Annotated in this window: 37 protein-coding genes and 1 pseudogene; 24 read left to right on the top strand and 14 right to left on the bottom strand. The window is 59.3% G+C overall.

Annotated elements, in window-relative coordinates; genetic code table 11:
* Both AC1DWG_RS17135 and AC1DWG_RS17130 read left to right on the top strand, forming a co-directional pair.
* Positions 1-500 (top strand): electron transfer flavoprotein subunit beta/FixA family protein (locus AC1DWG_RS17135; protein ID WP_477788064.1); only part of this gene is annotated, 500 nt, incomplete at its 5' end.
* Complete coding sequence (locus AC1DWG_RS17130) at positions 501-1,430, top strand: electron transfer flavoprotein subunit alpha/FixB family protein (RefSeq protein ID WP_477788063.1); 930 nt, start codon at positions 501-503, stop codon at positions 1,428-1,430.
* A gap of 10 nt (positions 1,431-1,440) precedes the next feature.
* Here the strand turns inward: AC1DWG_RS17130 and AC1DWG_RS17125 are convergent, their stop codons facing one another.
* The gene (locus AC1DWG_RS17125; RefSeq protein WP_477788062.1) at positions 1,441-1,566 is read right to left on the bottom strand and encodes a hypothetical protein; all 126 of its coding nucleotides are present in this window, start codon (positions 1,564-1,566) and stop codon (positions 1,441-1,443) included.
* 57 nt (positions 1,567-1,623) lie between these two features.
* Here AC1DWG_RS17125 and AC1DWG_RS17120 point away from each other — a divergent pair, with 57 nt between their 5' ends.
* The 8 genes and pseudogenes from AC1DWG_RS17120 to AC1DWG_RS17085 all read left to right on the top strand — a co-directional run bounded on the left by AC1DWG_RS17120 (position 1,624) and on the right by AC1DWG_RS17085 (position 9,363).
* Entirely contained in the window at positions 1,624-2,460 is an 837-nt protein-coding gene (locus AC1DWG_RS17120; protein ID WP_477788061.1) for a substrate-binding periplasmic protein, read from the top strand.
* 9 nt (positions 2,461-2,469) lie between these two features.
* Complete coding sequence (locus tag AC1DWG_RS17115) at positions 2,470-2,826, top strand: DUF4398 domain-containing protein (protein ID WP_108215383.1); 357 nt, start codon at positions 2,470-2,472, stop codon at positions 2,824-2,826.
* A pseudogene (locus AC1DWG_RS17110) lies at positions 2,823-3,560 on the top strand (OmpA family protein); the annotation flags it as partial. The gene AC1DWG_RS17115 and the pseudogene AC1DWG_RS17110, both read left to right, overlap by 4 nt.
* A 243-nt stretch (positions 3,561-3,803) precedes the next feature.
* Complete coding sequence (locus AC1DWG_RS17105) at positions 3,804-5,243, top strand: aminotransferase-like domain-containing protein (protein WP_008050371.1); 1,440 nt, start codon at positions 3,804-3,806, stop codon at positions 5,241-5,243.
* Positions 5,244-5,323: 80 nt separating this feature from the next.
* Positions 5,324-5,806 (top strand): translation initiation factor 2, encoded by a 483-nt coding sequence (locus AC1DWG_RS17100; RefSeq protein WP_477753719.1) that lies wholly within the window; start codon positions 5,324-5,326, stop codon positions 5,804-5,806.
* A 166-nt stretch (positions 5,807-5,972) separates the two neighbouring features.
* Entirely contained in the window at positions 5,973-6,227 is a 255-nt protein-coding gene (locus AC1DWG_RS17095) for a YkgJ family cysteine cluster protein (protein ID WP_477764768.1), read from the top strand.
* A 96-nt stretch (positions 6,228-6,323) separates the two neighbouring features.
* Complete coding sequence (locus AC1DWG_RS17090) at positions 6,324-6,929, top strand: START domain-containing protein (RefSeq protein ID WP_477788060.1); 606 nt, start codon at positions 6,324-6,326, stop codon at positions 6,927-6,929.
* Positions 6,930-7,266: 337 nt separating this feature from the next.
* Positions 7,267-9,363, top strand: a complete 2,097-nt coding sequence (locus AC1DWG_RS17085; RefSeq protein WP_477764767.1) for an LTA synthase family protein — start codon at positions 7,267-7,269, stop codon at positions 9,361-9,363.
* A gap of 59 nt (positions 9,364-9,422) precedes the next feature.
* Here the strand turns inward: AC1DWG_RS17085 and AC1DWG_RS17080 are convergent, their stop codons facing one another.
* Positions 9,423-9,581, bottom strand: coding sequence for a DUF3309 family protein (locus AC1DWG_RS17080; RefSeq protein ID WP_477754914.1), 159 nt, complete (start codon positions 9,579-9,581; stop codon positions 9,423-9,425).
* Between the two features lie 277 nt (positions 9,582-9,858).
* On the opposite strand from AC1DWG_RS17080, the gene AC1DWG_RS17075 reads away from it, so the two are divergent.
* The 3 genes from AC1DWG_RS17075 to csrA all read left to right on the top strand — a co-directional run bounded on the left by AC1DWG_RS17075 (position 9,859) and on the right by csrA (position 11,411).
* Positions 9,859-10,674: an SDR family oxidoreductase gene (locus AC1DWG_RS17075; RefSeq protein ID WP_477788059.1), complete on the top strand. Its 816-nt coding sequence runs from the start codon at positions 9,859-9,861 to the stop codon at positions 10,672-10,674.
* Between the two features lie 64 nt (positions 10,675-10,738).
* A complete protein-coding gene (locus AC1DWG_RS17070) occupies positions 10,739-11,071 on the top strand; it encodes a YnfA family protein (RefSeq protein ID WP_008004345.1) in 333 nt (110 codons plus the stop codon).
* A 154-nt stretch (positions 11,072-11,225) separates the two neighbouring features.
* Entirely contained in the window at positions 11,226-11,411 is a 186-nt protein-coding gene (gene csrA / locus AC1DWG_RS17065; RefSeq protein WP_477764765.1) for a carbon storage regulator CsrA, read from the top strand.
* A gap of 5 nt (positions 11,412-11,416) precedes the next feature.
* On the opposite strand, the gene AC1DWG_RS17060 is transcribed toward csrA, so the two are convergent.
* The 5 genes from AC1DWG_RS17060 to mnmC form a co-directional block, all read right to left on the bottom strand.
* Positions 11,417-11,644, bottom strand: a complete 228-nt coding sequence (locus tag AC1DWG_RS17060; protein ID WP_003199186.1) for a YheU family protein — start codon at positions 11,642-11,644, stop codon at positions 11,417-11,419.
* A gap of 198 nt (positions 11,645-11,842) precedes the next feature.
* The gene (locus AC1DWG_RS17055) at positions 11,843-13,033 is read right to left on the bottom strand and encodes an osmoprotectant NAGGN system M42 family peptidase (protein ID WP_477788058.1); all 1,191 of its coding nucleotides are present in this window, start codon (positions 13,031-13,033) and stop codon (positions 11,843-11,845) included.
* Positions 13,034-13,190: 157 nt separating this feature from the next.
* Positions 13,191-14,939, bottom strand: coding sequence for an N-acetylglutaminylglutamine synthetase (gene ngg / locus AC1DWG_RS17050; protein ID WP_477788057.1), 1,749 nt, complete (start codon positions 14,937-14,939; stop codon positions 13,191-13,193).
* Between the two features lie 3 nt (positions 14,940-14,942).
* Positions 14,943-16,715: an N-acetylglutaminylglutamine amidotransferase gene (locus AC1DWG_RS17045; protein ID WP_477788056.1), complete on the bottom strand. Its 1,773-nt coding sequence runs from the start codon at positions 16,713-16,715 to the stop codon at positions 14,943-14,945.
* A 170-nt stretch (positions 16,716-16,885) separates the two neighbouring features.
* A complete protein-coding gene (gene mnmC, locus AC1DWG_RS17040; RefSeq protein ID WP_477764761.1) occupies positions 16,886-18,865 on the bottom strand; it encodes a bifunctional tRNA (5-methylaminomethyl-2-thiouridine)(34)-methyltransferase MnmC2/FAD-dependent 5-carboxymethylaminomethyl-2-thiouridine(34) oxidoreductase MnmC1 in 1,980 nt (659 codons plus the stop codon).
* A 153-nt stretch (positions 18,866-19,018) separates the two neighbouring features.
* Here mnmC and pap point away from each other — a divergent pair, with 153 nt between their 5' ends.
* The 3 genes from pap to AC1DWG_RS17025 all read left to right on the top strand — a co-directional run bounded on the left by pap (position 19,019) and on the right by AC1DWG_RS17025 (position 23,044).
* Positions 19,019-20,542: a polyphosphate:AMP phosphotransferase gene (pap, locus tag AC1DWG_RS17035; protein WP_477788055.1), complete on the top strand. Its 1,524-nt coding sequence runs from the start codon at positions 19,019-19,021 to the stop codon at positions 20,540-20,542.
* 102 nt (positions 20,543-20,644) lie between these two features.
* Entirely contained in the window at positions 20,645-21,829 is a 1,185-nt protein-coding gene (locus AC1DWG_RS17030) for a thiolase family protein (protein ID WP_477764760.1), read from the top strand.
* 261 nt (positions 21,830-22,090) lie between these two features.
* Entirely contained in the window at positions 22,091-23,044 is a 954-nt protein-coding gene (locus tag AC1DWG_RS17025) for a DMT family transporter (RefSeq protein ID WP_477788054.1), read from the top strand.
* Positions 23,045-23,141: 97 nt separating this feature from the next.
* On the opposite strand, the gene AC1DWG_RS17020 is transcribed toward AC1DWG_RS17025, so the two are convergent.
* Positions 23,142-24,536: a class II fumarate hydratase gene (locus AC1DWG_RS17020; RefSeq protein ID WP_477754613.1), complete on the bottom strand. Its 1,395-nt coding sequence runs from the start codon at positions 24,534-24,536 to the stop codon at positions 23,142-23,144.
* Positions 24,537-24,727: 191 nt separating this feature from the next.
* On the opposite strand from AC1DWG_RS17020, the gene AC1DWG_RS17015 reads away from it, so the two are divergent.
* From AC1DWG_RS17015 to AC1DWG_RS16995, 5 genes are all read left to right on the top strand, one after another.
* Positions 24,728-25,252 (top strand): DUF2059 domain-containing protein, encoded by a 525-nt coding sequence (locus AC1DWG_RS17015; RefSeq protein ID WP_007997268.1) that lies wholly within the window; start codon positions 24,728-24,730, stop codon positions 25,250-25,252.
* 12 nt (positions 25,253-25,264) lie between these two features.
* Positions 25,265-25,564: a BolA family protein gene (locus AC1DWG_RS17010; RefSeq protein ID WP_477754612.1), complete on the top strand. Its 300-nt coding sequence runs from the start codon at positions 25,265-25,267 to the stop codon at positions 25,562-25,564.
* Positions 25,565-25,735: 171 nt separating this feature from the next.
* The gene (gene trhO, locus AC1DWG_RS17005) at positions 25,736-26,677 is read left to right on the top strand and encodes an oxygen-dependent tRNA uridine(34) hydroxylase TrhO (RefSeq protein WP_477764758.1); all 942 of its coding nucleotides are present in this window, start codon (positions 25,736-25,738) and stop codon (positions 26,675-26,677) included.
* A gap of 36 nt (positions 26,678-26,713) precedes the next feature.
* Positions 26,714-27,316, top strand: a complete 603-nt coding sequence (locus AC1DWG_RS17000; protein WP_477754615.1) for a DsbA family protein — start codon at positions 26,714-26,716, stop codon at positions 27,314-27,316.
* Positions 27,309-29,126: an ABC transporter ATP-binding protein gene (locus tag AC1DWG_RS16995; protein WP_477754614.1), complete on the top strand. Its 1,818-nt coding sequence runs from the start codon at positions 27,309-27,311 to the stop codon at positions 29,124-29,126. The genes AC1DWG_RS17000 and AC1DWG_RS16995 overlap by 8 nt, the downstream gene beginning before the upstream one ends.
* 12 nt (positions 29,127-29,138) lie before the next feature.
* Here AC1DWG_RS16995 and AC1DWG_RS16990 read toward each other — a convergent pair whose 3' ends face one another.
* Positions 29,139-33,782 carry a hypothetical protein gene (locus AC1DWG_RS16990; RefSeq protein WP_477788053.1) on the bottom strand — a complete coding sequence of 1,548 codons (4,644 nt, stop codon included), beginning with the start codon at positions 33,780-33,782 and terminating at the stop codon, positions 29,139-29,141.
* Between the two features lie 191 nt (positions 33,783-33,973).
* On the opposite strand from AC1DWG_RS16990, the gene AC1DWG_RS16985 reads away from it, so the two are divergent.
* Both AC1DWG_RS16985 and AC1DWG_RS16980 read left to right on the top strand, forming a co-directional pair.
* Positions 33,974-36,433 (top strand): EAL domain-containing protein, encoded by a 2,460-nt coding sequence (locus tag AC1DWG_RS16985; protein ID WP_477764756.1) that lies wholly within the window; start codon positions 33,974-33,976, stop codon positions 36,431-36,433.
* Positions 36,434-36,509: 76 nt separating this feature from the next.
* On the top strand, positions 36,510-37,271 hold the full coding sequence (locus AC1DWG_RS16980) for a TenA family transcriptional regulator (protein WP_477764755.1): 762 nt from the start codon (positions 36,510-36,512) through the stop codon (positions 37,269-37,271).
* 68 nt (positions 37,272-37,339) lie between these two features.
* Here AC1DWG_RS16980 and AC1DWG_RS16975 read toward each other — a convergent pair whose 3' ends face one another.
* The 5 genes from AC1DWG_RS16975 to AC1DWG_RS16955 all read right to left on the bottom strand — a co-directional run bounded on the left by AC1DWG_RS16975 (position 37,340) and on the right by AC1DWG_RS16955 (position 42,250).
* Positions 37,340-38,266: a GGDEF domain-containing protein gene (locus AC1DWG_RS16975; protein ID WP_477764754.1), complete on the bottom strand. Its 927-nt coding sequence runs from the start codon at positions 38,264-38,266 to the stop codon at positions 37,340-37,342.
* A 365-nt stretch (positions 38,267-38,631) separates the two neighbouring features.
* Positions 38,632-39,372, bottom strand: coding sequence for a YciK family oxidoreductase (locus AC1DWG_RS16970; protein WP_477788052.1), 741 nt, complete (start codon positions 39,370-39,372; stop codon positions 38,632-38,634).
* Positions 39,373-39,483: 111 nt separating this feature from the next.
* A complete protein-coding gene (mupP, locus tag AC1DWG_RS16965; RefSeq protein WP_150758252.1) occupies positions 39,484-40,155 on the bottom strand; it encodes an N-acetylmuramic acid 6-phosphate phosphatase MupP in 672 nt (223 codons plus the stop codon).
* 4 nt (positions 40,156-40,159) lie between these two features.
* Positions 40,160-40,858 (bottom strand): bifunctional 2-polyprenyl-6-hydroxyphenol methylase/3-demethylubiquinol 3-O-methyltransferase UbiG, encoded by a 699-nt coding sequence (gene ubiG, locus AC1DWG_RS16960; protein WP_046042598.1) that lies wholly within the window; start codon positions 40,856-40,858, stop codon positions 40,160-40,162.
* 57 nt (positions 40,859-40,915) lie between these two features.
* Positions 40,916-42,250, bottom strand: coding sequence for a TRZ/ATZ family hydrolase (locus tag AC1DWG_RS16955; RefSeq protein WP_477788051.1), 1,335 nt, complete (start codon positions 42,248-42,250; stop codon positions 40,916-40,918).
* Positions 42,251-42,358: 108 nt separating this feature from the next.
* Between AC1DWG_RS16955 and mtnA the strand changes: the two genes are divergently transcribed.
* Positions 42,359-43,435 (top strand): S-methyl-5-thioribose-1-phosphate isomerase, encoded by a 1,077-nt coding sequence (gene mtnA / locus AC1DWG_RS16950; RefSeq protein ID WP_477764752.1) that lies wholly within the window; start codon positions 42,359-42,361, stop codon positions 43,433-43,435.
* The last annotated feature ends 134 nt before the right edge of the window (positions 43,436-43,569 follow it).

The following is a 43,569-nucleotide window of genomic DNA, read 5'->3' as shown; positions in this document are numbered from 1 at the left end:
TCCTCGTCGAGTCCGCCGAAGACCTGACTTCCCTGGCTGTTGCCAAACTGTTGAAAGCTGTTGTCGACAAGGAACAGCCTCAGCTGGTGATCCTTGGCAAACAGGCCATCGACAGCGACAACAACCAGACTGGCCAGATGCTCGCTGCATTGAGCGGCTACGGTCAGGGCACGTTCGCTTCGAAAGTCGAAATCAGCGGCGACAGCGTCGCTGTTACCCGTGAAGTCGACGGCGGCGCGCAGACGGTTTCCCTGAAATTGCCGGCCATCGTCACCACCGACCTGCGTTTGAACGAGCCGCGCTACGCGTCTCTGCCAAACATCATGAAAGCCAAGAAGAAGCCTCTCGAAGTGCTGACTCCGGATGCTTTGGGCGTTTCCACCGCCTCCACTAACAAGACCCTGAAAGTCGAAGCGCCGGCTGCACGCAGCGCGGGTATCAAGGTCAAGTCGGTGGCTGAACTGGTCGAGAAACTGAAAAACGAAGCGAAGGTAATCTAAATGACTATCTTGGTTATTGCTGAACACGACAACAAAGTGCTGGCTCCGGCCACGCTGAACACCGTTGCTGCTGCCGCCAAAATCGGTGGTGACATCCACGTTCTGGTCGCTGGCCAGGGTGCTGGCGCCGTGGCTGAAGCCGCTGCGAAAGTCGCTGGCGTGGCTAAAGTGCTGGTAGCTGATAACGCTGCCTACGCTCACCAGCTGCCGGAAAACGTTGCTCCGCTGGTTGCAGAGTTGGGCAAGGGCTACAGCCACATCCTGGCTGCCGCTACTTCCAACGGCAAAAACATCCTGCCACGCGTTGCCGCCGCACTGGACGTTGACCAGATCTCCGAGATCATCTCGGTAGAAAGCGCCGACACCTTCACGCGTCCTATCTATGCCGGTAACGCCATCGCTACCGTTCAATCGAACGCTGCGGTCAAAGTGATCACCGTGCGTGCCACCGGTTTCGACCCGGTAGCTGCTGAAGGTGGCTCCGCTGCCGTTGAAGCCGTTGCTGCTGCCAACGACGCTGGCATCTCCAGCTTCGTTGGCGAAGAGCTGGCCAAGTCCGATCGTCCGGAACTGACCGCTGCCAAGATCGTCGTTTCCGGCGGGCGCGGCATGCAGAACGGCGACAACTTCAAACACCTGTACGCCCTGGCCGACAAGCTCGGCGCTGCTGTCGGTGCTTCACGCGCCGCGGTCGACGCAGGTTTTGTTCCGAACGACATGCAGGTCGGTCAGACCGGCAAGATCGTTGCTCCACAGCTGTACATCGCCGTCGGTATCTCCGGCGCGATCCAGCACCTGGCCGGCATGAAAGACTCCAAAGTGATCGTTGCGATCAACAAGGACGAAGAAGCGCCGATCTTCCAGGTGGCCGATTATGGCCTGGTGGCAGACCTGTTCGAAGCCATCCCTGAGTTCGAGAAGCTGGTCTAATCCGGCTGCTTCACTTATAAAGAGCCCGGCCTTTTGGCCGGGTTTTTTTTTGCTCTTCTGTAGGAGCGAGCTTGCTCGCGATGGACTCAAATGCGCCGCGTTTTTCCAGAATGAACGCGTCATCGTTAACGTTCATCGCGAGCAAGCTCGCTCCTACAAGGGGCATAACCGGGTATGAGTGGAGTGTGTAGCCATGGATCTGCGCCTTGTGTGGAGTTTGCTGGGATTGACGCTATTGCCCGCGCTGTCTTTCGCCGCAGGCAAATGCGAACGCCTGGTGGTGACTGGTAGCCCGGACGCGCCACCGTATCTGTGGCAAGACCCGCGGAATCCCGAACACCTGATCGGTGCCAGCGCCGATTTGCTGCAGCAAGTGGCGGGGGAGTTGGGGCTCAAGGTCGAACTGCTGTATGCCGGCAAACGCGCCCAGGCCCTGGACGAAGTGCGCAGCGGGCGCATGGACATGCTGGCGGACGCGACGTTGACCGTCAGTGAGCTGGATTCCCTGGATTACATCCATCCACCCGTGCTGGAAAACGACTATCTGGTCTGGACGCGCAAGGACTCGACGCTGATCTATAACGAAGCACAGGACCTGCACGGCCATTCCGGTGCCGTGTCGGAAAAGGCTCGATTGACTCCGCAATTCAGCACCTTTGCCGGACAGCAGTTAACCCTCACGCACACGTCCAACCTGACCCAGGCCTTTCAGAAACTGCTGTTGGGCGAGGTCGAGTTTGTGCTGGCAGGACGTTACTCGGGCATGGCGACCGCACAGACACTGGGCATGGCCGGTGATTTGGTCACTCGCTCGCAACCGGTCGACAAGCCTGGCCTGTACCTGGCGATTTCCCATGACTCGGCCTGCAACGATCCGTGGTTGCGCGGACAGTTGGCCAAAAAGATGACAGAATTGCCCGCGTCCGGACTGACGGAAGCCGTGCTGATGCGCAATATCGAGCGTTGGAAGGCACAACGCTCACAACCGCAGCAACCCTCGCAACAACCCGTCAGTGCCCCAAAACAGTAGGGATATCTAGTGAGTATTCGACCTCTTTTCGCTGCCGTGGCCTTTGTGGTCCTGGCGGGTTGTGCAACCGATCCTGCGCCGAATGAACAGATGCGCCTGACCGAACAGGCACTCGAACAGGCCAAGGCCGTGGGCGCCACCGCCGACGATGTGCCGGAAATGAAACTGGCCGAGGACAAGTACAATCGTGCCAAGGGCAATATGACCGATCAATCCTTCAAGAATGCGCGGATGCGGGCCGAACAGGCCGAACTCGATGCGCGCCTGGCTGAAGCCAAGGTGTTGAAGGCCAAGAGCGAGGAGCAGTTGAACGTGCTGAACACCCGCATCGCCCGCCTGCAAAAGCAACTGGGAGATGCCGAATGAGCCTCAAGAGCAAAGCCCTCGGCGGTTTGATCCTGGCAGGCTGCGCGAGCCTGTCTGGTTGCGCCAGCCAGCACAGCGAGACCGCATTGCAGCAGGCTGGAGCCGATTTTCAGAAGGTCAAGGAAGACTCCAATGTGCTGCGAATCGCCCCCAAGGACGTGATTCGCGCCGGGGAGTCCCTGGCCCGTGCCGATCGCCTGTCCAGCTATTGGGGTAGCGGTTCGGACGTGGTGCATTACGCCTACCTGAGCCAGCGCTATAGCGCCATTGCCCGGGAACACACCGATCAGGCGCTCAACGAAGAGCAAGCGGCGAAGCTTGAACTGGAGCGGCAGCGCCTGCAACTGGCACTGCGTGAATCCAAACTGTTCAGCGTGCAGCAGCAAGGCAAATGGCTCGAAGAGCAGATCCTGGCATTGACGACCACCCAGACCGACCGTGGCCTGGTGATGACATTGGGTGACATGCTGTTCGACACCGGCGAAGCGGAATTGAAACCTTCGGCCAACCGTGTGGTGTTGAAGATCGTGCAGTTCCTGCAACTCAATCCCAAGCGTGTGGTACGGATCGAAGGTTATACGGACAGTACCGGGGGCAAGCAGGAAAACCTCAAGCTGTCCCGCGACCGCGCACAATCGGTGGCTGATGTGTTGATGGACCTGGGCATCGACGACAAGCGTATTCAGGTCGAGGGTTATGGCGACGAGTATCCCGTGGACGCGAATGCGTCGGAAATCACAAACTCACCGACGCCTTGTTACACTCGACAGCTCCTACAGCCCTACAGCCCTACAGCCCGGCCTGCCATGCAGCGCCGGGTTTTTTTATACCTGCCGATTACCGCGCAAAACAGTACAGATTTTGCTGACACTGCACTGTATGGTCGACTATTGTGGCAACTGTCCCCGTACACTTCTAAACTGTTCCGGTATTGTTTCACACAAGAATAAAATGCCCGTGAAATCGAGTGCTGCGTCATGACCAATCTTTTGCTCTATCAACGTATTGCTCAACAACTGGCCGAAGACATCCGCCGTGGGGTCTATCAGCCGGGGGAGCGCGTACCTTCGGTGCGCAAGATGAGCTCGCAGCTCAATGTCAGCCATGCGACGGTGTTGCAGGCGTATGCCAATCTCGAGGATCAGGGGTTGATCCGCGCCCGGCCGCAGTCGGGTTACTACGTGCACCAGACGCCGGCCCTCACCGCACCGACGCCGGACATCGCCCGGGTCGAGCGCCCCGGCCTGGTCACCCGCAGTAGCATCATTCAACAAGTCCTGGTCGAATCCCGTCGTGAAGGTGTCTTCCCGCTGGGCGCTGCAGTGCCGAGTGTCGATTATTTGCCGGTGCGGGCACTGCATCAGCAATTGGCCAAAGTCACCCGTTTCCATAGTCCGCGGGCCTTCAGCTACATGTTCAGCCCCGGTTTCGAACCGTTGCGCCGACAGGTGGCGATCCGCATGCGCGATGCCGGCGTGGTGGTCGATCCGTCGGAAGTGGTGATCACCCACGGTTGCGTCGATGCGCTGCAGATGTCCTTGCGTGTGCTGACCCGTCCGGGCGATCTGATCGCGGCCGAATCGCCGACTTATTACGGGTTGCTGCAACTGGCCGACCTGTTGGGCCTCAAGGTCATCGAGATCCCCAGCGATCCGGCCACGGGCATGAGCCTGGAAGCCCTGCAACTGGCGGCCAACCAATGGTCGATCAAGGCGTTGGTGTTGACCACCCGTCTGAGCAATCCATTGGGTGGCACCATGCCGGAGGAGCGGCAGAAACAATTGCTGCGCCTGGCGTCGGACTTCGATATCCAGATTGTCGAAGACGATATCTACGGTGAGCTGATGTTCGAACAGGGGCGCACCAAGTCCCTCAAGGCCTACGATCGGCTGGATCGGGTGATCTATTGCTCGAGCTTCTCTAAAACCCTGTCGCCTGGCGTGCGGATCGGCTGGATGATTGCCGGCAAGTATCAGCAGGAAATCCAGCGCTTGCAGACCTTCAGCACGCATTCTGCGTGCAGCGTGACCCAGATGGGCATTGCCGCTTACCTGGAAAATGGTGGGTACGACCGGCATTTGCGCTTCATCCGTCAGGAATACCGGAAAAACCTCAGCGCCTTCCAACTGGCCGTGCAGCAGTATTTCCCGGAAGGCACGCAGATGACCCGGCCTACCGGTGGCTTCATTCTGTGGGTCAGTCTGCCGGGACGGGTCAACACTCAGGAGTTGCACGTGCGGGCATTGCAGCAGGGCATCAGTATTGCGCCGGGGCTGATCTTCAGTAACACCGAGCAGTTTAATCACTGCATTCGCCTCAATTGCGGCATCCCGTGGAATCGTGAAGCCGAGCGCGCGTTGATGACCCTGGGCATGCTGGCCACCCAGCTCTGCCAGGAGATGGCGGGCGGTTTGTAACAGGCTGCTACGGTGCTTGTCTTGTGGGCTGCAACAGGGGAGCATATGCACCTCTGCCGTTTGCACCCACCGTGGGATACATGAAACCGACTTTTCCTGCCGCCTGGCTTTTGCTCTGCCTGATTGCGAGTATTCAGCCGGCATTCGTCGTAGCGGCTACCGAGCAGGATCAGGAGGCCACCGGCAGTTTCCACGTCGCACCGATAAAACCCGAACCTGTGAAAAAAGCCTCGCCGGCCGAGAAACCGGCGACGCCCGTGAAAAAGCGCCAGCCCATTGCCTCCAAATCGAAACCGGCCAGCGAAGTTGTCAAGACCGAGCTTCCATCCGCCAAGTTGGACCTGAGCCTGCCCAAGGATATGGTTCAGGAGCTGAAGCCGATCGGAACGGTGCCGTTGTCCAGGCGCGAACCATTGTTACCCCAGATGTTCGGTGACAAAAGCGGCAGCAGCCCGTTCCAGCTCAACGGCCGCCTGCTCACCAATGAAATGCAGCTGCAACTGCGAAAGGAAGAACGCCGCGAGGTCGAAGGTGCGGCGCTGGATTTCGAGTTCAAGCAGTAACCTCACCAGGATCCGCGAACTGCAGACCAGACGCTTTGTCGGTGACTGGTCGGTCATGTTCGTTTGCATTGAAAAACCCGCTCGCAGGTAATTTAAAACAACTGTTTAAGCGGGTACTCTGTGCCCCGTCCTTTTACACATTGCTCGTCGCGAGGAGCTTGTCGTCATGAAATGCCGTGAGGGCTGTGGCGCTTGTTGCATTGCCCCTTCCATCAGTTCACCGATTCCCGGTATGCCCAACGGCAAAGCCGCAGGGGAGCGTTGCCTGCAACTTTCCTCCGATAACCTGTGCAATATTTTCGGCCAGCCGGAACGGCCGGCGGTGTGTTCTGCCTTCGAGGCCGACCCCGAGATGTGCGGAGGCAGCAGTGAAGAAGCGATCCGGTTGATTGGCTGGTGGGAGCAAATGACGGCGGCGTGATGTGTGGGCTTGCACCTCCGATCACCTCCGAAAAACCWGAAGGTGATCGGAGGTGCAAGCCCAACGGACGGAACTTCAACAATAAGGAATAAGATTATGGGTTCGCTGCATCGTATTGCTGTGCTGTGTGGTTTGACGGTTGTGCTGGCCACTTCGACGGCCCAGGCCGAAGACTGGAAAGTCAAAAAAGACGAAGACGGCATCAAGATCTCCCTGAGTGAAGTGGCCGGCTCCGACTACAAGGCCTACCAGGGCGTCACGCTGATGAAAACCACCATAGCCAAGCTGCGCGCGTTGCAGGAAGACGTGTCCGGAGCCTGCGCCTGGATTCACGAATGCAAAACCCAGAAGCTGCTCAAGCACGAAGGTGACCAGAGCTGGACCTACACTCAGTTCAACACCCCGTGGCCGGTTACTCCGCGTGATTCGGTGCTGCACGTCATCACCATCGAAGGCGCCGATGGCAGCCTGACCCGCAAGCTCGAAGGCGTACCAAAATACATTCCTGAAGAAAAAGGCTTCGTCCGGGTCGCCAAGGTCGACGGTTTCTGGAAGTTCGTGCCCAAGGGCGACCAGGTCGAAGTGACCTATCAGGTGCACACCGAGCCGGGCGGCAGCGTGCCGTCGATGGTGGCCAACAAGTTTGTGGTGGATGCCCCGTTCAATACCTTGAAAGCCCTCAAGGAACGCGCCGAGAAGTAACTTTATCGCTCTTTTAAGGTGACTTCGTAACGCCCCGACTCGATCGGGGCGTTTGCGTTTTTGACCGGTGCGCAGGCTTTAAATTGTTTCCGGATATGCGTTGCACGAAATTTTCACCCACTCTCCAAGACAATTCGCCGGCTCTCCCGTAACGCGCTGCGTACTGCTGAATGCAGGATGAAACAGTCGGGATGAGGGTAGTAATCAATGGCAATGCAGCCGTTGATCGTGCAACATTTGCGCACCGCGCAAACCCCCAGGCCTTGTACGGGCCGAAAAGAGGGCAAGGCGCAGCTGTATTTTTGAAACTTTAACTTCCAATGGGTCCTAAAACGACATGGCAATCCCGGACGCCCTGAATCAGCAGCGAGCCTCTAGTAGTCGCCTGCTGCAACCGACCGTCAAATCGCATCTGGCCTACACGCTGTTGTGTGCCCTGGTCATGATGGTCATGTTCAGCCTGCTGCGCGTCGCGCTGCTGGTTTACAACCGCTCGATGATCCTCGACACACCGGCCTCGACCTTTCTCGAGGCATTCGCCAACGGTCTGCGTTTCGACCTGCGTCTGGTGGTCTATCTCAGCATTCCCTTGCTGCTGGCACTGTTCAGCGCCCGGGCCATGGCCGCACGCGGGCTGTTCCGTCTCTGGTTGACGATCGTCTCCAGCATTGCGCTGTTCCTGGGCCTGATGGAGATGGACTTCTACCGTGAGTTCCACCAGCGCCTCAACGGCCTGGTCTTCCAGTACGTCAAGGAAGATCCGAAAACCGTGATGAGCATGCTCTGGTACGGTTTCCCGGTGGTTCGTTACCTGCTGGCATGGGCCGTGGGCACCTGGATCCTGAGCCTGGCATTCAAGGGCGCCGACCGTGCAACCCGTCCCCGTGGCCCATTCAGTGGTGGCAGCATCGGCACGCGCCAGGTTGCCCCGTGGTATGCGCGCATCGCGGTGTTCGTGGTTTGCTTGCTGATCTGCGTGGTCGCCGCTCGTGGCACCCTGCGTCAGGGCCCGCCATTACGTTGGGGTGACGTGTACACCACCAACTCGATTTTCGCTAACCAGTTGGGCCTCAACGGTACCCTGCAATTGGTGGCTGCTGCCAAGAGCCGGATGTCCGAAGAGCGCGACAACATCTGGAAAGCCACCTTGCCGCAAGAGCAGGCCCAGCAGATCGTGCGTGACATGCTGGTGCTGCCGGACGAAAAACTGGTCGAGACCGACATTGCCGCCGTACGCCGTGATTACACGCCGCCGGCCGACAAGACGCTGCCGATCAAGAACGTTGTCGTGATCCTGATGGAAAGCATGGCCGGTCACTCGGTGGGTGCTTTGGGCGGGCCGGACAACATCACGCCGTACCTCGACAAACTGTCGAAGGAAGGCCTGCTGTTCGACCGCTTCTTCTCCAACGGTACTCATACCCACCAGGGCATGTTTGCCACCATGGGTTGCTTCCCGAACCTGCCGGGTTTCGAATACCTGATGCAGACCCCGGAAGGCAGCCACAAGCTGTCTGGCCTGCCGCAGTTGCTCAGTGCCCGTCACTATGACGACGTGTATGTCTACAACGGTGATTTCGCCTGGGACAACCAGTCGGGTTTCTTCAGCAACCAGGGCATGACCAACTTCATCGGCCGTAACGACTTCGTTAACCCGGTGTTCTCCGACCCTACATGGGGCGTGTCCGACCAGGATATGTTCGATCGCAGCCTGCAAGAGCTCAAGGCACGTGAAAACGGCAAACCGTTCTATGCCTTGCTGCAAACCCTGTCCAACCACACGCCTTACGCCTTGCCGACGCCATTGCCGGTCGAGCCCGTGACCAATCGCGGCAGCCTGAACGAGCACTTGACCGCCATGCGTTACGCGGACTGGGCGCTGGGCCAGTTCTTTGAAAAGGCCCGCAAGGAGCCGTACTTCAAGGAAACCCTGTTCGTCATTGTCGGTGACCACGGTTTCGGCAACGAACAGCAGATCACTGAAATGGACCTGGGCCGCTTCAACGTGCCGATGTTGATGATCGCGCCGGGCATCCAGGAGAAGTTCGGTCAGCGTGACCACACCGTGGGCACCCAGATCGACATCGTGCCGACCATCATGGGCCGCCTGGGCGGCGAAACTCGCCAGCAGTGCTGGGGCCGCGACCTGCTCAACCTGCCTGAAGGCGACAAGGGTTTTGGTGTGATCAAACCTTCGGGTAACGAGCAGACCACGGCCATCCTCAGCGACGACCGGATCCTTGTACTGCCGAAGGAAAAGGACATGGCGCCAAAGTTGTACCAGTACGAAATGGGCGCTACGCCGCATGCCGAGATCATTGCGGATGCACCGGGTACCGCTGAGTTGAAGCTCAAGCTCGAAGCGTTCCTGCAAACCGCGACCAAGAGTCTGCTGGACAACACCGCCGGTGTAGTTCACGGCACGCCGCAGTAAGTTGTGACGCAATGGAAAAGAGGCTCTTCAAGAGCCTCTTTTTTTTGCCTGGCGGATTTTTATATTCGGCCGAGCAAGAGCAGGATCAACAGTACCACCAACACGACGCCGATGATTCCGGATGGGCCATAACCCCAACTTCTGGAGTGTGGGAAGACCGGCAAACCACCGACCAGTAAAAGGATCAGAATGATGATTAGTATTGTGCCCATGTCTATTTCCTTGTCGAAAATGCAGTGAATTGACCATGCCAATCAAGGTCAGCGGGAATGAAGTAAATTCGCGCTGCTTAAATATTCCGACTCTTGCGCTTGCAGGAAAATTCCAGGTTTTTTTCAAGTATTTCGAACGGGTCTTTATCTTTTTTTGTTGCATCAGTTACTTCAGGCGCTCCCGCGGTTTGCTCGGGCCATTCAGCAATCTGATGGAGCGTGGGTCGGGCAATTTCCTTCGCTACACTCGGTGCATCTTCCGAGAACAACAAGGCTGTTTGCTATGCAAAATCGCATGATGATCACTGGTGCAGGCTCTGGTCTGGGTCGTGAAATCGCGCTGCGCTGGGCGCGTGAAGGCTGGCAACTGGCCTTGTCGGACGTCAGCGAGCCCGGTTTGCAGGAAACCCTCAAGCTGGTCCGCGAAGCGGGCGGCGATGGTTTTATCCAGCGTTGTGACGTACGCGATTACAGCCAGTTGACGGCGTTCGCCCAGGCCTGCGAAGTCAAATTCGGCGGCATCGATGTCATCGTCAATAACGCGGGTGTGGCGTCTGGCGGGTTCTTCAGTGAGTTGTCCCTGGAGGACTGGGACTGGCAGATCGCGATCAACCTGATGGGCGTGGTCAAGGGCTGCAAGGCTTTCCTGCCGCTGCTGGAAAAAAGCAAAGGCAAGATCATCAACATCGCGTCCATGGCCGCGTTGATGCAAGGCCCGGCGATGAGCAACTACAACGTGGCCAAGGCGGGCGTGGTGGCGTTGTCCGAAAGCCTGCTGATCGAACTGGCGCATCAGGAAGTCGGTGTGCATGTGGTGTGTCCATCGTTCTTCCAGACCAACCTGCTGGACTCCTTCCGCGGTCCGACCCCGGCCATGAAAGCCCAGGTCGGCAAGTTGCTGGAAAGTTCGCCGATCAGCGCCGTTGACATCGCCGACTACATCTACCGGCAGGTCGCCGCCGGCGAGTTCATGATCCTGCCCCACGAACAGGGCCGCATGGCCTGGGCGCTCAAGCAGAAGAACCCACAACTGCTCTACAACGAAATGACCGTCATGGCCGACAAAATGCGCGCCAAGGCCAGGCAATCGGCAAGCTGATCTTGCTCGCAGGCAACGCTGTGGTTAGGGTGGCCGCCATCGGCCATCCTCGCGAGACGCTTGCATGCTCAATTACCTTTGGTTTTTCCTCGCCGCGCTGTTCGAAATTGCCGGTTGCTTTGCCTTCTGGATGTGGCTGCGCCAGGGTAAAAGCATGTGGTGGGTGGTGCCAGCGCTCCTGAGCCTGACCCTGTTCGCCCTGCTGCTGACCCGGATCGAAGCCACTTACGCCGGCCGTGCCTACGCCGCTTACGGTGGTATCTACATCATTGCGTCAATCGGCTGGTTGGCCGTGGTCGAGCGGATTCGTCCGCTGGGTTCGGACTGGCTTGGCGTGGCGCTGTGTGTGATCGGTGCGAGCATCATCCTGTTCGGACCGCGATTCTCCGCGTCCTGACAGATCGGCCCTACAATCAACCGTCCTGTCAGACTTTTCCGTAAGCGGGGTGTGTCAAGGGCTGTCAGTTCGGTCTGGATTGCTGTCAGAGCATTGTAGGCGTACGGCGGGCCGGGCATCTTCAAGGGCCAGTAATCCCTGAAGGACACTCCTTATGCTCGTACTCAGCCGCGTTGTGGGCGAAACCATTTCCATCGGTGAAAATATTTCCGTGCGCGTTCTCGCGATTAACGGAAACAACATTCGCTTTGGCGTCGAAGCGCCACAGGACGTCAAAGTTCACCGCTCGGAAATCTACGAACGTATCCAGAACAAACTGGCGAAGATCAAGGGACGCTGAAGGCTTCAGTCAAACAGGTGCTTGGGCACGTCGTGCTTGAGCATCAGTTGGCACTGCTCGCTTTCCGGGTCGAAGACAATCAGTGCCTGGCCCTTGGTCAAGGCTTGGCGTACGCGCAGTACGCGGGTTTCCAGTGGTGTGTCGTCACCATTGTCCGTGCCGTCGCGGGTCACGAAATCCTCGATCAGGCGGGTGAGGGTGTCGACTTCAAGTTGGTCGTGGGGAATCAGCATAGGCACCTCGGTTGGATCAATGGCGCGATGCTACGGCGATTGGGCTGTTGCGGCTAGCCTTGGGCTAATGTGTTGTCTGGTCCGGCGTCTTCGCGGGCAAGCCCGCTCCCACAGGTGATCGCATTCCCCCTGTGGGAGCGGGCTTGCTCCGGGCGGCGTTCCGACGAAAGCGGTTTACCTGGCGATGAAGCGCCCGGATCAGTTCTCCGACCGCTGCCCCACCAGGCTGTCCACCGAAGGCACCCGCGTATCGCTTTCCATCTGTGTGTCATGTTCGAGCTGATGGCTGAAGCGGTCCAGTGAACCCTTGGCCGGTTGCGCATCGCTGGCAAACACGGGCGGGCTGAGGATGTACGCACCGAGCAGGCGGCTCAGGGCGGCGAGGCTGTCGATGTGGGTGCGTTCGTAACCGTGGGTGGCGTCGCAGCCGAAGGCGAGCAGGGCGGTGCGAATGTCGTGGCCGGCGGTGACCGCTGAATGTGCGTCGCTGAAGTAGTAGCGGAACAGGTCGCGGCGCGCCGGCAACTCGTTGTCGCTGGCCAGGCGCAGGAGGTGGCGCGACAGGTGATAGTCATACGGCCCGCCGGAATCCTGCATCGCGATGCATACCGCGTGCTCGCTGGAGTGTTGGCCTGGCGCGACCGGTGCGATGTCGATGCCGACGAACTCACTGACGTCCCAGGGCAACGCCGCCGCGGCGCCGCTGCCGGTTTCCTCGGTGATGGTGAACAGTGGATGGCAGTCGATCATCAGGTCTTCGCCACTGTCGACGATGGCTTTGAGCGCCGCCAGCAGCGCGGCCACCCCGGCCTTGTCGTCGAGGTGGCGGGCGCTGATGTGGCCGCTTTCGGTGAACTCCGGCAACGGGTCGAAGGCGACGAAATCGCCGACGCTGATGCCCAGCGACTCGCAGTCGGCACGGGTGGCGCAGTAGGCGTCCAGGCGCAATTCGATGTGATCCCAACTGATCGGCATCTCATCCACGGCGGTATTGAACGCGTGCCCGGACGCCATCAGCGGCAAGACGCTGCCGCGGATCACGCCATTGTCGGTAAACAGGCTGACCCGACTGCCTTCGGCAAAGCGGCTGGACCAGCAGCCGACCGGCGCGAGGGTCAGGCGGCCGTTGTCCTTCACCGCACGCACCGCCGCGCCGATGGTGTCCAGGTGAGCGGAAACGGCGCGGTCGGGGCTGCTTTTCTTGCCCTTGAGCGTGGCGCGGATGGTGCCACGACGAGTCAGCTCGAAGGGAATACCGAGTTCTTCAAGGCGCTCGGCGACGTAGCGCACGATGGTGTCGGTGAACCCGGTGGGGCTGGGAATGGCGAGCATTTCCAGCAGGACTTTTTGCAGGTAACCGAGGTCCGGTTCGGGGATTTTGCTGGTCATGGAAACTCCTGATGTATTGAGGCCATCGATGGTTTCGATGAGGGGATTTTTGTTGCCTGGGCTGGCCCCTTCGCTGGCAAGCCAGCTCCTACATTGGAACGCATTCCCCTGTAGGAGCGAGCTTGCTCGCGAAGGGGCCAGCCCAGGCAACACATCACTAAGAGACTGCCGGCTGGCTGTGCGGAAACAGCAAATCCACAAACCGCTCCGCCGTGGGCTGCGGTTCGTGGTTGGCCAGCCCGGCCCGTTCGTTGGCTTCGATAAACACGTAGTCCGGCTGGTCAGCGGCGGACACCATCAAGTCGAGGCCGACCATGGGAATGTCCAGCGCCCGCGCGGCCCGCACGGCGGCGTCCAGCAGCGTCGGGTGCAGGATCGCCGTGACGTCTTCAAGCACGCCGCCGGTATGAAGATTCGCCGTGCGTCGTACGAACAGATGCTCGCCGGCCGGCAGAATGCTGCTGTAGTCGTATCCGGCGGCCTGCAAGGTGCGCCGGGTTTCCGCGTCCTGCGGGATCTTGCTTTCGCCACCCGTGGCCGCCTGTCGCCGACGGCTCTGGGCTTCGATCAATGCGCCGATGGAGTGCTGGCCGTCGCCGACTACTTCGGCCGGCCGGCGAATGGCGGCGGCGACCACTTCAAAACCGATCACCACAATGCGCAGGTCGAGGCCTTCGTGGAAACCTTCCAGCAGCACGCGGCTGTCGAAGTGGCGAGCGGCTTCTATGGCTTGCTGCACCTCCTCAAGGGTACGCAAATCCACCGCCACCCCTTTACCCTGTTCACCATCCAGTGGCTTGACCACCACGCGCTGGTGTTCATCGAGGAACGCCAGGTTGTCATCGGCATTACCCGCCAGTTGCTGCGCCGGCAGGTTCAACCCGGCAGCCCTGAGCACTTTGTGGGTCAGGCTTTTGTCCTGGCACAGGGTCATGCTGACGGCGCTGGTCAGGTCGCTCAGGGATTCACGGCAGCGTACCCGGCGCCCGCCATGGCTGAGGGTGAACATCCCGGCGTCGGCGTCATCGACCTGCACATCAATGCCACGGCGGTGAGCCTCTTCGACAATGATCCGCGCGTACGGGTTGAAAGCGGCTTCGGGGCCTGGCCCGAGAAACAGCGGCTGATTGATGCCGTTCTTGCGCTTGATGGCGAAGGTCGTCAGGTTGCGAAAACCGAGCTTGGCGTAGAGGCTTTTCGCCTGGCGGTTGTCGTGTAGCACCGACAAGTCGAGGCAGGCGAGCCCGCGACTCATGAAGTGTTCGATCAAATGCCGCACCAGCACTTCACCGACACCCGGCCGCGCACAATGCGGGTCGACCGCCAGGCACCACAGACTGCTGCCGTTTTCCGGGTCGTTGAAGGCCTTGTGGTGGTTGAGGCCCATGACGCTGCCGATGACCGCGCCGCTGTCCTCGTCTTCGGCCAGCCAGTACACCGGGCCACCCAGGTGGCGCGCAGTGAGCCGGGTGGCATCGATCGGCAGCATGCCGCGGGCCTGGTACAGCTGATTGATCGCCTGCCAGTCGGCATCGCTTTGCGCGCGTCGAATGCGAAAACCGCGAAACACCCGGGTCGCTTGACGGTAATCACTGAACCACAGGCGCAAGGTATCGGACGGGTCGAGAAACAGCTGCGTCGGCTCCAGCCCCAGCACTTGCTGGGGCGCGGCGACGTACAGCGCAATGTCCCGTTCACCGGGCTGCTCGTTGAGCAACTCCCCGGCGAGGCTCGCGGCATCGGCAAAGGTATGGCCGATCAGCAAGCGGCCCCAGCCGCAATGCACGGCAATCGGCGCCCCGCCGAGTTCACAGCGATCCTCGGCCAGGCGTGCCTGCAAGCGTTCGTAGGAGGGTGACTGGCCGCGCAACAGACGTTGGCTGAAAGCCGTGGCGTGAGGTTTCATCGGTCAGATTCCTTGTTCGCTGAGCCACAGGTTGAGCGCCGCCAGTTGCCACAGTTTCGAGCCGCGCAACGGTGTCAATTGCCCCTGTGGATCGGTCAGCAGACGGTCGAGCATCGCGGGGTGGAACAGGCCGCGATCCTGGCTGGGATCGAGCAGCAACTCGCGCACCCACTCCAGCGTATCGCCCTGCAAATGCTTGAGGCCCGGCACCGGGAAGTAACCTTTCTTGCGGTCGATCACTTCACTGGGAATCACTTGTCGCGCGGCTTCTTTCAAGACGTGCTTGCCGCCGTCCGGCAGTTTGAAGCGCCCCGGAATCCGTGCCGACAGCTCCACCAGGCGATAGTCGAGAAACGGCGTGCGCGCTTCCAGGCCCCAGGCCATGGTCATGTTGTCAACGCGTTTGACCGGGTCGTCCACCAGCATCACCGTGCTGTCCAGACGCAAGGCCTTGTCCACCGCCGCATCGGCACCGGGCTTGGCGAAATGGGCTTTGACGAAGTCACCGGCGGCGTCATTCGCGGTCAGCCATTTCGGTTGCACGGTGGCGGCGTAGTCGTCGTAACTGCGGTCGAAAAACGCTTCGCGGTACGCGGCATACGGATCACTCGCGCCGTCCACTTGCGGATACCAGTGGTAACCGGCGAACAGTTCATCGGCGCCCTGGCCGCTCTGGACGACTTTGCAGTGTTTGGCCACCTCCCGTGACAACAGGTAGAAGGCAATGCAGTCATGGCTGACCATCGGTTCGCTCATGGCGCGGAATGCGGCGGGCAGTTGTTCGATGATCTCTTTTTCTTCGATGCGCAATTGGTGATGCTGCGTGCCGTAGTGCCGGGCGATCAGGTCGGAATACTGGAACTCGTCACCGCGCTCGCCGCCCGCATCCTGAAACCCGATGGAAAAGGTCGACAGATTGTCCACGCCGACTTCCCGCAACAGGCCCACCAGCAGGCTTGAATCGACGCCGCCGGACAAGAGCACGCCGACATCCACCGCTGCACGTTGGCGGATGGCAACAGCTTCGCGAGTGCTGACGAGCACACGGTCGCGCCAGTCTTCGAGGGTCAGATCCGTCTCATCGGCGTGAGGGCCGTAGGGCAGGGTCCACCAGGTTTTCTGTTCGGTGCGACCATCGGCTTCGATGCGCATCCAGGTGGCCGGCGGCAGTTTTTCAATGCCCGCCAGCAAGGTGCGCGGTGCCGGGACCACGGAGTGGAAATTCAGATAGTGATTGAGCGCTACAGGATCGAGGATCGGGTTGATGTCGCCGCCCTTGAGCAATGCCGGCAGCGCCGAAGCGAAGCGCAGGCGCTGGTCGGTGCGCGACAGGTACAGCGGTTTCACGCCGAGTCGGTCGCGGGCGATGAACAGGCGTTGGGCATCGCGCTCCCAAACGGCGAAGGCAAACATGCCGTTGAGTTTTGGCAGCAGCGCTTCGCCCCAGGCGTGATAGCCCTTGAGCAACACTTCGGTGTCGCCACCGGAATAGAAGGTGTATCCCAGGCTTTCAAGCTCGGCGCGCAATTGCGGAAAGTTGTAGATCGCCCCGTTGAAGGCCAGGGACAAGCCCAATTGCGGGTCGATCATCGGCTGCGCCGAGCCGTCCGACAGGTCCATGATTTTCAGGCGCCGATGGCCCAGGGCAACAGGCCCCTGGCTATGAAAGCCCCAGGCGTCGGGGCCGCGGGGGGCCAGGTGATGGGTGATTCGTTCAATGGCTGCAAGGTCTGCAGGTTGATGATCAAAACGTAACTCGCCAGCTAATCCGCACATAAATTCCTTACCGGTTTTTCCGTTGGGGAGGGTCGATCGATACCGCGCCAGAACGGCGGGTACTCAGAAAGTGACCCTCCTCGGTAAGGGGAGTTTTAGATCGATGAGTTATATGCGCGCCAGACCACGGCCGAATCGCCCCGTGAGGGCGACTTCGGCTGCTGTATCGATTACTTGCCCCGGATCAGGCGCCGCAGGGCAAACCGATTGGGATGGCAGGCTTCGGCCACGCTTCTGGGCAACGGCAGGGGTTCGTTGTCCAGCCAGGCTGCCAGCAGTTCTCCGGACAGCGGCGCGGTGATCAGGCCGCGCGAGCCGTGACCGCTGTTGATGTACAAACCGTCAAGCCATGGGCATTCGGCGTCTGGCACCTGCCGGGCATCCTTGCCCAGCGCTGCATAAGCCTGAGTGAACGCCTGGGTGTCGGCTAACGGGCCGACGATTGGCAAGTAGTCGGGGCTGGTGCAGCGAAAAGCGGCACGCCCCTGGAGGCTTTCAGGCGCAAGATTATCGGTCTGTAGACGCTCGACCAGATCGTGGGAAATCTCTTCGAGCATGGCCATGTTGCCCAGGTGTTCGGCCGTGGTCGGCGTCAGGTCATCGCTCTTGAAATCGAAACTGGCCCCCAGGGTGTGTTCGCCCAAACGGGCAGGGGCGACATAGCCTTCTGCACACACCACGGTGCTCAGGGCCTGGCTTTGCGGGGTTTGCGCCAGGCGGGTGATTTGTCCGCGAATGCGTTTGAGCGGCAACTCGGCGCTCTCGGGGAAGCGCTGGATTTCGGCTGCGCCGGCGAGCACCACCACGGGGGCGTCGGCAAGCAATCGCTCGCCGTCCCAGGCTTGCCAACGGCCTTCAACCTTGCGCAGTTCCAGCGCATCGTGATGGGTGAGCAATTGAATCTGTGGATGCGCAGCCTGCCACTGGCACAGCGCCGGTGGGTGGACCCACCCGCCTTCGGGATAGAACAGGCCCCCCTGTGCCAGCCCGATACCGGCCACGGCCTGTGCCTCGGGTTGATCCAGCAGGTGCAGCAAGTCCGCTGGAAACGCCGCGGCCAATTGCGCCTGGCGTTCGGCTTCCTTGGCATTGAAGGCCAGTTGCAACACGCCGCAATCGTCCCAGTCGCGACCCCGTTGCAAGTGTTCGAGCAGGCGTCGGGTGTAGCCGAAACCGCTGACGATCATTTGTGACAGCGCCGTGCCGTGGGCGGATAACTTCAGGTAGAGCACGCCCTGCGGGTTGCCCGAGGCTTCCCGGGCGATGTCGTCGTGGCGCTCCAGCACTGTCACTTGCCAGCCACGCGCGGCGAGGCTGGCGGCGCTGGCACAACCGGCCAGGCCGGCACCGATCACTAGAGCCTGGCGCTCGCCGGTCAGCGCTGCCGGGCGGGCGAACCAGGGTTTATCCAGGGCCGGGGCCGGCGTTTCCTGGGGCCAGCCGAGGAACTCGCCGCGCAGGATTTCCCATTTGTGGCCGATGCCAGGGGTACGTTTCATCTTGAAACCGGCGGCGTTGAGCAGGCGTCGCACCCACCCGGTGCTGGTGAAAGTGCTGATGGATGCACCAGGGGCGGCCAGGCGAGCCAGCTCGGCAAACAGTTCGGCGGTCCACATGTCGGGGTTCTTCGCCGGAGCGAAACCGTCGAGGAACCAGGCGTCGATTCGGGCATCGAGTTGAGGCAGTTGGTCTAATGCGTCACCGATCAGCAATGTCAGGGTCACGCGACCGTTATCCAGCGTCAGGCGCTGAAAACCCTGATGGATCGCCACGTACTGCGACAGCAATTGATCGGCAAACACCTTGAGTTCCGGCCACAGCGCCAGGGCTCGTTGCAAATCGGCCGGGCTCAACGGGTACTTTTCGACGCTGACAAAATGCAGCCGCGCTCCGGCCGCCGCGTGTTGTTCGAACACCTGCCAGGCACACAGAAAATTCAGTCCCGTGCCAAAGCCCGTTTCACCGATGACCAGGCGTCCGCCCTCCGGCAAGGCAGCAAAGCGTTCCGCCAAGCGGTTTTGCTCGATAAAGACATAGCGGGTTTCGTCCAGCCCCGACTGGTCGGAGAAATACACATCATCGAACACTCGCGAATACGGACGACCTTGGTCGTCCCAGTCGAGCTGGGCGTGGGGCAATTCAGGTTTCATGGCAGGCTCGGCAACGGCAAGGCCGCCATTCTAGCCGATCGACGGCGCGGTGCTTGATCCGTGGCAAGGTATGCATTGGCCGAGACCGGGAGAATCTCTGCTGACCTTCAGTTCAATCCGCTAGTCTTGCTCACATCTGGAAGGGAGCCGCTCATGTTTGAATCTGCTGAAATCGATCACGCCATTGACAAAGAAACCTACGACGCCGAAGTCCCGGCCCTGCGCGAAGCGTTGCTCGAAGCGCAATTCGAATTGCAGCAGCAACGCCGCTTTCCGGTGATCATTTTGATCAATGGCATCGAAGGTGCCGGTAAGGGTGAGACGATCAAGGTGCTCAACGAGTGGATGGACCCGCGCTTGATCGAGGTCCGCACCTTCGACCAGCAAACCGATGAAGAACTGGCGCGGCCGCCGGCCTGGCGGTACTGGCGGATGCTCCCGGCCAAGGGGCGCATGGGGATTTTCTTCGGCAACTGGTACAGCCAGATGCTGCAGGGGCGGGTCCATGGCGTGTTCAAGGATCCGCGACTGGACCAGGCGATCAACGGCGCCGAGCGCCTGGAAAAGATGCTGTGCGATGAAGGTGCGCTGATCTTCAAGTTCTGGTTTCACCTCTCCAAGAAGCAAATGAAGGCACGCCTCAAGGCGCTGGCCGACGACCCGCTGCACAGCTGGCGCATCAGCCCGCTGGACTGGCAGCAGTCGCAAACCTACGACAGGTTCGTGAAGTATGGCGAACGGGTGCTGCGCCGCACCAGCCGCGACTATGCACCGTGGCATGTGATCGCCGGGGTGGATGCCCATTATCGGAGCTTGGCCGTGGGGCGGATTCTGCTGGCGGGCCTGCAGGGCGCATTGCAGCGACCGACGATCCATCCGGAAAAGGTCAGCGCCGCGCCAGTGTTCCCCAGTGTCGATCAAGTGAACCTGATCGACAGCCTGGACCTGACCCTGCACCTGGACAAGGAAGATTACGAAGAACAGCTGATTACCGAGCAGGCGCGGTTTTCCGGGTTGATGCGCGACAAACGCATGCGCCGCCACGCGCTGGTGGCGGTGTTCGAAGGCAACGACGCGGCTGGCAAGGGCGGGGCGATCCGCCGGGTAGCGGCAGCGCTTGATCCGCGCCAGTACAGCATCGTGCCGATTGCCGCGCCCACCGAAGAAGAACGGGCGCAACCGTATCTGTGGCGCTTCTGGCGGCACCTGCCGGCCCGGGGCAAGTTCACCGTGTTCGACCGCTCCTGGTATGGCCGGGTGTTGGTGGAGCGCATCGAAGGGTTTTGCAGCCCGGCAGACTGGCTGCGTGCCTACAGCGAGATCAACGATTTCGAGGAACAACTGACCGATGCCGGGGTGATCGTGGTCAAGTTCTGGCTGTCCATCGACAAACAGACGCAACTGGAGCGCTTCGAGGAGCGCGAAAAGATTCCCTTCAAGCGCTTCAAGATCACTGACGATGACTGGCGCAACCGTGAAAAGTGGGATGACTATCGCGCGGCGGTTGGCGACATGGTCGACCGTACCAGCACCGAGATTGCGCCATGGACCCTGGTGGAAGCCAACGACAAGCGTTGGGCACGGGTCAAAGTCTTGCGCACCATCAATCGCGCACTGGAGGAGGCTTTCGAAAAATCCGACCGGCATGAGAACAAGAAGCGTAAGGGCAAGGATTGAAGCGATGGTTGCGCATACGCGAGGTGAATGATTGTCGCGGTCGGTGAAGCGCTGGACTTATGCTCGGTCCACTCTCAACTGATAACAACAATGAGGTATGTCATGCGTGAAGTGGTGATCGTCGACAGCGTGCGGACCGGCCTGGCCAAATCCTTTCGCGGCAAATTCAACATGACCCGCCCGGACGACATGGCGGCACACTGTGTCGATGCACTGTTGCTACGCTCCGGTATCGATCCGGCGAGCGTCGAGGACTGCATCGTTGGCGCCGGTTCCAACGAAGGCGCCCAGGGTTTCAATATCGGTCGCAATGTCGCGGTGCTGTCGCGCCTGGGCATCGGCACGGCCGGCATGACCCTCAACCGTTTCTGTTCCTCGGGCTTGCAGGCGATCGCCATTGCCGCCAACCAGATCGCTTCGGGTTGCAGCGACATCATCGTCGCCGGCGGTGTCGAGTCCATCAGCATGACCATGAAAAGTGTCAATACCGACAACCTGATCAACCCGCTGCTCAAGGAACAGGTGCCGGGCATCTACTTCCCAATGGGGCAGACTGCTGAAATAGTCGCGCGTCGGTACGGCGTCAGCCGTGAAGAGCAGGACCTGTACGCGTTGCAAAGCCAGCAGCGTACTGCTCAGGCTCAGGCCGCCGGGCTGTTCTGCGATGAAATCGTGCCGATGGCGGTGAAGTATCGCGTCGAAGACAAAAACACCGGTCAGGTGCAGATCCTCGACGGTGTCGTTGATCGTGATGACTGCAACCGCCCGGACACCACCCTGGAAAGTCTGGCCGGGTTGAAGCCGGTGTTCGCCGAAGATGGCTCGGTCACGGCCGGCAACTCTTCGCAACTGTCTGATGGCGCGTCCATGACCCTGGTGATGAGCCTGGAAAAAGCGCTGGAACTGGGGCTCAAGCCGAAAGCGTTCTTTCGCGGTTTTACCGTGGCCGGTTGCGCGCCGGACGAGATGGGCATCGGCCCGGTGTTTTCGGTACCGAAACTGCTCAAGGCCAAAGGCTTGCGGATTGACGACATCGACCTGTGGGAACTCAACGAAGCGTTCGCCTCGCAGTGCCTGTACAGCCGCAACCGCCTGGAAATCGACAACGCCCGGTACAACGTCAACGGCGGCTCGATCTCCATCGGCCACCCGTTCGGCATGACCGGCTCGCGCCAGGTCGGGCATCTGGTTCGTGAATTGCAGCGACGCAATCTGCGTTACGGTGTCGTCACCATGTGCGTGGGAGGCGGGATGGGGGCAACCGGGCTGTTTGAGGCGGTGCGTTAAGCCTAGGGTTTTTTCGTTGTCCGTCAGATAGCTTTCGCGAGCAGGCTCGCTCCCACAGATTTGGTGGCGTACACAACATTTGTGATCGCCGCTAATCATTGTGGGAGCGAGCCTGCTCGCGATGGGCGCACCTCGGTTGTACCCCCCAAAAAAAAATACGACCCGCACAGTTTCATTCGCGGCCAGTCCGCAACTGTCCCTGTGTACGCCACCGCTGCGGGCCTAGAATGACGGCTCCTGTCAGTTGGCGTTGGGGTTCACATGCACATTTCATCGGGTCGCTGGGGTTACGGTCTGTTCCTGGCCTTGTTGACCGCGTTGTTGTGGGGAATCCTGCCGATCAAGCTCAAGCAAGTGCTGCTGGTGATGGACCCGGTGACGGTGACCTGGTTTCGCCTGTTGGTGTCTGGCGGCTGCCTGTTCATTTATCTGGCGGCCACCAGGCGTCTGCCTAGCCGCAAAGTGCTCGGTCCTCGCGGTGGCTGGCTGGTACTGATGGCGGTGCTCGGCCTGGTCGGTAACTATGTGCTGTATTTGATGGGCCTGAACCTGCTCAGCCCCGGCACGGCGCAACTGGTGGTGCAGATGGGGCCGATCATGCTGCTGATCGCCAGCGTGTTTGTGTTCAAGGAGCGGTTCAGCCTGGGGCAGGGGATCGGGCTGTTGGTGCTGCTGATCGGTTTTGCGCTGTTTTTCAACCAGCGCTTGAGTGAATTGCTCACATCGCTGACCGACTACACCGCCGGCGTGCTGCTGGTGCTGTTGGCGTCCACGGTCTGGACCTTCTATGCCCTGGGGCAGAAGCAATTGCTGACGGTGTGGAATTCGCTGCAGGTGATGATGGTGATCTACCTGTTTTGCGCGCTGCTGTTGACGCCGTGGGTGCATCCGCTCGAAGCGTTGCAATTGAACCCGTTGCAGGGTTGGTTGCTGCTGGCGTGCTGCCTCAACACCCTGATTGCCTATGGCGCGTTTGCCGAGGCCCTGGCCCATTGGGAAGCCTCTCGGGTCAGCGCAACGCTGGCCATCACACCGCTGGTGACCTTTGTGGCGGTTGCCATGGCTGCATGGCTATGGCCTGACTATGTGCATGCCGAGACGATCAATGGTCTGGGTTATGGCGGTGCGGTGCTGGTGGTGCTGGGGTCGGCGCTGGTGGCGTTGGGGCCTTCGTTGATTGCCGGGCTCAAGGCAAGGAAGATGCGGGTGGCCTGAAGATCAAAAGATCGCAGCCTGCGGCAGCTCCTACATGTAAACGCGTATTCCCGTAGGAGCTGCCGCAGGCTGCGATCTTTTCGCTTCACTGCAAAACTCAGCCCTTGGCCCCAGCCTCCAGCATATTCTCCGGCCTTACCCACGCATCGAACTCTTCATCGGTCAGATACCCCAGTTGCAACGCCGCCTCGCGCAAGGTCAGGCCTTCGCTGTAGGCCTTCTTGGCGATCTTCGCCGATTTGTCATAGCCAATGTGCGGGTTGAGCGCCGTCACCAGCATCAGGCCTCGCTCCAGGTGTTCAGCCATTTTTTCCGCATCCGGCTCCAGACCGGCCACGCAGTGCTGCTGGAAGTTGCTGCAGCCATCACCCAGCAAACGGATCGATTGCAGCAGGTTGTGGATGATCACCGGTTTGAACACGTTCAGCTGCAAGTGGCCCTGACTGGCGGCAAAGCCGATGGCGACGTCGTTGCCCAACACCTGGCAGGCCAGCATCGACAAGGCTTCGCACTGGGTCGGGTTGACCTTGCCTGGCATGATCGAGCTGCCCGGTTCATTGGCCGGCAGCTTGACTTCGGCGAAGCCGGCGCGCGGACCGGAACCCAGCAGGCGCAGATCGTTGGCGATCTTCATCAGGGTCACGGCGAGGGTTTTCAGCGCGCCGGACAGCGTGGTCAGCGGCTCATGGCCGGCCAGTGCGGCGAACTTGTTCGGTGCGGTGATAAATGGCAAACCGGAGAGGGCGGCCAATTCTGCAGCGATGGCCTCACCGAAGCCGTGGGGTGAATTGAGCCCGGTGCCGACGGCCGTTCCGCCCTGGGCCAGCTCGCAGACCGCGGGCAGTGCGCTGCGGATCGCCCGTTCGGCGTAATCGAGTTGCGCGATGAACGCCGAGATTTCCTGACCGAAGCTGATCGGAGTCGCATCCATCATGTGGGTGCGGCCGGTCTTGACCAGTTTCATATGGCGGGCGGCCAACTCGGCCAGCCCGCCGGACAGTTCGCTGATCGCCGGCAGCAAGTGCTGTTGCACCGCCTGGACGGCGGCGATGTGCATGGCGGTGGGGAAGCAGTCGTTGGAACTCTGGGAGCGATTGACGTGATCATTGGGGTGCACCGGGGACTTGCCGCCACGGGGGTTGCCGGCCAGCTCGTTGGCGCGACCGGCGATCACTTCGTTGACGTTCATGTTGCTCTGGGTGCCGCTGCCGGTTTGCCAGACCACCAGCGGAAACTGGTCGTCGTGGTCGCCGCCGAGCACTTCGTCGGCTGCCTGCTCGATCAGGCGGGCGATATCGGCGGGCACGTCGCCGTTGCGATCATTGACCCGTGCCGCGGCTTTCTTGATCAGCGCCAGGGCATGCAACACCGCCAGCGGCATGCGTTCGTTGCCAATGGCGAAGTTGATCAGCGAGCGTTGTGTCTGAGCGCCCCAGTAGGCTTCATCCGGGACTTCAACCTCGCCGAGGCTGTCGGTTTCGATACGGCTCATCTTGCTCACTCCTGTAGGTCCGATTGCGCAGTTTAGGCCGTGATCGACGGCCGTGGTTCCATCAGTCTGAATTTGACCATTCAACCCCTCTAAATCAGGTGCGACAAGGCTTGGGGTTGAGCGACAGACTTTTTTAGGCGCAGAATGGACGCCCTTGGGGTCTTACCTCGCCAGCTAGAAAAGGAAACTCGATGACTCGTCTTCGTGCCATCTGTACCGCCGTTGCTTTGGTCTGCGCCAGCGGCCAGGTTCTTGCCGACACCGCCAGCCATAACGCCAGTGCCGAGGCTTTCCTGACCATGGCGCACGCTGACAAACTGGGCACCCCGGTGTACATGCAAGTACAGCAGATGTTTGCCCAGCGTTTCGAACAGACCAAAGCTCCTGAGTCGAAAAAAGCCGTGCTGGAAACCTACCAGGCCAAGGCCAACGCCGCTCTGGACCAGGCCATTGGCTGGAACAAGCTGAAACCGGACATGGTCAAGCTCTACACCACCAACTTCACCGAATCCGAGCTCAAGGACCTGGTTGCGTTCTACCAGTCGCCACTGGGCAAGAAAGTCCTGGAAAAAATGCCTCAGCTGACCCAGCAATCGGCCCAGATGACCCAGGCCAAGCTGGAAAGCGCAGTGCCGGTGGTCAACAAGCTGTTGGCTGACATGACCGCCGAGCTGACGCCGAAAGACGCGGCTGCGCCAGCCAAGAAAAAGCCTTAAGCGGAGTTCGGTATGACCATGCAACAACGCATCGAATCGACACTGGCCCTGCTTCAGCCCGAGCATCTGCACGTGCTGGATGAGAGCCATATGCACAGCCGTGGGTTGCAGACCCATTTCAAGGCTGTGGTGGTCAGCGCGCAGTTCGAAGGCCTGAACCGGGTCAAGCGCCACCAGAAGGTCTACGGCACGCTCGGCGAGCTGATGGGCGAGTTCCATGCGTTGGCGCTGCATACCTACACGCCGGAGGAATGGGCCCGGATCGACGCGGCCCCGGCCTCGCCGACCTGCGCTGGCGGTAGCGAGCATTAAGCTCAAAAGATCGCAGCCTGCGGCAGCTCCTACAGGAATACGCATTCCCATGTAGGAGCTGCCGCAGGCTGCGATCTTTTTTGTTAGAATGCCCAACGCGCCGCTAACCCGGCGCGTTTTTTTTCGCATCCGGTTCACCCCTTACGAGGGTAGCCACCTGGAGATTTACCCATGACACAACAGATTGTCGTGGCGGCACTGTATAAGTTCGTCACCCTGGAAGATTACGTCGCCCTGCGCGAGCCCCTGCTGCAAGCGATGGTCGACAACGGCATCAAAGGCACGCTGCTGATTGCCGAAGAGGGTATCAACGGCACCGTGTCCGGCAGCCGCGAAGGCATCGACGGGCTGATGGCCTGGCTCAAGAACGACCCGCGCATGGACGACATCGACCATAAAGAGTCGTACTGCGACGACCAGCCGTTCTACCGCACCAAAGTCAAGCTCAAGAAAGAAATCGTCACCCTCGGCGTGGAAGGCGTGGACCCGAACAAAAAGGTCGGCACTTACGTCGATCCGCAGGACTGGAACGCGCTGATCAGCGACCCGCAAGTGCTGCTGATCGACACCCGTAACGACTACGAAGTATCGATCGGTACCTTCGAAGGCGCCATCGATCCGAAAACCACCAGTTTTCGCGAATTTCCCGATTACATCAAAGCCAACTTCGACCCGGCCGTGCACAAGAAGGTCGCGATGTTCTGCACCGGTGGCATCCGCTGCGAGAAGGCCTCGAGCTACATGCTCAGCGAGGGCTACGGTGAGGTCTTTCACCTCAAGGGCGGCATCCTGAAGTACCTCGAAGAGGTGCCGCAGGAAGAAACCAAGTGGCAGGGCGACTGCTTCGTGTTCGACAACCGCGTGACCGTTCGTCACGACCTGAGCGAAGGCGACTACGATCAATGTCATGCCTGCCGCACGCCGGTGAGCGTGGAAGACCGCGCGTCCGAGCATTACGTGGCCGGCATCAGTTGCCCGCATTGCTGGGATAAGCTGAGTGAGAAGACCCGTCGCAGTGCGATCGACCGGCAGAAGCAGATCGAGCTGGCCAAGGCTCGAAACCAGCCTCACCCGATCGGCTACAACTACAAGCAAGCATCCTCCGAGGCCTGAACCATGTCTGCGCGCCTGCTTTATGTGATGGACCCGATGTGTTCCTGGTGCTGGGGGTTTGCCCCGGTGGCCAACGCACTGGTCGAGCAGGCGCAAGCCGCAGGCGTGGAGGTGCATCTGATCGTGGGTGGTTTGCGCACCGGTAACGGTGCAGCACTGGAGCCGAGTACCCGGCGCTATATCCTCGAACACTGGCAGGCGGTCACCGAGGCCACCGGCCAGCCCTTCAAGCTTGAAGGCGCGTTACCCGATGGCTTTGTCTACGATACCGAACCTGCCTGCCGGGCACTGGTGACGGCGCGCACGCTGGCGCCGGATTGTGCCTGGAAACTGCTCGGGCTGATTCAGCACGCCTTTTACGCTGAAGGTCGCGATGTCACGCGTGCCAGTGTCCTGGTGGAGCTGGCAGAGCAGGCCGGTCTGCCGCGCATCGAATTCGCCGCCGCGTTCGACCGTGCCGATACGCACGCCGCGACATCTGCCGATTTCACTTGGGTCCAGGACCTGGGCATCGCCGGTTTTCCTACGTTGCTGGCTGAGCGAAATGGGCAGTTGGCGTTGTTGACCAATGGCTATCAGCCGTTGAGCGAGTTGTCCCCGCTGCTCGGCCGCTGGCTGGAGCGTGCTGCCTGTGCATGACCTGCCCGATGATGTTGCACCCGCTAAACGTGTCGACCGTCTGAGCTGGGCGGAAATCCGCCGACTGGCCCTGCATCACAAGAAATCCCTGTGGATCGCCAACGGCGTGGCCGTGCTGGCGACCTTGTGCAGCGTGCCGATTCCCTTGCTCCTGCCATTGCTGGTGGACGAGGTGTTGCTGGGGCACGGTGATGCGGCGCTGAAGATCATGAACCACGCGCTGCCCGAAGGCTGGCAGAAAGCCGCGGGCTACATCGGACTGATGCTGCTGGTGACCCTGACCCTGCGCTGCGCGGCGTTGATGTTCAACGTAGTGCAGGCGAAATTGTTCGCCGGACTGGCCAAGGACATCGTCTATCGCATTCGCATACGCCTGATCGAACGACTCAAGCGCATCTCGCTGGGCGAATACGAAAGCCTGGGCAGCGGCACGGTGACCACGCATCTGGTCACCGACCTGGACACCCTGGACAAATTCGTTGGCGAAACCCTCAGCCGTTTCCTCGTGGCCATGCTGACGCTGGTGGGCACTGCCTCCATCCTGATGTGGATGCACTGGAAACTCGCGCTGCTGATCCTGCTGTTCAACCCGCTGGTGATCTATGCCACGGTGCAGTTGGGCAAACGGGTCAAACACCTGAAGAAGCTCGAGAACGACAGCACCTCGCGCTTCACCCAGGCCTTGACCGAAACCCTGGATGCGATCCAGGAAGTACGCGCCGGTAACCGCCAGGGGTTTTTCCTCGGTCGCTTGGGGCAGCGCGCCCGGGACGTGCGCGACTATGCGGTGAACTCGCAATGGAAAACCGATGCGTCGAACCGCGCCAGCGGCTTGCTGTTCCAGTTCGGCATCGATATTTTCCGTGCCGCGGCGATGCTCACTGTACTGTTTTCCGACCTTTCAATCGGCCAGATGCTCGCGGTGTTCAGCTACCTGTGGTTCATGATCGGTCCGGTGGAACAACTGCTGAACCTGCAATATGCCTACTACGCAGCCGATGGTGCGCTGTCGCGGATCAACGAACTGCTGTCCCGTGACGATGAGCCCGAGTACTCGGGTGGAGTCGACCCGTTCAGCGGCCGCGAGACGGTCGGGCTGGAAGTACAGGGGTTGAGTTTCGGTTACGGTGATGAACTGGTCTTGAACCAGATGAACCTGTCCATCGCCCCCGGCGAAAAGGTCGCAATCGTCGGTGCCAGTGGCGGCGGCAAGAGCACGCTGGTGCAACTACTGCTGGGCTTGTATACGCCGCTGGCGGGCACCATTCGCTTTGGTGGTTCAACCCAGCAAGAGATCGGCCTGGAAACCGTGCGGGAAAATGTCGCCGTAGTCCTGCAACATCCGGCGCTGTTCAACGACACCATCCGCGCCAACCTGACCATGGGCCGCGAACGCAGTGACGAGGCCTGCTGGCAGGCACTGGAAATCGCCCAGTTGCACGCTACGGTCCGGGATTTGCCCAATGGCCTGGACAGCATCGTCGGGCGCTCCGGCGTGCGTTTGTCCGGCGGGCAGCGCCAACGCCTGGCCATCGCCCGGATGGTGCTGGCCGAGCCCAAGGTGGTGATCCTCGACGAAGCCACCTCGGCGCTCGATGCCGCCACCGAGTACAACCTGCACCAGGCACTGGCGCGGTTCCTGAGCAACCGCACCACACTGATCATTGCCCACCGTCTTTCGGCGGTAAAACAAGCCGATCGTGTGCTGGTGTTCGACGGCGGGCAAATTGCCGAGGATGGCGACCATCAGCAATTGATCGCCGAGGGTGGGTTATACGCCAAGCTGTATGGGCATTTGCAGCAGCATTGATCGGGCAAGCGTTTACTTCCAGATCACGTCGAGTGCATTGGGGCTGCCGTCATAGCCGAATTGTTTCATGACGACTGCGCAGGAGTCGCAGGGCGGCAAGGTGGTGGCGATCGTGATGAAATCCAGGTCTTTTGGATCTGGATATTTCTTGCGTATGACGCTAATGAGCTTGCTCTCAGTGTCCAGCGAGGTTGGGCGAGAGGTGAGCATAGGCGTGTATGTTTCAATATTGTCGATGGTATGGGGGATCGCCTGTAGCTTGCCCGCTGGGGTTATGCTTAGGGCGGTCTCCGGGAATCGGGTTCCTTTATCTATATTGAAGTAACGGGTACCGTCGACGGTTACCTCCTTTCTGTTAGCTGGATTTTGAAACATTGGCAGGAAACCGGTGTCACCTTTGCTGCCGGAAACGCTGACATAGATTTCACGCACCCCAGCTTTGGTCTTGATTTCGGCGAACGCAATATTCCTTGGGGCATGCACTGGTCGCTGGAGTTTTTGGCCGATGATGACTTGCAGTTGCTGCATCATCTTGTCGATGTTTAGAGCCAGGGGCTCGCCCCGACCCGATTGGATGGTGATGACTTTTTTCTGAAACAGATTATTGAAAACCTCCGCTGTCGTTTCACGCACGCTGTCCGGTGCTTTCTTGGACGGTGACCACGTGGCGGCACCATCCTCGGAACTTCTGATGATCATTCTGGTTTTATGATCGAAAAGAATTGCCTCCCCGGGACTGGTATCAACCTTGAGCAGCTCGAGTCGCTTGAGCGTATTGGGCTCGTGGACGCTAATTGGAATGGCAATTTCATCCATGGTTTTCATGGCGCGCTCGACGGCCTCGATGCCATGGATTCTTGCCATGTTGTTGGCATTCAGCGAGCCGGTGTAGACCACCATCAATTGCTCCTTCAGCGCTTCGGACAGCGTTGATGCTTGTTTGAATGTCAGCGGATTACCCAAGCTTCGTCCTTTTGCGAGTTCGGCAACGAAAAAGTCGCTGGCATTTAAGCGTGTAAACACATACCGCTTCGTGCCATCTGCCGCTTCGACAATAATGGCGCCGGCTCTAAGGGTATCCATTACACCCCGATCGGGAACACTGACCTTCACACGTCCAAAAATACCTTGGCAAAACTCGATGGTTGCACCGAGAGTCTCGTGTGTAGCAATCGATGCCCTTTTCATCGGTGTTCCCTTCGCGCCATTCGTATAGATACTATCTCCGAACCAGGGGGCCCAACCTTTGGTTTCATCGAAGCTGTTGATATCAGGAGTAGGGGCGGGGGCGCGAGTGACATAGCTCGTTTCGCATACATCGGCACCTGGGGCACGCCGTACCCGACAAGGCAAGGATCTGAGCATCGCCTGATCATCGATCAGGTCGGCGCGACGCAGCGTGTCGCCATCCAGCCGATACGGCACATCATCGATAAACAACGTAGTTCGGCCATCGACTTCAAGCACTTCCCGAATGCGGCTGTTTTCAGAAACTTCGACAATGACGTGATTTTTGGTGTTATCCAGGGAATTGTAATGCGATCTCCCTAACGAAATATCACCTGAGCGGGTGGTTAGCCGGGGACCGTAGGGTCTGGACGATAATGGATCGATAAAGTGGTAGTCGGCATTGTCGGGAATGGCCGATTTGCGTATGTGGATGTCGTCAATACCCTTGACGGTCGCTAACTGGTCACCCTTTACCAACGGTTTCCAGCGGCCCGCATCGCTGATCTGCGGCAGCTTGTGCGCGAAATCATAACTGCCAGCCTTGCCCGCCAGTTCCTTGATTCTGAGAAGGCTGAATCGGACAAGTTTCACCCCTCTGGCTCCCAATGCATGGAGCAGCGATCCAACACCGTCAACCGGATTCAGCGTTTGCAGGCTCGAAAACAACAGGTTTTTCGTCAGCGACACAAATGCGGGAAGTCTGGCGCGAAAGGTCAGTCGGCTTGCATTACTGATCAGTATTGCCGAGCCCGAGGCAAACTTGCCGATGGGTTGTGCAAAGGAAAGCAGGTCGGCAAACAGGCCGAACGTCCCGTTGATCAGGCGTGTTTTGTCGCCGGAGGCCAAGTCTTCGATGCTGTTCCAGAAAGGGATGAACATTTTCCCGATTTCGAGGGCTTTTTCACCCCGCGCCTCTTCGAGTTCGAAACGCGTTTGTCCGTAGGCGGCAATGCGAAGTTTTATCGGGTCCGTGAACAGCAGCTGAGTTGCAATGAAATGACTGATCGCCACGCAACGACTTGATGACAGCGTCAACGGGATAGTGTCTGCACTTTCCTCCGTCTCTGTTACGGTGGCGAAAGTGCTACCTAACTGTTCGATGATAGCCTGGCAAATCGCGTCTTCTTTCGGTTTGCTGCCCGTCGAATGAGCGTCCCAATCGAAGGGCAACGTCTTATGGCGCAGTACGCTGACGGAAACGGTCGATTTCAGACGCCACTTTTCCGTCTGGATGGCACCTCCCAAGTGTTCCGGGCCAAGGTTTTCAATACGACGTATGACGCCTGCTCTGGGCAGCAATTCGTAATACCTGGTTTCAATACCCTGTTCGTGACCCTGGGTTTCGCGCGTATGGATCGCCTGCAATATCAAGCCGTTGCGGGCTCGTAGCGGCAAGATCATTTCCGGCGTTTCATTCTGGGCCTCGATACCACGCGTTTCCTTTCTCAAGTTGTATACCCTGAGTTCGCCTAAGGCGATGGCCTGACGGTCGGCAAACGGGAGTGAGGCCAATTGACTTCTGATCAGTGTTTCATAGGCAGTTGTGGTCAGCTGCAGATAGTGCTTGAAGTCGTTGTCGAACAGCGCTTTGACATCGGGCAACCTGGTCTCCGGTGAAATAACCCACCGGGAGCCTGGTTTGCGCCATGGCCTTTCTCCGGTGACGATCCTTCGGCTTTCGTCTATCCGTATCCATTGCGTGCTAATGGTGGTGCCGTCGCTTTGTGTCGCCCGCCAACTTTTCTGATCGTCGAACTTGCCGGATGCATAGACGTCGACAAACGAGTAAAAGTCGTACTCCTTGCCTTTAAGCAGCGGCGTGTCAAGAAAACTGCTCGGACCGGTAGTGTCCTTTCTAGCCAGTTTTCGACCATCCGAGATGAAGGCATCCTCTCCAAAGATTGACTGCATTTTTGTTTTGGCGATCGCCAGTCGTTCGGGTGGTTTTTTATCGAGTTGAATGAGGGCCTCATTCAACTCGTTTTTTTGGTTTTCCAGTGCAGATAGCGCCAGATCGATGTCGCTCTGTGAATGGTTTTCAAGACTTTTTTGCGAAATGACCCCTTGGGTAACCGCCCAGTCCAGTGACGGAAGCAGCCTCGCCAGGGCGATAAGATTCAATTGCTCTGGCGTTGCTCCGTCGGTTCGTCTGATTGGCAGGTTGACCAATTGCTGGAAGGTCATCCGCTCGATCGAGTCAGGCTCGATGGCTTCGGCCAGCGTTACACCGTGGACAAAATTGACCCAAACCACAGAACTTCTATAGGGAAGATCAGGTGGAATGTCCGGGACTTGAAACGCTCGTGGAAATTCAGGTTGCAGCAAGCGCGCGAGCAAGATCGCCTCAGTCATTGATGACGCTCGCCGGGAGTCGAATAGGTGCTGTTCAAACTCAGCCCGGATACTCGGGTAACTCTTTCCCCAGTTCGAGCGTTGATGCCATGTGTATCCAGCGATATCAGCGGGTTTACCGCTCTTGTTTGTCCATAAGCGAATGGCTTTGCTGAGCAGTTTGATTCGTACGCCTGATGAGGTTTCTTCGCCGGGTTTTCCACCGTACCAGTTCAAGCCTTCCAACAGCGCCATTGCCAGTCGCTCTGACTCGGCGGAGCGCAAAATGCTTTCCAGCACTACCGTGGGCGTGACACGGACTTGAGCTTCGGTCGCATTGGGCACTGCGTTTTGAATCAGGTAGCTGAATAGCGAGCTTTCGGTTTCGGGAAGAAAACGCTTGACGATGGCAACGATATCTCTGTTCGTCAGTTGAGCGAGCAGGCTATCGATGGTCATAGCGGATGTCGGAGTGGCTCTCTGTATGGTTTTGAGTAGTTCTCGGTCTTCAGCTGTGGGTGAACGATTCAAGGAGTCGATATCAACACCACTGAAGAGTTGCAATGAGTGACTGGCGCGTCTTTCCTCCAGTTTGTGAATTAGCGACTCCATTTCAGTGGTGTTTTGAGTTTGCGCTGCCGGTAACGCGTAATACGTCAGAACCTGAGGAAGGCTGAGCAACTTATCCGAGCGCAATTGTCCGCCTATGCTGAGAGCTATCGGCTCGATTTTTTCGGTCAGTTCGCGCCAGCCAGGTTTTTCAGTCATGGAGAGAATGACTTCGGCACCCTTCTGGTCAACCGTCTTGTAAACGCTGCGTCCTCCTGCTGTAGACACAGATAAAAAATTCATGATCTTCAACTTTTCGACAAGTGCCAGATAGTCCGGGTGTCTGAGCAAGCTGTGCAAGTGGGTTTGCCCGACGTCATGTTCCTGGGCAAGGGGGGAGTGAGGCTGGGGAGATAAATAGATGCCGGCCAGAGCTAGGCCTCGCGCCTTGGCATCACGTAGACGGCCTAGCAGCGCGTCGTATTCTGCGAGTTGACCCAGATATTGTTGGTATGGGGTTGTTGCCGAAGCATTTGTGGTATGCATAAACAGTGACATCTCTTGATAGGAGGGACGTCAGTCTCGATGCAACAAGGACTGTCTTTGCGGTACATATATATTGGCTGTGTTGATGTTCGAAGCTTTGATCAGCTTGTCGGGACGACGAAGGCACCCTAGTCTAGCTGTAGCGATTTTCGTCCGGACGACAATCGAGCAGCTCTAATGTAAGGGACCTCATGAATCAAAAGCGGACTCTCGGAACGCCACGGCTGTTGGGCATCGTCTGGCCATTTATCGCCGTTGTGGTGTTTCAGGCCCTCTTGGGCGGTGTCAGCCTTTATGTACTGTCGGCTGTTCGCGGTTATGTCGCCGGTGAGAGCCTGTGGTCCAAGGGCCAGAAAGACGCCATCTATTACCTCAATCTCTACGCCGACAGCGGCGACGAAGCGATTTTTCATAAATACCAGAACGCCATTTCCGTGCCTCAGGGTGGGCATGAATTGCGTGTGGCGCTGGATCATCGGCCGCCGAACATCGAGGCGGCACGTGTGGCGATCCTCAAGGGCGGCAACCATCCGGATGACATCACCAGTGTGATCTGGTTGTACCTGAATTTCCGGCACTTCAGTTACCACGAGAAAGCCATCGACCTTTGGAGGGTGGGCGACGCGTATCTGGTGCAACTCGATGCCATTGCGCAGGAGATGCATCAGCGCATCACCACCAGGCAGGCCACCGATGCCGATATCAAGCGCTGGAAGGATCAGATATTCGTCATCAACGAAAGTGTGACACCGGCGGCGAAGGCCTTCAGCGATGCGTTGGGCGAAGGCTCGCGGATGATCCTGCGACTGTTGCTGGTGACCAACCTCGCCACCGCCCTGGGTTTGATTGTATTGGCCTTGATGCGCACCCATAAACTGCTCAAGCAGCGCCATGCCTTCGCCGATGCGCTGCAACTGGAGAAAGAGCGGGCGCAGATCACTCTGCAATCGATTGGCGACGGCGTGATCACCACGGATGTTTCCGGTGCGATTGCCTACATGAATCCGGCGGCCGAGGCATTGACCCACTGGAAGGCCGAGCAGGCGACAGGGTTGCCGCTGGCGGCGCTGTTCAACCTGCTGGATGAAAATGCACAGACCGACGGTTTCACCCTGATCGAGCATATTCTGAGCGGTCAACTCAGTGGCGGCAGTGAGCACTCCAAGTTGATTCAACGCCTGGACGGCAGCACGGTGTCGGTCACGCTGGTGGGTGCTCCGATCCGCAATGCCGGCAAAGTCAGCGGAACGGTGCTGGTGCTGCATGACATGACCCAAGAGCGGCAATACATCGCCAATCTGTCGTGGCAGGCGACCCACGACGCCTTGACCGGGCTTGCCAACCGCCGCGAATTCGAATATCGCCTGGAACAGGCGCTGCACAACCTGACCCGCCATTCGGGTCGCCATGCCCTGATGTTCCTCGATCTGGATCAGTTCAAGCTGGTCAACGATACCTGTGGTCACGCGGCGGGCGACGAACTGTTGCGGCATATCTGTGCCTTGTTGCAATCCGGGTTGCGCGAAGGCGATACCCTGGCACGCCTTGGCGGCGACGAGTTCGGTATCCTGCTGGAAAACTGCGCACCGGAAGCGGCGGAGAAAATTGCCGAGAGCCTGCGTCAGACTGTGCAGAATCTGCATTTTGTCTGGAAGGGCCGGCCTTTCGTGACCACTGTCAGTATCGGACTGGTCCATGTTGCGCAGAATCCGACGACGCTCGAAGCCTCGCTGCGTGCTGCCGACATGGCGTGCTACATGGCCAAGGAAAAGGGCCGGAACCGGGTCCAGGTCTATCATCCGGATGACTCGGAATTGTCCCTGCGCTTCGGCGAAATGGCCTGGGTGCAGCGTTTGCACATGGCGCTGGAGGAGGACCGCTTCTGCTTGTACGCCCAGGAAATCGCATCCCTCGGTCATACCGAGCATGGCAGTGGGCATATCGAAATCCTGTTGCGGTTGCATGATGAGGCGGGGCGCATGATCTTGCCCGACAGTTTCATCCCGGCCGCCGAACGCTATGGCCTGATGAGCTCTCTGGACCGCTGGGTTGTGCAGAACGTGTTCAAGATCATTGCCCAGTGTCAGGCCGAACAGCACCAGGGGCCGCTGGCCATGTGTGCGATCAATCTGTCAGGCACGACGATCGGGGATGAGGCGTTTCTGGACTTCCTGCGCGAACAGTTTGTGACGTATTCGATTCCGCCTGAAATGATTTGTTTTGAAATTACTGAGACCAGTGCTATTTCAAATCTTGGCAGCGCCATTCGATTCATTAATGAACTCAAAGGCTTAGGATGCTATTTTTCACTGGATGATTTTTGTGCCGGAATGTCCTCATTCGCGTATCTGAAACATTTGCCTGTAGACTTCCTGAAGATCGATGGGAGTTTCGTAAAGGATATGCTGGACGACCCGATTAACCGCGCCATGGTCGAAGTGATCAATCACATCGGTCATGTCATGGGTAAGCGCACGATTGCCGAGTTTGTCGAAACGCCCCAGATCGAGCAGGCATTGCTGGAGATCGGGGTGGATTACGCTCAAGGGTATGTGATTGAACGCCCGCATTTGTTTACCTTTGATAGCCTGTTAAGTCGTCCCGCCAGGCCTCAGCCTCTGTTGTTCAAGGCCCCTGGCACGTTCCGTTGAAACTCCTGCCGGTCTTACAATCACAATCAAAAGGAGCTCGACAGTGATCGATACATTCAACCGAACCGGACCGCTCATGGAAGCTGCAAGTTACCCTGCCTGGGCCCAGCGCCTGATCCAGGATTGCAGCGAGAGCAAACGCCGGGTTGTCGAACACGAACTGTACCAACGCATGCGAGACAACAAACTCAGTGCAAAGACCATGCGCCAATACCTGATCGGTGGCTGGCCGGTGGTCGAACAGTTCGCGTTGTATATGGCACAAAACCTGACCAAGACACGCTTTGCCCGTCATCCCGGCGAAGACATGGCCCGTCGCTGGCTGATGCGTAATATCCGCGTCGAATTGAACCACGCCGATTACTGGGTGCACTGGAGTCGCGCGCACGGTGTCAGCCTGGAAGACCTGCAGGCACAGCAGGTTGCACCGGAGCTTCACGCCTTGAGCCATTGGTGCTGGCACACCAGTTCAGCCGACTCGCTGATCGTTGCGATTGCCGCTACCAACTACGCCATCGAAGGGGCGACCGGGGAATGGTCGGCGGTCGTTTGTTCCAACGGTATCTACGCCGCCTCGTTCCCCGAGGAAGATCGCAAGCGAGCGATGAAGTGGCTGAAGATGCATGCCCAGTACGACGATGCCCATCCATGGGAAGCCCTGGAAATCATCTGTACATTGGCGGGCACCAACCCGAGCAAATCCCTGCAGGTGGAGTTGCGCCAGGCTGTGTGCAAGAGCTACGACTACATGTACCTGTTTCTCGAACGTTGCATGCAGTTGGAGCACGCAGAAAGAGCGCCGGTCGCGCGTGAGCGGATGGCACTGGCCGAGAGCTGATCCAAAGTCTGCTTGAAACAACTGTGGGAGCGAGCAGCCTCGCTCCCACATTATTTTGTGGTCGGCAGTTACCCCGCCATCTCCAACCGGTTACGACCTTCGCGCTTGGCCACATACAGTGCACTGTCTGCCCGTCGCAACAGGCTTTCGGCAGACTCGCCGGGTAACAATGTCGAACAGCCGAGGCTGACCGTCAGCAAGATCGTATGACCATCGGCCAGGTATTCTTCAGACTGCACTGCAAACCGCAGCCGCTCACCGACCATGGCCGCGGCCTCGCGGCTGGTGTTCGACAGCAGGATCAGGAACTCTTCACCGCCATAGCGAAACACCATGTCCACGTTGCGCAGCTGGTTTTTGATCGAGGCAGCGACCGCCTTGAGCACGTCATCGCCTGTGCTGTGGCCGTGGGTATCATTGACTTGCTTGAAATGATCGATGTCCAGCATCAGCACCGATAACGGTTGCAGATGGCGCCGGGATAGCTCGATTTCCCTTTGCAATGTCTGGTCCATGGCGATGCGGTTGCCGGTGCCCGTCAGCGGGTCGCGCAGTGCACTTTGGGTGGCGGTACGGTAAAGCAGCGCGTTGCGCATCGGGAAAAGCAGCGCGGCCAGCAGCGATTCGAGATTGCCCTGTTCCTGTTCGCTGAAACGCTGATTGCGGCGGAAAATCAGCTCACCCAGGTGTTCGCCTTCGTGGCTGAGGCTGTAACTGATGGAATGGTGGCCGCGTTGGCCGAACTCCAGACGCAAGTCACTGCTCTTGTGCAGGTAGCACAAAGCGTCCAGCGGCACCAATCGCTGAATCTCGCGATAGAACGTCCCAAGAATGCGTTGCGGTTCCAGACTGGTTTGCAGCTGCAGGCTCAGTTGCTGGCGCAATTGCGCAAGACTGATAGGCCTTGCCAGAAGAAGCGGTTGCTGACCAAAGCCCAGGCGCTGCAATTTGGCGCTATCGAAGTCAATTGCGTTGGTCTGGGAAGGTGGTTTCATAAGGCGTGCGCCCCTAAGCAGTAAGGCTGTCTTACAAGCAGGGTGAGAGCGGCTTAGGCTGCGCGTCGTACTGGTCCGTCAGTCCCGTAGGACATTTCGTACAAGTTTAATCTGCTTTGTAGAAGATGAGTAATCGCCGCACTCAAGCTTCGTTCCGTCTGCTTTCACGTTGCGTGTCTTAGCAAATTTAGAGCGAAAGTCGTGCCATTCGGTTCATCTTAATAAAATTTGTATTAAATCAACAGGTTGTGCTTCGTCTATTACGTGTGCAGCGCAGTATGTGACGTTTGTTTGACAGGTTCCTGGCGTGTATTCGAGTGCCGCGACAGGAAATCGGCGCGGCACCAAAAAGCGACGTACGGTCGCTACTGGGCGTTGAACGCCTGGCCGTTGATACCGGTGCTGTCCGGGCCCATCAGGTAAAGGTAGACCGGCATGATCTCCTCGGGCGTCGGGTTGTTCAGCGGATTTTCACCCGGGTAAGCCTGGGCGCGCATGCTGGTGCGGGTAGCGCCCGGGTTGATGCTGTTGGAGCGTACCGGGGCCACGGTATCGACTTCGTCAGCCAGGGTTTGCATCAGCCCTTCAGTGGCGAATTTGGAGACGCCGTAAGCGCCCCAGTACGCACGTCCCTTGCGGCCGACGCTGCTGGACGTGAACACCACCGAGGCATCTTGCGACAGCTTGAGCAGCGGCAGCAGAGTGCTGGTGAGCATGAACATGGCATTGACGTTGACTTGCATGACCCGCATGAAGTTTTCGCCGGACAGCTGCTCGATCGGCGTGCGCGGGCCGATGATCGAAGCATTGTGCAGCAGGCCGTCGAGATGCCCGAATTCGCTTTCGATCATCGCCGCCAGCTCATCGTATTGATGGGGCAGGGCGGTTTCGAGATTGAACGGGATCACCGCCGGTTGTGGATGGCCGGCGGCTTCGATTTCGTCGTAGACCTTGGTCAGGTTGGCTTCGGTCTTGCCCAGCAGCAGCACGGTTGCGCCGTGTGCCGCGTAGGCTTTTGCCGCTGCGGCGCCAATGCCACGTCCTGCGCCGGTGACCAGAATGACCCGATCCTTGAGCAGTTCGGGGCGGGCGGAATAATCAAACATAAAAAACCTCAATCCATAACAAAGCTGGAAAAGATCGCAGCCTGCGGCAGCTCCTACGTCGATCGCGGTCCCCTGTAGGAGCTGCCGCAGGCTGCGATCTCTTGACTTTAATCAGCAGCTGCAAAGCGCACTATCGAGCACCTTGCGCAACTCCAGCGGATGATCAACCACCACATCCGCACCCCAATGCCGCGGATTATCATCCGGGTGGATATAGCCGAAAGTCACGGCGGCAGTCTTGGTGCCAGCATCGCGGCCCGACTCGATGTCGCGCAGGTCATCGCCGACGAACAGCACGCTGGCCGGATCGAGATCGAGCATCTTGCAGGCGAGGATCAGCGGCTCGGGATCCGGTTTGCTGTTCTTCACATGATCCGGGCAGATCAGCAGCGCCGAGCGTTCAGCCAGCCCCAGCTGTTGCATGATCGGCTCGGCGAAGCGCAGCGGCTTGTTGGTGACCACGCCCCAGACCAGGTTGGCCTTCTCGATGTCCGCCAGCAGTTCGCCCATGCCGTCGAACAGCTTGCTGTGAACGGCACAACCGACGAGGTAGCGCTCCAGAAACTCCAGGCGCAGTTCCTCGAACCCCGGCGATTCCGGGTCCATGGCGAAGGTCACCGCGACCATCGCCTTGGCGCCGCCGGAAATCTCGTCGCGAATGTGCTTGTCGTTCATCGGTGGCAAGCCACGGTCGGCACGCATCGCCTGACAGATCGCAATGAAGTCCGGCGCGGTGTCGAGCAGAGTGCCGTCCATGTCGAAAAGAACTGCTCTGATTGGCATCGGCTTACTCCTCGCGCAGGGTCTGGATCATGTAGTTGACGTCCACGTCGGCCGCCAGTTTGTAGTGCTTGGTCAGCGGGTTGTAGGTCAGGCCGATGATGTCCTTGACGGTCAGGCCGGCCATGCGGCTCCAGGCGCCAAGTTCGGAGGGGCGGATGAATTTCTTGAAGTCGTGGGTGCCGCGCGGCAGCAGCTTCATGATGTATTCGGCGCCGACGATGGCGAACAGGTACGCCTTCGGGTTGCGGTTGATGGTGGAGAAGAACACCTGGCCGCCGGGCTTGACCATGCGGAAGCAGGCGCGGATGACCGACGACGGGTCCGGCACGTGCTCAAGCATTTCAAGGCAGGTGACCACGTCGAACTGCTCCGGCATTTCCTCGGCCAGGGCTTCGGCGGTGATCTGTCGGTACTCGACGCTCACGCCCGACTCCAGCTGATGCAACTGGGCAACCGCCAACGGCGCTTCGCCCATGTCGATACCCATCACGGTCGCACCGCGTTGGGCCATGGCTTCGCTGAGGATGCCGCCGCCGCAACCGACGTCGAGGACTTTTTTACCGGCCAGGTTGACCCGCTCGTCAATCCAGTTGACCCGCAGCGGGTTGATGTCGTGCAGCGGTTTGAATTCGCTTTCGCGGTCCCACCAGCGATGAGCCAGGGCCTCGAATTTGGCGATTTCGGCGTAGTCGACGTTGCTCATGGTCTAGTCCTCTAAAACTTGAAAAATCCTGTTGCCCCGGATTGCGTTCCAGGGTGCTTACGATTCGGTGCGGCCGCTGATGCGCTGGCCCCAGGCCCTCGCGACAGCGCCAAGCTGTTGTTCATCCAGGCGTGTCAGGCGACGGTCGTCGAGCAACTGCTTGCCGGCAACCCAAAGGTGTTTCACGCAGTCGCGGCCGGTGGCATATATAAGCTGCGAAACCGGTTCGTAGACCGGTTGCTGGGCCAGGCCGGAGAGGTCGAAAGCCACCATGTCCGCGGCCTTGCCGATTTCCAGCGAACCGACTTCGGCCTCGATACCCAGTGCCCGGGCGCCATTGAGGGTGGCCATGCGCAAGGCACGATGGGCATCCAGCGCGGTGGCCGAGCCGGCGACAGCCTTGGCCAGCAGGGCCGCGGTGCGGGTTTCGCCGAGCAGGTCCAGGTCATTGTTGCTGGCCGCGCCATCGGTGCCGACCGCAACATTGACCCCGGCCTGCCACAAACGCTCGACCGGGCAGAACCCGCTGGCCAGCTTCAGGTTCGACTCCGGGCAATGAATCACATTGCTGTTGCTTTCTACCAGCAGCGCCAGGTCTTCTTCGCTGATCTGGGTCATGTGAACCGCCTGGAAGCGCGGCCCCAGCAAACCCAGGCGCGCCAGTCGGGCCAGTGGTCGTTCACCGCGCTGCTCGACCGATTGTTGTACTTCGAAGGCGGTTTCATGCACGTGCATGTGGATCGAAGCGTCCAGTTCCTCGGCGATCATCCGGGTTTTTTCCAGGTTTTCGTCGCCTACGGTGTAGGGTGCATGGGGGCCGAAGGTGATTTTGATGCGTTCGTGGTGCTTGAGATCGCCAAACAGTTCAACGCCCTGACGAATGGCTTCGTCCGCCGTGGCGGCCCCCGGAATCGGGAAGTCGAGGATCGGAATCGCGATTTGCGCGCGAATGCCGCTGTTGTGCACGCGCTCGCTGGCAACCTTCGGGAAGAAGTACATGTCAGAGAAACAGGTGATGCCGCCTTTGATTTGCTCGGCGATGGCAAGGTCGGTACCGTCGCGCACGAAAGCTTCATCGACCCATTTGGCCTCGGCGGGCCAGATATGGTTTTCCAGCCAGGTCATCAATGGCAGATCATCGGCCAGGCCACGGAACAGCGTCATCGCCGCGTGCCCGTGGGCATTGATCAGGCCGGGGCTGAGCAGCATGTCGGGCAATTCGCGGGTTTCGGTTGCGTTAAGCTTCAGCGCGGCGGAACGTGGGCCGATAAACACGATGCGTCCATCACGGATGCCCACGCCATGTTCCTTGAGGACAACACCAGCGGGTTCGACGGGTACCAGCCAGGTCGGCAGCAATAACAGGTCGAGCGCAGCGGCAGTGTTCGGCATCGAGGGTCGGTTCCAGTGCTTTTGTATAGGATTGCGAAGTATACCCGAGCGTCTTCGCGGGGGGATCGCTATAATCGGCGGCTTTTGTTCATGAGTGCGGGGTGAGGGATGCGCGATCGACTGTTGGCTGCGGAAAAGGTAAAGGCCATCGATTGGCGTGATGGCGCTCTCCATCTGCTGGATCAGCGTATTTTGCCGTTCGAGGAAACCTGGATTGCCTACACCAGCGCTGCTGGCGTGGCCGAGGCCATTCGCTCGATGGTGGTGCGTGGCGCGCCGGCCATCGGCATTAGCGCAGCCTATGGCATCGTACTGGCGGCCCGCGCCCGGATTGCCGAAGGTGGCGACTGGTACGCTGCGCTGGAAGAGGATTTCATGCTGTTGGCCGATTCCCGTCCTACTGCGGTCAACCTGTTCTGGGCGCTGGGGCGCATGCACGACCGGCTTGATCGCCTGAAGGACAATGCCGATCCGCTGGAGGTGCTGGAGGCCGAGGCCATCGCCATTCATGAAAGTGATCGCGAAGCCAACTTGACCATGGCCCAGCTGGGTGTGGACCTGATCCGCAAGCATCAGGGCAACGCCCAGGCGATCCTCACCCACTGCAACACCGGCGCGCTGGCCACGGGCGGCTTTGGCACCGCGCTGGGGGTGATTCGTGGTGCGTTCCTCGAAGGTATGGTCGAGCAGGTATATGTCGACGAAACCCGCCCATGGCTGCAGGGCTCGCGGCTGACCGCGTGGGAACTGGCCAATGAAGGCATTCCCGTGACCCTCAATGTCGATTCCGCCGCGGCGCATATCATGAAGACCAAAGGCCCCACCTGGGTCATCGTCGGCGCTGACCGGATCACCGCCAATGGCGATGTGGCCAACAAGATCGGCACCTATCAGCTGGCCGTCAACGCCATGCACCACGGCGTGCGCTTCATGGTGGTGGCGCCGAGTTCGACCATCGACATGAACCTGGCCAGTGGCGATGACATTCCGATTGAAGAGCGTGATGGTCGCGAGTTGCTGGAGGTCGGTGGCAAGCGCGTCGGGGCCGACGTCAATGCCTTCAACCCGGTGTTCGACGTGACGCCGGCGGATCTGATCGATGCGATCGTCACTGAAAAAGGCATCGTCGAGCGCCCGGATACCGCGAAGATGGCGCAGTTGATGTGCCGCAAACGTCTGCATTAAATCATTCGGGTTGCACGAAATCCCTGTAGGAGCTGCCGAAGGCTGCGATCTTTTGATCTTCCCGGCATAAGTCGGTAACGGTCCCGAAAAGATCGCAGCCTTCGGCAGCTCCTACAGGTCGGTGTTTACAAGTG

The sequence above is a fragment of the Pseudomonas sp. P4_B3 genome (assembly GCF_056402295.1).
This window is presented reverse-complemented; position numbering and strand designations above follow the sequence as displayed.

Bases quoted from the DNA above. Each gene is read 5' to 3' on its own strand.
- AC1DWG_RS17130 (WP_477788063.1), top strand. From the start codon at position 501: ATGACTATCTTGGTTATTGCTGAACACGACAACAAAGTGCTGGCTCCG.
- AC1DWG_RS17125 (WP_477788062.1), bottom strand. From the start codon at position 1,566: ATGAACGTTAACGATGACGCGTTCATTCTGGAAAAACGCGGCGCATTT.
- AC1DWG_RS17120 (WP_477788061.1), top strand. From the start codon at position 1,624: ATGGATCTGCGCCTTGTGTGGAGTTTGCTGGGATTGACGCTATTGCCC.
- AC1DWG_RS17105 (WP_008050371.1), top strand. From the start codon at position 3,804: ATGACCAATCTTTTGCTCTATCAACGTATTGCTCAACAACTGGCCGAA.
- AC1DWG_RS17100 (WP_477753719.1), top strand. From the start codon at position 5,324: ATGAAACCGACTTTTCCTGCCGCCTGGCTTTTGCTCTGCCTGATTGCG.
- AC1DWG_RS17095 (WP_477764768.1), top strand. From the start codon at position 5,973: ATGAAATGCCGTGAGGGCTGTGGCGCTTGTTGCATTGCCCCTTCCATC.
- AC1DWG_RS17090 (WP_477788060.1), top strand. From the start codon at position 6,324: ATGGGTTCGCTGCATCGTATTGCTGTGCTGTGTGGTTTGACGGTTGTG.
- AC1DWG_RS17085 (WP_477764767.1), top strand. From the start codon at position 7,267: ATGGCAATCCCGGACGCCCTGAATCAGCAGCGAGCCTCTAGTAGTCGC.
- AC1DWG_RS17075 (WP_477788059.1), top strand. From the start codon at position 9,859: ATGCAAAATCGCATGATGATCACTGGTGCAGGCTCTGGTCTGGGTCGT.
- AC1DWG_RS17070 (WP_008004345.1), top strand. From the start codon at position 10,739: ATGCTCAATTACCTTTGGTTTTTCCTCGCCGCGCTGTTCGAAATTGCC.
- csrA (WP_477764765.1), top strand. From the start codon at position 11,226: ATGCTCGTACTCAGCCGCGTTGTGGGCGAAACCATTTCCATCGGTGAA.
- AC1DWG_RS17060 (WP_003199186.1), bottom strand. From the start codon at position 11,644: ATGCTGATTCCCCACGACCAACTTGAAGTCGACACCCTCACCCGCCTG.
- AC1DWG_RS17055 (WP_477788058.1), bottom strand. From the start codon at position 13,033: ATGACCAGCAAAATCCCCGAACCGGACCTCGGTTACCTGCAAAAAGTC.
- ngg (WP_477788057.1), bottom strand. From the start codon at position 14,939: ATGAAACCTCACGCCACGGCTTTCAGCCAACGTCTGTTGCGCGGCCAG.
- AC1DWG_RS17045 (WP_477788056.1), bottom strand. From the start codon at position 16,715: ATGTGCGGATTAGCTGGCGAGTTACGTTTTGATCATCAACCTGCAGAC.
- mnmC (WP_477764761.1), bottom strand. From the start codon at position 18,865: ATGAAACCTGAATTGCCCCACGCCCAGCTCGACTGGGACGACCAAGGT.
- pap (WP_477788055.1), top strand. From the start codon at position 19,019: ATGTTTGAATCTGCTGAAATCGATCACGCCATTGACAAAGAAACCTAC.
- AC1DWG_RS17030 (WP_477764760.1), top strand. From the start codon at position 20,645: ATGCGTGAAGTGGTGATCGTCGACAGCGTGCGGACCGGCCTGGCCAAA.
- AC1DWG_RS17025 (WP_477788054.1), top strand. From the start codon at position 22,091: ATGCACATTTCATCGGGTCGCTGGGGTTACGGTCTGTTCCTGGCCTTG.
- AC1DWG_RS17020 (WP_477754613.1), bottom strand. From the start codon at position 24,536: ATGAGCCGTATCGAAACCGACAGCCTCGGCGAGGTTGAAGTCCCGGAT.
- AC1DWG_RS17015 (WP_007997268.1), top strand. From the start codon at position 24,728: ATGACTCGTCTTCGTGCCATCTGTACCGCCGTTGCTTTGGTCTGCGCC.
- AC1DWG_RS17010 (WP_477754612.1), top strand. From the start codon at position 25,265: ATGACCATGCAACAACGCATCGAATCGACACTGGCCCTGCTTCAGCCC.
- trhO (WP_477764758.1), top strand. From the start codon at position 25,736: ATGACACAACAGATTGTCGTGGCGGCACTGTATAAGTTCGTCACCCTG.
- AC1DWG_RS17000 (WP_477754615.1), top strand. From the start codon at position 26,714: ATGTGTTCCTGGTGCTGGGGGTTTGCCCCGGTGGCCAACGCACTGGTC.
- AC1DWG_RS16990 (WP_477788053.1), bottom strand. From the start codon at position 33,782: ATGCATACCACAAATGCTTCGGCAACAACCCCATACCAACAATATCTG.
- AC1DWG_RS16985 (WP_477764756.1), top strand. From the start codon at position 33,974: ATGAATCAAAAGCGGACTCTCGGAACGCCACGGCTGTTGGGCATCGTC.
- AC1DWG_RS16980 (WP_477764755.1), top strand. From the start codon at position 36,510: ATGGAAGCTGCAAGTTACCCTGCCTGGGCCCAGCGCCTGATCCAGGAT.
- AC1DWG_RS16975 (WP_477764754.1), bottom strand. From the start codon at position 38,266: ATGAAACCACCTTCCCAGACCAACGCAATTGACTTCGATAGCGCCAAA.
- AC1DWG_RS16970 (WP_477788052.1), bottom strand. From the start codon at position 39,372: ATGTTTGATTATTCCGCCCGCCCCGAACTGCTCAAGGATCGGGTCATT.
- mupP (WP_150758252.1), bottom strand. From the start codon at position 40,155: ATGCCAATCAGAGCAGTTCTTTTCGACATGGACGGCACTCTGCTCGAC.
- ubiG (WP_046042598.1), bottom strand. From the start codon at position 40,858: ATGAGCAACGTCGACTACGCCGAAATCGCCAAATTCGAGGCCCTGGCT.
- AC1DWG_RS16955 (WP_477788051.1), bottom strand. From the start codon at position 42,250: ATGCCGAACACTGCCGCTGCGCTCGACCTGTTATTGCTGCCGACCTGG.
- mtnA (WP_477764752.1), top strand. From the start codon at position 42,359: ATGCGCGATCGACTGTTGGCTGCGGAAAAGGTAAAGGCCATCGATTGG.